General features: G+C 44.1%; 32 protein-coding genes (1 of these 32 cut by a window edge). 28 read left to right on the top strand and 4 right to left on the bottom strand.

Translation table 11 applies throughout. The annotated features are described in order from the left end of the window. Positions 1–110: 110 nt before the first annotated feature. Positions 111–1,517 (top strand): Gfo/Idh/MocA family protein, encoded by a 1,407-nt coding sequence (locus RDN93_RS03225; RefSeq protein ID WP_374047360.1) that lies wholly within the window; start codon positions 111–113, stop codon positions 1,515–1,517. A gap of 564 nt (positions 1,518–2,081) precedes the next feature. On the opposite strand, the gene RDN93_RS03220 is transcribed toward RDN93_RS03225, so the two are convergent. After that, positions 2,082–2,951 (bottom strand): endonuclease/exonuclease/phosphatase family protein, encoded by an 870-nt coding sequence (locus RDN93_RS03220; RefSeq protein WP_308744214.1) that lies wholly within the window; start codon positions 2,949–2,951, stop codon positions 2,082–2,084. 24 nt (positions 2,952–2,975) lie between these two features. Next, a complete protein-coding gene (locus tag RDN93_RS03215; protein WP_308744213.1) occupies positions 2,976–6,956 on the bottom strand; it encodes a two-component regulator propeller domain-containing protein in 3,981 nt (1,326 codons plus the stop codon). 156 nt (positions 6,957–7,112) lie between these two features. On the opposite strand from RDN93_RS03215, the gene RDN93_RS03210 reads away from it, so the two are divergent. From RDN93_RS03210 to RDN93_RS03170, 9 genes are all read left to right on the top strand, one after another. Next, positions 7,113–8,159, top strand: a complete 1,047-nt coding sequence (locus RDN93_RS03210) for a glycoside hydrolase family 130 protein (RefSeq protein WP_308744212.1) — start codon at positions 7,113–7,115, stop codon at positions 8,157–8,159. A gap of 18 nt (positions 8,160–8,177) precedes the next feature. After that, positions 8,178–9,425 (top strand): MFS transporter, encoded by a 1,248-nt coding sequence (locus tag RDN93_RS03205; RefSeq protein WP_308744211.1) that lies wholly within the window; start codon positions 8,178–8,180, stop codon positions 9,423–9,425. 167 nt (positions 9,426–9,592) lie between these two features. Then, positions 9,593–10,753, top strand: coding sequence for a glycoside hydrolase family 130 protein (locus tag RDN93_RS03200; RefSeq protein WP_308744210.1), 1,161 nt, complete (start codon positions 9,593–9,595; stop codon positions 10,751–10,753). Positions 10,754–10,761: 8 nt separating this feature from the next. Then, entirely contained in the window at positions 10,762–13,929 is a 3,168-nt protein-coding gene (locus RDN93_RS03195; RefSeq protein WP_308744209.1) for a TonB-dependent receptor, read from the top strand. A 14-nt stretch (positions 13,930–13,943) separates the two neighbouring features. Further along, entirely contained in the window at positions 13,944–15,884 is a 1,941-nt protein-coding gene (locus RDN93_RS03190; RefSeq protein WP_212134031.1) for a RagB/SusD family nutrient uptake outer membrane protein, read from the top strand. Positions 15,885–15,917: 33 nt separating this feature from the next. Further along, positions 15,918–16,646, top strand: coding sequence for a DUF3823 domain-containing protein (locus tag RDN93_RS03185; protein ID WP_308744208.1), 729 nt, complete (start codon positions 15,918–15,920; stop codon positions 16,644–16,646). A gap of 21 nt (positions 16,647–16,667) precedes the next feature. Beyond that, positions 16,668–17,501, top strand: a complete 834-nt coding sequence (locus RDN93_RS03180; RefSeq protein WP_308744207.1) for an endonuclease/exonuclease/phosphatase family protein — start codon at positions 16,668–16,670, stop codon at positions 17,499–17,501. Between the two features lie 18 nt (positions 17,502–17,519). After that, positions 17,520–18,899 carry an SMP-30/gluconolactonase/LRE family protein gene (locus tag RDN93_RS03175; RefSeq protein WP_308744206.1) on the top strand — a complete coding sequence of 460 codons (1,380 nt, stop codon included), beginning with the start codon at positions 17,520–17,522 and terminating at the stop codon, positions 18,897–18,899. Positions 18,900–19,032: 133 nt separating this feature from the next. Next, entirely contained in the window at positions 19,033–19,755 is a 723-nt protein-coding gene (locus RDN93_RS03170) for an endonuclease/exonuclease/phosphatase family protein (RefSeq protein ID WP_308744205.1), read from the top strand. 60 nt (positions 19,756–19,815) lie between these two features. On the opposite strand, the gene RDN93_RS03165 is transcribed toward RDN93_RS03170, so the two are convergent. Next, positions 19,816–23,856: a two-component regulator propeller domain-containing protein gene (locus RDN93_RS03165; protein WP_308744204.1), complete on the bottom strand. Its 4,041-nt coding sequence runs from the start codon at positions 23,854–23,856 to the stop codon at positions 19,816–19,818. Between the two features lie 333 nt (positions 23,857–24,189). Here RDN93_RS03165 and RDN93_RS03160 point away from each other — a divergent pair, with 333 nt between their 5' ends. The 8 genes from RDN93_RS03160 to RDN93_RS03125 are packed head-to-tail and all read left to right on the top strand — an operon-like array spanning position 24,190 to position 36,112. Continuing rightward, a complete protein-coding gene (locus RDN93_RS03160; RefSeq protein WP_242398620.1) occupies positions 24,190–25,389 on the top strand; it encodes a glycoside hydrolase family 88 protein in 1,200 nt (399 codons plus the stop codon). Positions 25,390–25,414: 25 nt separating this feature from the next. Then, complete coding sequence (locus RDN93_RS03155; RefSeq protein ID WP_308744203.1) at positions 25,415–26,665, top strand: alginate lyase family protein; 1,251 nt, start codon at positions 25,415–25,417, stop codon at positions 26,663–26,665. Positions 26,666–26,689: 24 nt separating this feature from the next. Then, positions 26,690–29,782 (top strand): TonB-dependent receptor, encoded by a 3,093-nt coding sequence (locus RDN93_RS03150; protein ID WP_308744202.1) that lies wholly within the window; start codon positions 26,690–26,692, stop codon positions 29,780–29,782. Between the two features lie 11 nt (positions 29,783–29,793). Continuing rightward, positions 29,794–31,515 (top strand): RagB/SusD family nutrient uptake outer membrane protein, encoded by a 1,722-nt coding sequence (locus RDN93_RS03145; RefSeq protein ID WP_308744201.1) that lies wholly within the window; start codon positions 29,794–29,796, stop codon positions 31,513–31,515. A gap of 49 nt (positions 31,516–31,564) precedes the next feature. Further along, positions 31,565–31,876 (top strand): L-rhamnose mutarotase, encoded by a 312-nt coding sequence (gene rhaM, locus RDN93_RS03140; RefSeq protein WP_308744200.1) that lies wholly within the window; start codon positions 31,565–31,567, stop codon positions 31,874–31,876. A gap of 27 nt (positions 31,877–31,903) precedes the next feature. Then, on the top strand, positions 31,904–33,388 hold the full coding sequence (locus tag RDN93_RS03135) for an alginate lyase family protein (protein WP_308744199.1): 1,485 nt from the start codon (positions 31,904–31,906) through the stop codon (positions 33,386–33,388). A 17-nt stretch (positions 33,389–33,405) separates the two neighbouring features. Further along, positions 33,406–34,650 carry a BACON domain-containing protein gene (locus RDN93_RS03130; RefSeq protein WP_308744198.1) on the top strand — a complete coding sequence of 415 codons (1,245 nt, stop codon included), beginning with the start codon at positions 33,406–33,408 and terminating at the stop codon, positions 34,648–34,650. A gap of 28 nt (positions 34,651–34,678) precedes the next feature. Next, positions 34,679–36,112: a sialate O-acetylesterase gene (locus tag RDN93_RS03125; protein WP_308744197.1), complete on the top strand. Its 1,434-nt coding sequence runs from the start codon at positions 34,679–34,681 to the stop codon at positions 36,110–36,112. 261 nt (positions 36,113–36,373) lie between these two features. On the opposite strand, the gene RDN93_RS03120 is transcribed toward RDN93_RS03125, so the two are convergent. Continuing rightward, complete coding sequence (locus RDN93_RS03120) at positions 36,374–37,093, bottom strand: FadR/GntR family transcriptional regulator (protein WP_008641360.1); 720 nt, start codon at positions 37,091–37,093, stop codon at positions 36,374–36,376. 241 nt (positions 37,094–37,334) lie between these two features. Between RDN93_RS03120 and RDN93_RS03115 the strand changes: the two genes are divergently transcribed. The 10 genes from RDN93_RS03115 to RDN93_RS03070 form a co-directional block, all read left to right on the top strand. After that, entirely contained in the window at positions 37,335–40,517 is a 3,183-nt protein-coding gene (locus RDN93_RS03115; protein WP_308744196.1) for a TonB-dependent receptor, read from the top strand. A gap of 12 nt (positions 40,518–40,529) precedes the next feature. Further along, positions 40,530–42,050, top strand: a complete 1,521-nt coding sequence (locus tag RDN93_RS03110; protein WP_278715274.1) for a RagB/SusD family nutrient uptake outer membrane protein — start codon at positions 40,530–40,532, stop codon at positions 42,048–42,050. Between the two features lie 20 nt (positions 42,051–42,070). Beyond that, entirely contained in the window at positions 42,071–43,750 is a 1,680-nt protein-coding gene (locus RDN93_RS03105) for an IPT/TIG domain-containing protein (RefSeq protein ID WP_308744195.1), read from the top strand. A gap of 3 nt (positions 43,751–43,753) precedes the next feature. Continuing rightward, a complete protein-coding gene (locus RDN93_RS03100) occupies positions 43,754–46,018 on the top strand; it encodes a chondroitinase-B domain-containing protein (protein WP_308744194.1) in 2,265 nt (754 codons plus the stop codon). Positions 46,019–46,064: 46 nt separating this feature from the next. Beyond that, on the top strand, positions 46,065–48,272 hold the full coding sequence (locus tag RDN93_RS03095; RefSeq protein ID WP_308744193.1) for a heparinase II/III family protein: 2,208 nt from the start codon (positions 46,065–46,067) through the stop codon (positions 48,270–48,272). A gap of 23 nt (positions 48,273–48,295) precedes the next feature. Continuing rightward, on the top strand, positions 48,296–48,640 hold the full coding sequence (locus RDN93_RS03090; RefSeq protein WP_022137456.1) for a cupin domain-containing protein: 345 nt from the start codon (positions 48,296–48,298) through the stop codon (positions 48,638–48,640). 4 nt (positions 48,641–48,644) lie between these two features. Then, complete coding sequence (locus tag RDN93_RS03085; protein WP_308744192.1) at positions 48,645–50,111, top strand: MFS transporter; 1,467 nt, start codon at positions 48,645–48,647, stop codon at positions 50,109–50,111. 24 nt (positions 50,112–50,135) lie between these two features. After that, positions 50,136–50,888 (top strand): glucose 1-dehydrogenase, encoded by a 753-nt coding sequence (locus RDN93_RS03080; RefSeq protein WP_308744191.1) that lies wholly within the window; start codon positions 50,136–50,138, stop codon positions 50,886–50,888. Between the two features lie 120 nt (positions 50,889–51,008). After that, a complete protein-coding gene (locus RDN93_RS03075) occupies positions 51,009–52,211 on the top strand; it encodes an alginate lyase family protein (RefSeq protein WP_308744190.1) in 1,203 nt (400 codons plus the stop codon). Between the two features lie 48 nt (positions 52,212–52,259). Next, on the top strand, positions 52,260–53,013 hold the 5' portion of the coding sequence (locus tag RDN93_RS03070; protein WP_308744189.1) for an alpha/beta hydrolase. It continues 236 nt past the right edge of the window; the window shows 754 of its 990 coding nt (coding positions 1–754); its start codon is at positions 52,260–52,262; its stop codon lies beyond the right edge, outside the window.

The raw sequence follows: 53,013 nt of genomic DNA, 5'->3' as shown, positions 1-53,013 counted from the left end.
CTTAATGATGTGGTGTCTTTAAAGTTACTAAAAAGCAAACATATCTACAACTTTTTATAGGATTAAGAAAGAAGAAGACCGTTGAAATAAAAAAGAGATTACCACCAAATTTGACGAAGAACCTATTATTGATTATCATTGTCGGCTTATTTTTGTTGACAAGTATAGACGGTTATGCACAAAAAAGCAAAGTTGTCCGGTTGCCTATTCAAACAGAAATACCTGTTCGTCCGGCAGGGCAACTGGATGTGATTCAACTTACCGCCCCCAAAATTGATACGGTACGTGTGGGTTTCATCGGATTGGGTATGCGTGGTTCCAGTGCAATAGCGCGCTGGACACACATTCCGGGGATACAAATTATTGCCTTGTGCGATCTTCTTCCCGAACGTGTAGAGAAATCACAAAAAGTTCTGAGAAAAGCCGGTCTGCCGGCAGCGGTATCTTATGCCGGTTCGGAAGATGCATGGAAAAAATTATGCAAACGCAAAGATATCGACCTTATTTATATAGCAACAGATTGGGAACATCATGCCGAAATGGGTGTATATGCAATGGAGCATGGAAAACATGTGGCTATCGAGGTTCCTGCTGCAATGACTTTGGATGAAATATGGAAACTCGTTAATACTTCAGAAAGAACTCGTAAACACTGTATGCAATTAGAAAATTGCATATACGACTTTTTTGAATTAACTACTCTCAATATGGCACAGCAAGGTGTATTTGGTGAAGTTTTACATGTAGAAGGGGCTTATATTCATAATTTGGAAAATATATGGCGACGCTATTGGAATAATTGGCGTATGGATTACAACCGAAAACATCGGGGAGATATATATGCTACTCATGGCATAGGCCCTGTATGCCAGATACTTAATATCCATCGGGGAGATCGCATGAAAACCTTGGTTTCGATGGATACAAAAGCTGTAAGTGGTCCGGCATATATCAAAAAGCAAACGGGCAAGGAGATTGAAGACTTTCAGAACGGAGACCAGACATCTACCTTTATCCGTACGGAGAACGGTAAAACGATTTTGATTCAGCATAACGTGATGACTCCCCGTCCTTATAGTCGGATGTATCAGGTGGTAGGGACGGATGGATATGCCAGCAAGTATCCGATTGAGGAGTATTGTTTAAGACCTTCTCAAGTTAATTCTGAGGATATTCCTAATCATGAAAATCTAAATACACATCAGGCAGTCGCAAAAGAAGTAAAGAAAGTTTTGATGGATAAATATAAACATCCTATTCATAAAGAACTGGAAGAGAGAGCTAAAAAGGTAGGCGGACATGGTGGAATGGATTATATCATGGATTATCGGCTCGTATACTGTCTGCGGAATGGCCTGCCGCTGGACATGGATGTTTATGACTTAGCAGAATGGTGTTGCATGGCGGAACTCACACGCATTTCCATAGAAAACGGTTCGGCTCCGGTAGCTGTTCCCGATTTTACCCGTGGAGGATGGGATAAGGTAAAAGGTTACCGGCACTTTTTTGTTAAATAGTTCGGTTACTGAAAAAACGATGATTCTTAAAAACGGAATATTTAATCATCGGAGAAGGACGTAAATTGCAGTTTGGTAAGGAAAAGCAGGAAGATACCAAGCATTTGTAATTACGTGATTCTCTATTTCTGCTGTTTTGAGAATATTTTATTCGAAGTATGACAGATTATCGATTATTTTAGTTATTCGGATAGTAAATATCCGAATAACTAATCATTTTATTGTTTTTTCCTTTCCGATATGTTATGATAAACTAGAGAATAAATACTTCTTAATAGCCCATTTTTATCTTCCTCACCGGGAAACGATAGCTTCCCCGGTGAGGAACAAGTCGATGCACACCGAGGAACACTTCGTTGGTTTTAAAGCAATGAACAGTTTCCGAATAGAGAAAGATGCATATCCTGTTTGGTTTTATGCAATATTAGGCTGTTTTTTGTATGCTCATGCATTTATTTATGCAGTTTATTTTCCGGTTCGTTACTTTTTAACCGGCTATTTCCTTGTAGAATATTAAAAATAGAACATTAACAGGCTTATATTATCATTTCGAATTCAGTTTGCTCACTTGGTATATTTCAATACTGCCTTCACGGGAAAATGGTCTGAAGGGATGTGGGCCTCATACTTTCCGGTAACTTCATTCTTAATCCGGTAAGTATCTGTCAGCACTCCGTACTTTTCAACAATAAAGTTTTTAGTAACGAAGATATGGTCGATACGGTTGGGAGTATATGTGTTCGGATTCCATCCTGCACATGTTCCATTAGTTGCATAGCTCAGTTGCGCGACCTCATAAGAGTCTGATAATATTCCGGATTCGTGAAGTACTTGATAGCTTTCGCTGGTCTGGTCTACATTGAAATCTCCGGTGAGTATGACGGGGTCTTTACTGCACATCTCTTTGATTTTGCTGATAACCAGCTTGGCACTTTCGCGACGTGCCACTACTCCGATATGGTCCATGTGCAGGTTAAAGAACCAGAATCTGAACTTACCTGTAATATCCTTGAATTCTCCCCATGTACAGATGCGGGTATAGGCTGCATCCCATCCTTTATTCGGCTTCGTAGTATCTTCCGATAACCAAAAGTTTCCAGATTTGAGTAGCTTGAATTTATCTTTCCGGTAGAAGATAGGCGCATATTCCCCTTTCGTTTTACCGTCATCCCGTCCTACGCCTATATAGCTGTATTGCGGCAAGGCATTCAACATATCTTCCAGTTGGTTATGTTTCACTTCCTGCGCTCCGAATATATCGAAGTCATGGAAAGTGATTAACCGGGTGAGTACCGGGCAACGCTGTTCCCAGCCGTTTCCGGCTTTGGCATCGTTCGGATTACTGTTTCGTACATTGTAAGAAGCAACATTCAGTTGTTGCGCGTTCAGTATTGACACACCGCAGAGCGCCAATACAATAAAAAGTTTTCTCATTGTTTCTTTATTGTTAGATGGTTATTAAGTATCCTTTTCTTCTGTCTGTCCGCTCCTGTATTCTTTGGGAGAAGTGTTGTATAACTTGGCAAACTCCCGGTAGAAATAAGACTTGTTTGAGAAACCCGATTTATACATAATCTCGGTAACGGTAAGCTTGGTAGTCTTTAATAGGCCTGCTGCATATTCCAGGCGGATGGTACGGACAAATTCGCTTGGTGTCTTTTCCGTCAATTCTTTGAGTTTACGGTACAATCCCGCTTTGCTTACTCCTATAAAGTCTGCGAGAGAATCCGGATTCATGGATTCGTCGTCAATATTATCTTCGATGAATTTGATAATCTTGTCCAGTAACAGCTCATCCTCTTTATGCATGGTGATTCCATCCCTTACGATGAGAGAGGAACGGCTGGATTTGAAATACTCTTTCATCAGAGAGTATTTATTAATCATATTCTCTACCGCGCTCAATACATGCCTCGGATGGAAAGGTTTGGGGATATATAAGTCTGTTCCATGTTTGTAAGCGTTAATCTGGTCTTCGATGGAGTTCTTGGCGGAGATATGGATAATCGGAATGTGGGCAGTCCGCTCGTTGGCTTTCAATATATCCGTCAGAGTGATGCCGTCCAGCCTGGGCATCAATACATCGCTGATAATAATATCCGGCTGTTTCTGCTCGACCTCTTTCAGCGCCTCTTCTCCATCGGCGGCTTCCCGAACCTGGTAGTAAGGAAGCAGGATATCTTTCAGAAGTTCGCGGATATTCTTTTCATCTTCTACAATCAATATACTAATTTCCTTTTGTTTTGGGACAAAAAGCATTTCACCGGCTTCTGCCTCTTCTTCTGCCGGTTGACTTTCTTTTCCGGAATTCACGTGCATGGACGGTAGAGACACATTGAATTCTACATACTCTCCCAATACACTTCCTACGGTGATTTCTCCGCCCAATAACTCCGTCAAGCTCTTGGTCAGATTCAGGCCGACTCCGGTGCTTCCCGCATGTTTCAGGTTACTGCTCTCAAAAATCTTGAACCGGCTGAATATCTCACTCATTTGTTTCTCAGTCAGTCCCTTGCCCGAGTTACGTATGTGGAAATGCAATGTCCCGTCAGTAACATTCTCCCGTATTTCAGCACGGATATATCCACCGGACGGCGTATATTTGAAAGCGTTGGAAAGCAAATTGAATATTATTTTTTCCAGTGCATTCCGGTCTGTTGTAAAGGATGATACCTCTTTGCTTTTGAAACTGAAGTCTATCTTGTTTTCTTCAGCTATTTCGGTATAGTTGTCCGATACATAATCGACGAGCAACTGAATATCCACTTTTTCCGCATAGATAGCTGTATGTCCCGCTTCTGCTTTTCGGAACTCCATCAGTTCGTTGATAAGCTTCTGCATCCGGTCGGCATTGTTCTTGATGATGTAGATATATCTTTTTGTATAACTGTCGAGGTCCGCCTTTTCCAACAAGTGCTGTGCCGGGCCGTAAATCAGTGTCAACGGAGTGAAAAATTCATGTGCCACATTCGTGAAGAAGTTCAACTTCGATTCATGGATACGTTGCTGATTCTGTTTCTCGATATGTTCCAGTAGAATCTGACGGTTCAGCCGGATTCTATTCTTGATGACGGATTGCGTGATATAGATAGCAACGGCAATCAGGATAAAATAAATAATAAAAGCAGTGGTACTGAGCCACCAGGGGTAAGCAACGTCCAAATTGAGGGAATAGGTTTGACTACTCCATACTCGGTCGCCATTGGTGCATTTTACTTCCAGTTTATATTTTCCCGGTGGTAGTTTGGTGATAACAATATTTGGGTTATTCTCGTTGTAAATCCATTCGTCGGCAAAGTCGATAATGCGGTAGCTGAACTCACAATTCTCATTGTTGATAAAATCATGTGCGGCAAATCCCAAGGTGACATAAGGCTCGTCGTAGTCCAGCCGGAGCGTATGATTACGGATACGTTCGTAGATATTCTGGCTTGTATTGTTTATCTTCAGGCTGTTCAGGCTTAATGATGCGATATGTTCCCGTAAGCGTATCTTATTTTCGTCGAAATAGTTCAACCCGCTGACTCCGCCGAAATACAACCACCCGGCTTTGTCCTTAAAAATAGCTCCGTCGGAGAATTCGTCGTTTTGCAGCCCGTTTCTTGAAGAATAATTGGTGATTTTTCCCGAGGGCAAGTCGATAAAGGAAATGCCTTGATTGGTGCTTGCCCAAATATTCCCGTTCTCATCTTTCAGGATGCCGTGAATCGTATTATTGGGCAATCCGTTATTATCCGTATATTCGATGATAGAAGGCGGTGTGGCTGTCGGGAACAATCGGTTAAGACCATAACTGGTACCTATCCAGATACTGGCAGAATCTCCTTTAGTCAGATAAATCACGTCATTGTTAGTCAGAGACAAACCGGGGTCTATTTCATTCATCTGCCGGAAACGTTCGGACTCGATGTCGAACTTATTAATTCCCCCCCCTCGCGTGCCTAGCCAAAGTTCATTCTCATCGTATCCGGCGATAACCGAATAAATAATATTATTACTTGGCGAAGAAGGGCCGGGAGATTTATATTGTTTCATGTCCGTTACTCTATAACTTTTTCCTTCCCTTTGCAGGCTCAGCTTGATAAGTCCGTAGCCGGAAGTCCCCAACCATAAAAGTGAATCGTTATGGGTAAACAGGATACTGTACACTGCCCTGAAAGCTGGAAATTCAGCAGGAATACCCAGTTTCTTCACCTGGTTGCTATTGAGTGGAATATAATTGATACCCGCCCCTTCGGTTCCGATGAATATATCCCCGGACATATTTTTGCGGATAGTATAAACGGAGTTGGAGATTAGCCCGTTGCCCGTTGAAAGATAGGGGATGACTTTCCGTTCCTGCTTGTTGAGTAGCAGGATACCTTCTCCTTTTGTTCCAACGAGTATATTACCATTGTCTTCCTCACAGAAACAACGCACAGGATAATCTGTTTTTACGGTATGGAAAGGCGAACTATGTTCATAGACTTCCAATATCCCTTGTCCGTCCGTGCCTACCCAAAGGATATTCTGTGAGCCGATATAAATAGTGAAAATGGAAGCTTTCTCCGGTAATTGGAGTAATTCCGTTGAAGTTCCATTTTCAAGATTATACCTGATGCATCCTCCCTCGATAAAGCTGATAAGGAGATATTCACCGTGGCAGACAGCTTGTGAAACGGTTTTGTTCTCAGGAATATTTATACTGTCCAATATACGGTTATCTTGTGAAACAGTCAGTGTCCGGTCATCGTTAATGATGAGGCAGTCCTGGGAAAGATAAATATTGGAAACGGGAGCAGAGTGCCTGATTTCTTCTTTGAACGAGAGTTCGGGACAGGAGTTACGGACAGTCAGTTGATAATGCAATAATTGTCCATGTTCTGTGAGAAAGAATATCCGGTCTTTGGAATCAATGACGAAGTTCCTGATGTCATCGGGAAGGTCATTCTTCAAGGATACAAACTCCTGTTTCCGGTCATCGAAACAGAATAGACCCTGCTCTTTCACGTAACAGATAATATGCTTGCCGGAAGTGATACCCAGCAGAAATGACTTCTCCTGTTTCGGCGGATTATTCTGTGTACCTAGATAATAAGGAGTAAACTGTTGTGTAGAGCGTTTCCACCGGTTTACCCCATAGTCCGTAGATACCCACAGGATAGAGTCGCTTTGCTCGATAATCTGCCAGATGACATTATTGCTGATAGACCCTGCATCCTTTTTATTATAAGAATAGGTTTTGAAGCTACGTCCGTTATAAGCATTCAATCCGTCCCATGTCCCTACCCAGAGCGTATGCTCCGAATCTTCGAGGAAGCAATTCACCGAATTATTGGATAATCCGTCCGCATTGGAAATCTGTTTTACTACATTTTGCGAATGTAATAAAGCAGGCATCAGGCATGAACAAATAAGGATGCAGATGCAGCGGAAATAGGAGTGTTTTCGTAGAATCATGTCGCAAAGATAGAGAGGAAAAATAAGAAAACAAAGATAAAAATATGCTGTACAACACCTGTATACCCTTTTGAGAATATAGTACACTCTTCCCGTCGCCGTGTGGGGTAGCTTTGCCACGAGAAATAAAAACAACACCTATTTAATGATTAGAAAATGGATATTGCAAAACGATTTCATCAGAACCCATTATTGAAACCATCCGATTTACAACCGGGAATAGAAGGTATGGAAATCACCTGTTTCCTGAATCCCGGCGTATTCCGCTTCGACGGAAAAACCTGGTTATTACTGCGGGTAGCCGAACGCCCCGTACAGAAACAGGGAGTGATTAGTTTCCCCGTATATAATAAGGAAGGGAAGATAGAAGTGCTTTCTTTCGACGAGAATGACCCGGAACTGGACGCTTCCGACCCTCGTGTGATAGGATATGCGGGACAGGATTATCTGACTACCATGTCTTATCTCCGGTTGGTATCGAGCGAGGACGGCATCCATTTTAAGGAAGAACCGGATTATCCGCCTATTTTCGGTAAAGGGACATTAGAGGCTTTCGGCATCGAGGACTGCCGGGTGGCGACTACCGCCGACGGTTATTACCTGACGTTTACCGAAGTCTCTTCCGTTGCCGTCGGTGTAGGGCTGATTCATACCCATGATTGGAAGAATTACACTCGTCACGGCATGATTTTCCCTCCTCATAATAAAGACTGTGCCTTGTTTGAAGAGAAGATAAACGGTAAATATTTCGCCTTGCATCGCCCGAGCAGTCCCGAACTGGGTGGCAACTATATCTGGCTTGCCGAATCACCCGACCGGTTACACTGGGGCAACCACCGTTGCGTTGCGACCACTCGCTCCGATAGCTGGGATTGTGCCCGTGTGGGTGCAGGAGCCGCGCCTATCCGTACAGAGGAAGGCTGGCTGGAGATTTATCATGGTGCAGACTATCAGAACCGCTATTGCCTGGGAGCCCTTCTGCTTGACTTGAACGACCCCTCAAAGGTAATCGCCCGAAGCAAAGCTCCTATAATGGAACCGACTGCTCCCTACGAGCAAACCGGATTCTTCGGGAATGTGGTCTTCACGAACGGGCATCTGGTAGAAGGGGATACGGTGACTGTTTACTATGGTGCGAGTGATGAAGTAATCTGCGGAGCGGAGTTCTCCATAGGGGAAATCCTTCGTTCATTAAAGTCATGACATATATAAAGGTATAGAATGAATAAATTGAAAAGAGAATATCAATTCTTCAAACAGCAGACTCCCAATGTACGTGTACTGTTGATGACTAACCTGCTCTATGCGTTTGTGCTTCCTGTGGTGGAGATATTTGTAGGCGCTTATGTGATGCGCCACACGAGCGAGCCTGTTTCCGTAGCTTTCTATCAGCTTTTTATGTATATCGGCATCATTGCGACCTCGTTTGTCAACGGCTTCCTGTTGCGGCATGTCAGCGTGAAAGTACTGTATGCAGGCGGGATATTAGTTAGCGGGCTGTCGATGTTTGCCATGATGCTGGTGAAGTCATTGGGCTTTGTAGAACTAGGCATAGCAGGTTTTGTCCTCGGAGCCGCATCGGGTTTCTTTTGGACCAACCGCTATCTATTGACTCTCAATAATACGACCGACAGTAGCCGGAACTACTTTTTCGGACTGGAATCTTTCTTTTTCTCCATCACTTCGATAACTGTCCCTTTATTGATTGGCGCATTCATCAGCCAGATAGACGGCAAAGAAATCATGGGATGCCTGATTGATATAAATGGAGCCTACCGTTTGGTCACAGTCGGAGTCATAGTAGTGACCCTGTTTGCCGTAGCTGTCTTGTGGCGTGGTAAGTTTGCCAATCCGGTACAGAAGAATTTTTTGTATTTCCGGTTCTGTATACTGTGGAAGAAAATGCTGTTACTGGCTTCCCTGAAAGGAATGGTACAGGGATTTCTGGTGACTGCTCCCGCCATCCTGGTTCTGAAACTGGTTGGTGATGAAGGGACATTAGGCTTGATACAGGGAATCAGCGGTACGCTGACGGCTATACTGGTCTATGTACTGGGGCGTATTGCCAAACCCGAAGACCGCCCGAAGATATTTATTGCCGGGTTACTCGTCTTTTTTATCGGTACTCTGTTCAACGGGGTCTTGTTTTCAGCCACCGGAGTGATTATCTTTGTCCTCTGTAAGGTAATCTTTCAGCCCTTGTTTGACTTGCCTTACTATCCCATTATGATGCAAACCATCGACGCAGTAGTTAAAATCGAGAAAAGAAATGAATACACTTATATTTTAAGCCACGAATTCGGACTATTCTTGGGGCGTGCTTTCGGGCTCATCCTTTTTATGGTGCTTGCCTTTGCCATATCACAGGATTTTGCATTGAAGTACGCATTGATACTGGTAGGAGCTTTACAGTTGATAGCCTATCCGTTGGCTCAGAACATCATCAAACAGAACCAAACGGTTCACTAGTATTTCAAAACCATTAAGCTGTCATTGCAAACGGATGAATTATTATGTTGTACAGCACCTATATACTCTTTTGAGAATATAGTACACTCTATTTTTTGCGGGGTACGATAGTTTTGCCGGCAGAAAAACGATGAACGACCGATTCGGGAAAACTAAAAAAACGACGTATGATAAAACTAAAATCTGTAATCTATTTAATCAGTATGATGACACTAGCCGGATGCTCCGGACAAAAACAGGCATCCGTAGCTGTCGAAGAACAGAGTGGACAATGGATACTCGGCCCTTTTGTCCGCCCGGAAGGGGTGAATCCGGTGATTTCTCCGCAACCGACTACTTTCCAATGCCCGATGCGCAAGCAGCCGGTAAGATGGGAAGAGAGTGACACTTTCAATCCGGCGGCAACCGTCAAAGACGGGAAGATTGTGGTACTCTACCGCGCGGAAGACAACTCGGCGCAAGGTATCGGAAAGAGAACATCTCGCATCGGCTATGCGGAAAGTACGGACGGAGTGACGATGAGCCAAGCGGACGCACCGGTACTCTTTCCTTCCGAAGACGATTTTAAAGAAATAGAATGGGAAGGCGGTTGCGAAGACCCGCGTGTGGCAATGACGGAAGACGGATTGTACGTTATGCTTTATACAGCCTGGAACCGCAATCTTCCCCGCTTGGCAGTAGCTACTTCCAGAGACTTGAAAAACTGGACGAAGCACGGACTCGCTTTTGCGAAAGCATACAACGGGCGTTTTGCTAATATAGCAAGCAAATCAGCTTCTATTGTCACCGGAGTGAAAGATGGCAGGCTGGTCATTGAGAAAGTAGACGGCAAATACTTTATGTACTGGGGAGAGAATGCGGTATGTGCCGCAACTTCCGATAATCTGACCGACTGGACTCCGGTACTCAACGAAAACAACGAACTAAGGGAGATAGCCAAACCCCGCAACGGGTATTTCGACAGCCGCCTGACTGAGTGCGGGCCGCCGGCTATCAAAACCGTGAACGGTATTGTGTTATTATACAATGGCAAGAACGGATACAAGGAAGAAAGGGACTCGGCATACCCCGCAGGCGCTTATTGTGCAGGGCAGTTCCTGTTTGACGCCAACGACCCTTATAAGGTACTCGACCGCCTGGATAAACCTTTCTTTGTGCCCGAAGCCGCTTTCGAGAAGAGCGGTCAGTACAAGGACGGAACGGTGTTTATCGAAGGATTGGCTTACTTTAAAAACAAATTATATCTCTATTATGGCTGTGCCGATTCGCAGGTTGCAGTAGCGATATGTGATGATAATATAGATTCGAAACTTAAAACACATAACTAATTTAATCTATGAAACATGCTTGTAAAATGAACACGGTTGTCTTAAAGTCGTTCAACGACCGGCTGAAGATAGCTACTGTTTCAGCTTTAATGGCAGGGACTTTCCTGTGCGTGCCGTTTACGGCATATGCGGAAAGCCCTTCGGTATCGGGTATCGAACAGGTCGTTCGGAATATCACGGTGAAAGGTGTGGTTGTTGACGCCGGCGGAGAACCGGTTATCGGAGCTTCGGTGCAACTGAAAGGTGCTGCCGGTGTGGGGACGATTACCGATGTGGACGGTAAGTTTACCTTGCCGGTTCCCGCTAATGGAGTGTTACAGATTTCCTATATAGGATATAAAACAGCAGAAGTGCGGGTGAATGGACAAGCCGGACTGAAAGTAACTTTGCAGGAAGATACCGAGACACTGGACGAAGTAGTGGTGGTAGGTTACGGTATTCAGAAAAAGGCTTCCGTGACCGGTTCGGTAGCTGCCATCTCTTCGGACAAGTTGATGGAAGTAAAAGCTCCCAGTGTGACGAATATGCTCGCCGGACGTTTGCCGGGTTTGCGTGCCGTACAGCGTAGCGGTAGCCCCGGTGATGATGGAGCTTCCGTCGATATTCGCGGATATGGAAGCATGCTGGTGATTGTAGACGGCATCGAACGTGATTATACGCAGCTCGACCCGAATGATATCGAGTCCATCTCTATCCTGAAAGATGCCGCCGCAGCGGTTTACGGTTTTAAAGGTTCAAACGGTGTTCTGTTGGTTACTACTAAGAAAGGGACGGAACAGAAGGTAAAGATAGAATATAACGGCTATGTAGGCTTTCAGAAAGTGACCCGCTATCCGGAGATGATGAATGCTTATGAGTACGCTTCTCTTTACAATGAAGCGATTCACAATGCCAACCCGTGGCGCGGAGCTTCCGCTTACTCACAAGAACAACTGGAAGCCTACCGGAACGGTACGGCAGGTACGGACTGGTGGAATGAAACGATGCGTAGCACCGCTCCCCAGACTTCACACAACTTGAGCCTGACAGGCGGTACGGAGAAAGTGAAATATTATATGTCTATCGGATATATGGACCAGGGCGGTATCATCCGTTCGGGCGACTGGAATTACCAACGTTACAACGTCCGTTCCAACCTGAGCGTGGAAGTGGCTAAAGGACTGAACGTGGAACTGCGTTTGAGCGGACGCTTCGACAACCGCAAAAAGCCTTACAATGGCGATAACCTGTTCCGTTCGGCACAAATGGCTATCCCGACTTACTCCATGTATGCCAATGACAACCCGGATTATTGGGGAGCCGTAGGAGATATGGCGAACCCCGTGCATGTTTCCGATTCGGACGACAGTGGTTATGAAGACCGCCTGCGTCGCGAATTTAACAGCTCGTTGGCTATCACCTGGCAACTTCCCTGGGTGAAAGGACTGATGGCGAAAGCATTGGTCGCCTACGACTATACGAACAAGGAATGGAAAACGTGGCGGAAAGACCTCTCGGAATATACGTATGATTATGCGAATGAAGAGTATATAGAGAAAGTGGTTAATACCGCGCATTTGGAATCGAAACTGGAAAACTATGACAAACCGACCTATCAGTTCTCTATGAACTACAACAATACGTTCGCCAGGAAGCATAACATCGGTGCCATGCTCGTATGGGAAATGTATAATGACAAGAAGAACTGGGTGACCGGGACACGTGACTTTGCTATCGGGCTGATTCCTGACCTGGACTATGGGGATAAGACGAACCAGGAAGCTTCCGGTAAGACACAGGAAACAGCTCATGCCGGCTTGGTGGGACGTCTGAACTATGATTTCTCTAACCGTTATCTGGTGGAATTCAATTTCCGCTATGACGGAACCTATAAATTCCGTGCAGGTAATCGTTGGGGATTCTTTCCGGGTGTTTCATTGGGATGGCGTGTTTCCGAAGAAGCTTTTTTCAAGAAACTGTTGCCCGATATGGATAATCTGAAAATCCGTGCTTCGTACGCCAAAGTGGGAGATGAAGGAGATTTCGATGCGTTCCAGTATCTGGATGGATATACGTCTCACGGAAGCTATATCATGGGCAGCAACGGAGTGACTTCGGGCATGACTACGGTAGGTATGGCAAATCCGTGGCTGACCTGGTATGAATCGAAGATAATGAACATCGGCTTTGAGGCGTCTTATCACAGGGGACTGATTTCTGTGGAGTTCGACTGGTTCCGCAGAAACCGTTCCGGTCTGCCTGCCACCCGTGTAGGCTCATTGCCTACTATCTTCGGAGAATCAATGCCGCAGGAGAACTTGAATTCTGATATTAACACCGGATTCGAGATTGTAGTCGGGCATAAGAACCGGATTGGCAATTTCAATTATAATGTGTCGGCCAACTTTTCTACTACCCGGATTAAGTATGACTATGTAGAGCGGGCGGCTTCCACCAATATGTATGACGATTGGCGTAATAACACCAACGGGCGTTACAAGGATATCCGCTGGGGAAAGAAAGTAATCGGGCAGTTTACTTCTTTCGAGGAGATTTTGAACTCACCGGTTCAGGATAAGGACGGTAACCGTTCGCTGATGCCGGGTGATTTGAAATTCGAAGACTACAATGGCGACGGTATTATCGATGATAACGATACGCAACCACTCGGACACGGTGCCACTCCTCGTATGTACTACGGGCTGAATATGTCCGGAGAATACAAAGGGTTCGACCTGACTGTCTTCTTCCAGGGAGCTGCCGGACACGATATTTATGTCAGCGGGGATATTCTCGACCCGTTTATCCAGCAAGGTTTGGGTAATGGGTTGGCCATCATGACCGACCGCTGGCATCGGGAAGACCCGACCGACCCTTATAGTAAATGGATTCCGGGATATATGCCTGCCGCACGCGTGGCAGGTGTCGCTGATAACCGTTCCAGTAACTCATGGTCATTGCACAACGCAAGTTACCTGCGCCTGAAAACCCTGGAACTGGGATACACGCTTCCTAAAGCCTTGACCAAAAAGGCGGCTATCGACCGGGTGCGTTTCTATATCAACTGCAACAATCTGCTGACTTTCACCAAGCGTGACGGACTGATGAAGAACGTCGACCCCGAAAGCAATTCCAGCGGAATACGCTACTACCCGCAGATGAAGACGTATAACTTTGGCGTAAATGTAACCTTCTAAAACCAGTAAAGACAATGAATAGGAATTATCTGAAATATATATTGATAGGCGGGGTATCCATCTTCGTATGGACGGGGTGCGATGATTACCTGAACCGTGAGAGTACCAGTGGTGTCAATACACCGGATTTGATTTGGCAAAATCCGAAAGCAATCACAGCCGTTTTGGCGGATATGTATGACTCGGGGCTGAAACTGGATGAGTTCGACGACTGGTATGGAAGCAAGAAAGCGAACCTGGCGAATCAGACCAGCCTTTCGGATGAGGCTACCGCCAGTTATCAGAAAGAGAGCGCATTCGACAAGTCGAACTCTACTTATTCTTATGGCGACTATGTATTCAATGACGACATGGTGACCCGCTATAAGCAAATCCGTATTGTAAATAACTTCCTGCTGAATATTGAGAAAACTTCCGTATTGAGTGAGGATGAGAAAGAAGAACTCGGCGCAGAAGCCCGTTTTATCCGTGCTATGCAGTACTTCGGACTGGTGAAGCGTTATGGGGGTGTTCCTTTGCAGACTGTCCCGCAGGAATATACCGCCGGAAATACGGAAGCTCTTTATCAGGCTCGTGATACGGAAGCTGCGACCTATGATTTCATTATCAATGAATGTAAGGCTATTTATGAATCATTGCCGGAAGTACGCAGCAGTGATGCCAAATACCGCGCAAATCGCGGAACGGTGCTTGCTTTGTGGTCGCGTGCCGCCCTGTATGCCGGTACTATCGCCAAGTATTCCAAGACACTGACTCTGACAGGCGAAGCTGTTTCCAAAGGATATGTTTATATTCCGGAGACAGAAGCGGAACGTTACTTTGACGAATGTTACACTGCTTCATCGAAGATTCTGGATGAAATGGTTCCCCGTGTGTATAGCTTGTATAAATCGACCGGTACAGAACCGGAAGAGCTGGCGCAAAACTTTTACAATCTCTTTTCCAAAGCAGTGAATGGGGATAACGGCGAATATATTTTCCAGAAACAGTATAATGTAGCTGCCGGTAAAGGGCATATGTGGGATAAGCTGAATGTTCCTTTCTCTTATCGTGGCGACGGTTGGGGATGCGGCATGTCACCGGTACTGGAAATGGTAGAGGAATTTGAATATATTGACGGTACGGAAGGGAAGCTGAAGATGAAAGACAGCGGTGGAAAAGCTATCAGCTATGATAGCCCGTATGATATCTTTAAGAATAAAGACCCTCGCTTATTAGGTTCGGTTTACCTGCCCGGTGCTGATTATAAAGGATATGGCGGCGGTAAAATCGAATGGATACGCGGCGTCATCAACGGACAGGATGGGATAGGAACCAAGTATGAAGCTTCCGCCCAACCGGATAAGGAGAACAAGGTCGTAATAGACGGACAGACTTATAATACTTCGGGAAAAGACGGTGGCTCGTTAAGTGTAGGCGACGCCAGCAAGACGGGTTTCTATCAGCGTAAATTCCTGGATGAAAGCTTGACGGACTATACGGACATCGATGCAAAACGTTCTTCTACTCCCTGGGTGGTTTTCCGTCTGGCAGAAATCTATCTGAATCGTGCAGAGGCTTGCATGGAATTGAATCAACACCTGGACGTGGCATTGAAAGATATCAATGAGATTCGCGGCAGGGCAGGCATCAAACTATTGACTGCGGGTAACCTGACGCTGGATAAAGTGCGCCATGAACGGAAAGTGGAACTTGCTTTTGAAAAGCACCGTTACTGGGATTTGAAACGTTGGCGCCTGGCTCATCTCGATGTCAGCAAAGGTGGTCTGACCAATTTCCGCGGTACGGCTCTCTGTCCGTATTACAATGTCAAGAGTGGCAAGTACACCTTTGAAACCGGTGTGCCCGAAAAGAGAAAGCGTCTTTTCCTTGAAAAGAACTACTATACGGTGTTCCGTGCCGAGGACTTGAGTACGAATCCGTTGATGGTACAGAATCCGGGTTACGGTAATTGATACGTCCAATTGTAAGTTTAAAGAAGAAACGATATGAATAAAATAATAAACATAGGATTGACTGCATTATTCGCCTGTTTCATGGCGGCATGCGAAAATGACATCGATAATTATGATGCGCCGAATGGTGGCGTGTATGGCACTATCTATGATAAGGAAACGAATGAACCGGTTCCTATGCCTGTGCCGGGAAGTAGCGGTGTGATGATGAGTTTGTACGAGCAGAATACGGGGGCTACCGCTTCTGTCGATTTCCGTGCCCGCCAGGATGGAACGTTTGAGCATACGAAGGTATTCAATGGCAGCTATCGTATTCAGGCAAAGGATGGCCCTTTTGTCGGGGTCTGTGAGGGATATGTCACCGTAAACGGACAAACGCAGGTTGATTTGTACACAATCCCGTTCTCGCGTATCAGCCTTGATGTGTCTGTATCGGCAGATAATAAGTTGACACTGACCTATGATGCGAAAACATCGAACGAGACATTGCAACTGACGGATGTTTCCGTTATATGGAATTATGCTCCGGGAGTGGACGTGAACAATGCAAATCATGCCACCCTCTCTTCACTGGGGACAAAGGCCAGTGGCACGCACGTCATCGACCTGATGAGTGATACTGAATTTATAGAGAATCATTATAAGATTGTTTCCAACAAGAACAGGGTGTATGTGCGTGTTGCGGCTACGGTGACAGCAGAGAGCAAACCGTATGTGAATTACAGCCGGGTAGTGGAAGTAATTGTGAATGATATAAGATAAACGATAAAAAAGAAGGTAACAATGAAACATAAATTCTATTTATTACTGATACTGTTGGTGGGCGGTTTGTTTGCCGGTTGCAGTTCGGACGATGACGGTGTGACCCCGCCGGACGAAAAGGACGGGGTATTGGTAAAAGTCATGTCTTACAATATATATAGCGGGCAGAAAGTTTATTCCGGGAAAAAGGGAATGGAAGCGATTGCCCAAGTGATTAAAAAGATAAATCCGGACTTGGCAGGTTTGCAGGAGTTTGAGACGAAGACTAACAAGGTGGAGAAAGCGGATATTATCGCCCTGATGAAAGAAGTGACCGGAATGCCTTATGCTTTCTTTGTCAAAACCCGTGATGTGGACGGCGGCGAGTATGGAAACCTGATTCTTTCGAAATATCCGATAAGTGATGAAGTGAATTATGATTTGCCGAGAATAGAAACAGTGGAAGATGTCTACCCGCGTTCGATGGGAGTAGTGAAAACAGAAAAAGATGGAAAGGGTTTCTATTTCGGAGTGACGCACCTGTCTCATGTGGGCAACGAAACTAATCGTATCAACCAGACTACAACGATTATCGAAAAGACAAAGGGCTTGGATAAGCCGATGATATTGACTGGCGATTTCAATGCTTTAGCCGACTCCGGCCCGATGAAGATATTGTATGAGCGTTTTGAAATCGGTTGCCTGAACGGGAACTATGGACTGACAACGGGAACGCCCGTTCCGGTGAAAGCGATTGATTTCGTATTGTACACTCCGGATGAAGGAATGTCTCCGAAAGCCTATGATGTGTATTATGATGCTTATGTAGAATCAGACCACTTTCCGGTGGTAGCTACGTTCAGTATAAACGATTAATCTAAAAAAGACAGAAACATGAAAACATTGATACATCATTTGAAACGGTTTTCTATCTATTCTCTGATGTTTGCGTCAGTCGGTTTTGCCGCTTGCGAGGATGAGAACCGGCAGGATATGACACCTGAAATCGGAGAAGGAGAGGCTACTCCCAAAATCACTATGTACACGCCGACAGCCGGCGGGAAGTCTACAAGTCTGACTTTGTATGGTACGCATTTTGGTACGGATTTGGATAATATCCGCGTGACAGTCAACGGGGTGGATGCCGAAGTGACGGGTGCGCTGGGGAATATTATTACTGCCAATGTGCAGAGGGGTTCCGGCTCCGGTCCGGTGAAAGTGTATCTCGGTCAGGGAGAAGCTGCGCAGGAACTGACATATAAAACGGAGTTTGAGTATTCTCAGTCTCCTATTGTAAGTACTTATATCGGCAGTTATGTTCCTGCTGCAAAAACGGAGAAGAAAGAGGGGGCTCTCATGGAAGCGGTTCTTTGGAAACCGGGTTCTATTGCTTTCGACAAGGAAGGTGCTTTGTATATCGTGGAAGATGACGACCGTGATATCCGTATCGCGAAAAACAATCAGGTCGCTACTTTCTTACGCGGAGATGGAACCGGTGGAACTGTATTCAGAATGATGAATATCGCTTTCTCATTGGATGGCAATACTTTATTCTTATCCAATGATGCCAACGCTTCGGGCAATGCACATATTGCAACAATGCCATGGAGCAATGATACGCATCAGTATGACGCTGCTAATCTGTTTGCAATATGGTCAATCACTCCCTCTTTGGGGAATGGCGTCACTAATGTAGGTGTGCATCCTGTCACGGGAGAGGTTTTCTCCGTGGCTCATGGAAATGCCATGATTTACAAATATGACCCGGAGCAGAATACGATGGTGGCAACCGGCATGCAACTTCCCGATGCAGCAGGTAAAAATGCGTCGAAAGTGAAAATCCGCTGTATCCTTTTTGACAAGGCAGGAACTACTGTGTATATGAGTTCACAGGAAAAAGATGTGATTTATAAAGGAGATTATGATATGTCGACAGGCGAATTTTCTAATCTCCATGTCTGGGTAGGGCAGTATGAGAATGCAGGTTTTGCAGAAGGTCAGGGAAATGAAGCCAAACTGGAAGAGCCTTGCCAGATGGATTTGGATGAAGAAGGAAATATTTATGTAGCAGTCCGTAAAAAGCATCGTATAGCGAAAATTACCCCTGACGGTATGTTGACAAACTACACCGGTACAGGCACTTCCGGTACGACAGACGGCCCGTTGGATAAAGCGCAATTCAACCATCCGGAAGGTGTACAGTTCGGTCCGGACGGAGCATTGTATATTTCAGATTATTGGAATCATAAGATTCGTAAGATAGAAAAGGATTAATTTTGTATCAGGTAGGAAAGATTGTTTTTCAAGATAACATTCACTTATTAATTGGTCGTATATGAATTTTAGAATATGCATTTTATTGTTTCTATTGTGTTGTTTGTTACAACCCTCAACAGCACAGAAATCTGTGACAAAACCGAAAGAGGTCACAGTAAAAGCCATGACTTACAACACGTATAGCGGTCGTAAACAAGGAATTGATAAGATTGCCGAAGTCATTAAGAAAGAGAACCCGGATATCGTTTCACTCCAGGAAATAGAAAGAAACACGGAGATTAACCCTTGGGATACTCCGAAGAAACTGTCGGAACTGACGGGAATGAAATATTATTATTTTGCCCATGCGCTCGATATTCCGACTGGCGGAGATTACGGAAATGTGATTCTTTCCAAATATCCGGTTTCCGAGGAAAAGAGTTTTAAGTTGAGTGTACTGAAAGAAGGTGATTATGTCCGTTCTTTCGGTTATGTGAAAGTTGTGAAGGAAGGCAAGGAGTTCTATTTCGCTACGACACATCTGGACCATAAATACGAAGATGCTGCCCGTCTGAAACAGGTTGATGAAATTCTTGCGTGCGTGGAGCACTTGGATAAACCTGTTATCTTGGGGGGAGATTTGAATTCCCGCCGTGGTTCTGCTACCATGGCTGCTTGTAAAAAGTATTTCACCGTAAATTGTTTGAGTGATGGTGCCCCATGGACAGTACCCGTACCAAGTCCGGCTTACGCATGTGACTGGTTGATTTATGCGCCAAACGAGGCTTTTACTGTGAAGGCGTACAATGTTTGTTATTGGGCGGATAAGGAATCAGATCATTATCCGGTAGTGGCTACTTATCTTATCAAATAAGAGGGTGTTCTGACATGCTTATGGTTCTTTTTATATAAACCGAATTCTTGTAAAGCAGCATTATTCTTTTTGTTCTTGATGAACCTTTCGATAAGCAGTAGGAGACATACCGAAATACTCCTTGAAGCTTTTTCCGAAATAGTTCAATGAACTGAAACCTAGCTGAAAACTAATATCGCTGATGTTGTATTCTTCATTTTCCCGAAGCATTTTAGCGGCAGTTTTCAGCTTTATATTTTGGATAAAGGAATGGGGGGATTCTCCAGTTATCTTCTTCATTTTCAAGAATAACTTTGTCCGGCTCAGCCCTAACTCAGCACATAGTAGTGTGACGTTAATATCTCCGTTTCCTTCTTCCAGTCTGGTTTGTACAATTCTTATTATCTGGTCAATAAAATCCTGGTCGAGTTTGTTATCAGTCAGTTGTTCCGCACTGCTGTTTTCTAATGCTCTGTATCGTTCTTGTAATTTTCGTCTGTTATTTAGTAGGTTAATACATTTGGCGATTAGGATTCTGATATTAAAAGGTTTAGTGATATAATCATCAGCCCCGCAATTCAGACCTTTAATATTATGTTCCACACTGCTTAGTGCAGTGAGCAGGATGACCGGTATGTGACTGGTATCAAAGTGTGATTTTATTCTTGCGCAGAGATTTATGCCGGAAATGCCGGGCATCATGACATCTGATAAAATAAGGTCCGGTGAGTTTAACTGTGCAATCTTAAATGCCTCTTCACCATTCTTGGTCTCAAAGATTTCAAAAATAGGTTCAAATATCTCTATAAGCAGTTTCCGCAATTCATCATCATCTTCAACGATAAGCAAGGTAGATGAATGGTCGAAGTCCTTTTTTTGCTGTGCGATGAAATCTTCCAGGTTTTCTTTTTTGCTTTCTATGCTTATAGCGTTGTTGATAATTTCCTTGTTCCCTTCATCTTCTATAATAGTGACATTTTTGTCTTCCTTGAAGTGCTCCTTGCCGACAGGTAATTCAACAATGAACGAACTTCCTTTGTGTTCTTCACTTTCCACTGTTATTTGTCCGTGATGGGCTTTTACGATGTTGAGTGACAGCGATAATCCTATGCCGGTTCCGGTATTGGATAATTCTCTGTTTACGGAGTTATTCACCTGGAAGAAACGTTCAAAGATTCGCCCAGTCATATCTTTGGGAATTCCGATGCCGGAATCGGTGAAAGTTATAATTACAGAAGAATCCGATGAGGTTATTTTTATCTCGACCGTTCCGTTTTCCGGAGTGAACTTAAAAGCATTTGACAGGATATTATTGAATACCTTTTGTAGCTGAACTTCGTCAAACCACGCGTACCGGCTCTTTTGGTCGAACACAAAATTGAAATGTATATTCTTTAATTCGGCATAACTGACGAAAGAATCATATATCTCTTGTGTGAATAGCACTATATCCTGCTGCTTGATTCTTAATGAGAAATTCTCCTTGTTGTATTTTAGGAAATCGAGAAGTTCGTTTATCAAAGCTCCCATTTTGGCAGCCCTGTTGTGTACTTCACGCAAACTATTCTGAATGGTTGGCAATGAATAATTGGACATAAGGATAAGCTCCAGTTGCCCGGATATCAGCGCAATAGGTGTTTTTAATTCATGTGATATGTTCCCGAGAAAACGCATCTTGGATTCGTTTATCGCATCTTTTTGCAGTTTGTCCCGTCTTTCAAGTTCCAGTGAGTTTCTTAGCAATAACTTGGAACGGTAGAAATAGGCGATGCTGACGATGACGGATAATATCAGTAATGTATATAAGAGATAAGCGTACCAGGTGGCATAAACCGGGGGGATAATCGTAATCCCGAGACTGATTTCATTAAGTTCGGCTTCATCCTTAAAAGAGATGTTTCTTACTTTTAACTTATAATCTCCATAAGGTAAGTTCATGTAGTTGATTGATTTCTGGGGATGAAGTTCAATCCAGGTATGGTTATATCCGTCCAGTTTATATTGATATTTGGACTGTCCGAGATTAACGAAGTCATTGGTTCCGATTTCGACGGATATGTTATTTTCGTGATGTTTCAGTTTGATGTGGTCTGTTGCGAAAAGAGATTGGGGTAATATCCGTGAAGAATCGTTTGCCGCTACTTCCTTGTTGTTAACGAATAGTTTGGAGAAAAACATCTTAGTGGGCAGACTTTCCGGGAATAAGTTGCTTTCGGAAATAATGGCAAGGCCGTTTATTCCACCCATGACGATGCGGTTATCACTGGTCTTCATGATGTCGCCCGGAATCATTGACGGAAGGACGAACTTGTTCTGCGATTTATAATTGTAGCTTCTCTTTGTGTTGAGGTCGATATAGGACAAGCCGTTTGCACTGGTGACCAGAAGCTGATGGCGGGATAAAGAATAAACGGCACTCAGATAATCGCTGTCGAGATTACTATTCTTGCCGTTTATCTGTTCGAGCCTGTCCTGAGCCGGATAATAAATAAGAATACCTGCGCCTAATGTTGTGGCTATGATACGATTGTCGTTGTCTTGGATAAGAGATGTTATGGTATTCTTTGAAGAAGCGGTGATTTGCGCTAGATATTTGTCGAGGCTACGTACATAGTTTTGTTTGATGCTGTAGTAACACAGGTTATTTCCCCCAATCCACAGGTTGTCCTGTTTGTCTATCATCAATGAATTTACGGCATAGATGTATTTGTCAAGAAGAGATATTTTCTTGATGCTGTAATCTTCCAGATTCATATAATATACACCTGAGAGCGTACCCAGATATAAGATATTCTTGTGGCGGATGATAGCTTGAACGATTTCTGAGCGTTTTGTGTGGTCGGACGAATCAATAGTGAAATGCTTGAATTCTTTTTTGTCAATTGAGTAGCTGCAAAGTCCGCCGAGATGAGTTCCTACCCATACTGTATTGGACGCATTATCATAATACAGGGTCTTGACATTATTGTGGGATATTGTATGGTTTTCTTTCGTGTAATATGTATAGTCATTGGTTGCGGGCAGGTATGACACCAGGCCGTCCCCTTCTGTGCTTATCCATAGACGCCCCGTCCTGTCTTCTATAATTTTGCTGATTACAGGCCCGATTCCGGCGTGTCCCAGTTTCAGATTATTGTATTCGAAAATGTCGGTGTGCGGATTGTAGTAGTCCAGCCCACCGTAGTAAGTGCCGAACCACATCGTGCCTTGGTCGTCCTTCATTATAATCCAGACAGAGAGGTTGCTCAATCCCACACTGCCTTCTTTCTCCAGACCATAAAAACTGATATCACCTGTTTTCGGGTTTATGACGTTCAATCCCAACATGGTTCCTACCCAGATATTTCCATTGTTATCTTCGCATACCGTCCTTACATAGTTGCTGGCTAAGGTAGGTTCCGTATATTGGACGATATCTCCCGACGGAGTTAATTTGAATAACCCTTCATTCAGAGTGCCCACCCAGACGTTATTCCGGCTGTCTTCGTTTATGGATATAATTTCGCTGCGGGTGGTCAGTATTTTCCGTTGTCTGCCCGATGGGTCGATGGAAAATACACCGTCATGTTTGGTTCCGATATATAGCATTTTGTCAGATGCTTCTTTCAATGACGAAATGCTCAGGTTATTACTGTCAATTTTGTATTTGGCCTGGCATATTCCTTCCTTATAATTATAGACACTGTCCAGTAAACCAATCCATAGAGAGTTGATGCCGTAGTTGAAAGCGATGGACGGCAATATCTGTGTGTTCGGCTGGCTGAATATGATACGGCTTTCCTCTTTTATCAGGTTATATTCAATGATGCTGTAATCCGTATTGACGTATAAATGCCCTTTCTTGTCCCCACAAATTGTCGGAACAAGGTTGGACTGTATCCAGTTGTTTATTCCCATGAAGTTGACAGACTCGATATAATTCCCGTTATACTTCTTCACGCCGTCTTTAGTTCCAATCCACAAGACGCCGGACTCATCCTGATAAAGTCCGTTGATGGTTATCTGGGGAAACATCGAATTGAGTGACAAATGCTGAAAGTTTACCGTTTCGGACGCAACGGCGGATGAAATGCACGCAACCAGCATAAATATAATAGCAACCAGTCTGTTATGTTCAGCCATATATTAAAAGCGTTAATTAAGTTTCTATTGTTTTCGGAACTTCCTATATTTAATTTTGAAATTCATCTTAGGGATTTATATAGTGGGGGACTATTTATTATACATCTTATATCTGATGGCAGGTTCGATAATTACAAATGTATCGTTATTTTTTGAGATAATGAAACGAAAAGCGGTTTGTAACAGGGATATGAACAAAATTGTAGAACCTTTGGTACTTTTTTATCCAATACTGCTTCCCGTAATCTCCTACTTTTGCTCTTGTTGCCAAACGAAAGCCTTTGGATGAATCTTTTAATTTTTAATATACCCCAAATTATAAGCAAAGAAAATATGAAAAATTATGTGGTGATATGCCTGCTCTCATTTATGGTATCAGGATGTGTAACAACTCCGGAACCTTCTATGGAACACGTTGTCGATTATGCCTTGAATCGGGCGGTAGAACAATATAAGCATATGTACGCTGTCATGGATTCTATTCCGGAGATGTTACCCCGTTCGGTGGATAAAAACGGCGGGCTTGAAACCTCGGACTCTTATTTCTGGACGAGCGGCTTTTATCCCGGAACTCTTTGGTACTTATATGAATATACCGGAGACGAGCAACTAAAGGAGATGGCTTCCAGAATGAGTGACAGAGTGGAGATTCAGAAGTATAATAAGGACAATCATGATGTCGGCTTTATGATTAACTGTTCTTTCGGGAATAAATACCGGTTATTGGGTGATACTTCCTGTATTGATATAATTACTACGACCGCCCGGTCGTTATCTACGCGCTATCGTTCAGCCGTAGGATGCACGCGTTCATGGAGCCATCCGGGAACCTTGCATTGGCAGTTTCCCGTAATCATTGATAATATGATGAATCTTGAATTGCTCTGCCGTGCGACGGAGTTCTCAGGTGACAAGAGTTTCTACAATATGGCAATCTCCCATGCTGACAAAACAATGGCGAATCATTTCAGACCGGATTATAGTTGTTATCATGTGGTGAACTATGACACGATAAGCGGGAACGCGCTTCAAAAATGTACATGGCAAGGATATGCTGATGAGTCGGTATGGAGCAGGGGACAATCCTGGGCGTTATACGGATATACGATGATGTATAGGGAGACGAAACAACCACGCTATCTGGAACAAGCCAAGCATATCGCCCGGTTCTTGATTAACCACCCGAAGATGCCACAGGATAAGATTCCCTACTGGGATTTTGACGACCCTGGTGTTCCGAATGTCTTGAGAGATGCTTCGGCTGCTGCTATCATGGCGTCTGCCTTGTTGGAACTGTCGGACTATGTGGATAAAGCAACCGGGCAAGACTATATCACTGTTGCTGAAACACAACTTAAAACGTTGGCTTCGGACGAATATCTGGCAAAGCCGGGAGAGAATGCTAATTTTATACTTAAACATAGTGTTGGTTTCTTACCTCAGAACAGCGAGGTAGATGTACCCTTGACTTATGCTGATTATTATTTTGTGGAAGCACTAATGAGATACAGGGCTATGTGTTTGAAAGAATAGAGTTCTTAATTAAAATCATTACTATATGAAAAACAAGTTGATGAAAGCATCGTTGCTTCTGTTTCTGATGAGCCTCATTGCAAGCAAATCACTTTCTCAGAACCAGTCGGTTAGAATCAAAGCGGAACATCCCCGCCTGGTTTTATCGAATACAGATATAGAGTTGATGAGAGGAAATGCCCTTTCGGGCATTGAGCCTTGGAAAACGGCTTGGGAAAGACTTAAGAATGAAATTGACGGTTATGCAGACGGAAAATGGAAAGTGAATGTATATCGGGGAGATGCCAGTATGTCATTTTATAAGGCCGCCATACGTGACGGTTCGGCTGCAAGGGATTTGGCAATAGGTTATCAGATAACTAAAGACAAGCGTTATGCACGCAAAGCCATTGAAATTATCAATGAGTGGTCTTCACCCAAAGACGCGCCGGGTACTTATTTCGACCCGGATAAGTTCTATCCTAATACGGGAATGTTGGTATCACGTGGTGTATTTGCGTTTCTTTATGCTTATGATTTGCTTTGTGCGGATAACTTGATAGAAAAAAGCAAACGGAAGCAGTTTGAGGGATGGCTCAGAATACTACTTCCCCATATAGAAGAGGGAATGAAACGCTGGGTGGAGAATGACTATTTTGGTAAACAGTATTTCCAGAATCATATCGTCGCGGAGGTTGTGGGACTAATGTCCATTGGTATTATTTTGCGTGATCATAAGTTGGTAAACTATGTATATGACGGAGAAACGAATCCGCACAGTGTAAAGAAAGTGATTGAAGGCATCATTCTGATGAAAGGACAACCGCCTTATTCCGGCGAACCCGGCTCGTGGCCTGCGCAGGATGGGGAGATAATGGACAGGTACAGGCATTTTGCATTAACACATTACGGGCAGACTACGAAACCGAACAGAGCCTTGCAATATGCCGGACTATCTACCAACCTACTGATGATTACAGCAGAGATGGGACGTTTGAATGGCTTGGACATTCATCAATATGTAGCTCCTACCGGTGAAAGTATCAAATTGCCGTTACTCTTTTATGCTGATTTTTATATCACTAAGGATGCTTCCATCAAAGGTGGATTCTATGCAGGCGAGGACTCCTGGATAAATTACAATGACCAGTCTGTATTCACGCTGTGGGAAGTAGCGCATGCCCGTTACCCAGAGGAGAAGACCTTTAATGACGTTTTACGTGCCAATGACCGCACTGCCCATAACCTGCATCTATTGGGCCCGGTGGTTTTGACTCACGGACGTTGTATTGAATAAAATAATCTTTAATAATTAATATCTATGAAACAGAGAAACATCAGTAAAGGAATATATTCATTCTATATGATTATGTTCATGCTCATGATTCCGCTAGTCGGCATATGGGCTCAGGAGCCGTTGAATATAAACGGGAAAGTCGTAGATACGGACAATGAGCCTATGATTGGAGCTACTGTTCAGGTGAAAGACAAGCAGACGGGGACTATCACTAATATAGACGGTCGCTTTTCTGTCAAGGCTCAGGCAGGAGATATACTAGTCATTTCCTATATGGGATATGCTTCCCGGGAAATGGTGGCATCAAAGGCAAATGGGGCGACTATCACCTTGATTGAAGATGGAAAAACATTGGAAGAAGTGGTAGTCGTAGGATACGCCACCCAAAAGAAAGTCAACCTGACGGGTTCGGTGTCTACGGTGAACCTGACAGAACAGGCCGAAAGTCGTCCGATGACAAGCCTTTCAACCGGACTGGCGGGATTAAGTTCGGGACTGTATGTCAACCAAGGTTCAGCCCGGCCTAATAATGATGGAGCCACATTGCTTATCAGAGGGCAGGGAACACTGAACAATTCCTCTCCGTTGGTCATTATTGATGGTGCGGAAGGGAATATCAATGAAGTCAACCCGCAGGACGTGGAATCCGTTTCTGTATTGAAGGACGCATCATCTTCCGCCATTTATGGTTCGAGAGCAGCCAATGGAGTTATTCTGATAACGACCAAGAAGGGTTCGGAAGGCAAAGCTTCCATTTCTTATAATGGGTATGTTTCTTTCCAGAAACCGTCGAATACCATTGAGACGGTGTACAATTACGCTGATTATATGGAATATTATAATGAAGCGGCTTACAATGTCGACCCGACGGCAGTGCCGGTATATTCGGAACGGAAAATTGCGGAATGGAGAGTGCACCCCAACGAACCTTATCTGTATCCGAATACGAAATGGGAGGATGAAGTCTTTTCGACAGGTGTGTCTACCAATCATAATTTATCCTTCTCTGTCGGGAATCAGAAATTGAAAGCATTTGGTTCTGTGGCTTATCTGAACAATCCGGGTATTGTGGAGAACTCTGCCTATGAACGGTTTACTGCCCGGCTGAATGTGAATGCGGAGTTGAAGCCGTGGATTACATTGGGCATGAATATCAGCGGGCTGACATCAAATGCAGAAATGGGCTCCAAATATATGAGTTCGCTTTTCAGTAATATTTCCAGTCCCGGCATCGTCTACCGGCATCCGGACGGCAGATATGGGGCGGCAGAGAACCCGGAGGAGAATCAGCAGGTACAAAGTCCTCTCTATCATTTGAACATGTATCAGGGAGATATTGAAGTCAATAACATCACATCCCGTTTTTGGGGGAATATAAAGGTTTTCAAAGGTTTAAATATAGAAGCGTCTTACACGTATCGCCGTAATAATCTGCAAGAGGAGGAAACCCCGGTTTATGCTGATCGCTGGAGTTTTCAATCCAATACAATAACTCAGTTGGCAGCCGGCAGAACGTTTGTGAGAAACAAGAACTGGACGAATACGCATCATGTGGCTGATGTAGTGGCACGTTATCAAAAGACATTCTTCGATAAGCTGGATGTAGGTGTACTGGCGGGAGCCAGCCAGGAGAAAGACAATGTAAAATGGTTTGAAGCGAAGCGGTATGATCTGCTTGCGGATAACTTGTCTGTCATCAATGGTGCTACCGGAGATTCTGAGACAAGCGGAGCTGCGACGGACTGGGTGATGCGTTCTTATTTCGGACGAATCAATCTGGCGTGGGCGGATAAATATCTGTTTGAGGGGAATATCCGTCGTGACGGCTCTTCACGCTTCCATAAGAATCATCGGTGGGGGACATTCCCTTCCTTCTCCTTGGGTTGGCGAATGTCGGAGGAGAACGTCATGAAACCAGTCAAATGGCTTGATATGCTGAAGTTGAGGCTTTCATGGGGGGCACTGGGTAATAATGCGGTAGATAATTACGAATATCAGTCCGTGTACAATAAAGATAATTATGTGCTGGGGAACTCTGTTGTGCCGGGACTGGCGCAGACCCAACTGGCCAATGCGATGGTATCATGGGAAACGACCTATGTCACCAATATCGGACTTGATTTCAGTCTTTTCGGTTCAAAGCTGGATGGTACAATCGAACTTTTTAATAAGGATACTCATGATATTCTTATCGACTTGCCGGCACCATTGCTTGTAGGCAATGCGTCTATCCCTACCCAAAATGCGGCAAGAGTACGGAACAGGGGACTGGAAATGAATCTGAAATGGAATCACCGGATAGGTAAGGTAAATTATTTTGTGGGTGGTAACTTTACTTTCATCGACAATGAAGTAACCCGGTTTAAAGGAGAGGAAAGGTCGATTTCGGGGACGAATATGATTCAGGAAGGTTATCCTATCAATATCCAGTATGTATTGGCGGTAGACCGGATTCTGCAAACGGACGAAGATATGTTGTTTGTTGAGAAGATGATTAAAGATGCGCCGATTGATGCTGCTACGAGTCAACGTGTCAACCCGTTCGCTTCCTACGGGACTCCGAAGAAAGGTGATTTCTTGTATAAAGACTTGAATGGCGACGGTATCATTGACGATAATGATAAGTACGCAGTAGGGCATGGACTTGCTCCCCGCCTGACGTATGGGTTCTCGTTGGGGGCGGAATGGAATGGGTTTGACTTCTCTTGTCTATTCCAGGGCAACGCCGGTCTGCAGGTATATTGGCAGGATAAGTTCTATATGGGATATATCAATTATGGTGATGTAATCAATAAAGAGATAGCTGAAGGTGCCTGGCGTGAAGGGCGTACGAATGCTACTTATCCCCGATTGCTGACCGGTCTGAATACGATAAATGCCCAGCCTAATGATTTCTGGGTTCAGAATAAGTCGTATTTGCGATTGAAGAATGTTCAGATAGGATACAAGCTTCCGAAGAAACTTCTTCAGAAACTGGATATATCCCAGTTACGCTTATACACTAGCCTGGAGAATATGTTAACCTTTACTTCCTACAAAGGAATTGACCCGGAGATAAGCGGCACAACTTATCCTACGATGAAGCAGATAACAGTAGGTATAAATCTAGTCTTTTAAAAATTACGATTATGAAAACAGTCAATTATATTATTATAGCAGTTGCAGTGATGCTGGGATTCAGCAGTTGTTATGATTTGGATGTGGCTCCGTATGATAAGGTCGCTCAGGGTAATTATTGGAAAACGGAAGCCGATGCCAAATCGGGAGTTATGGGCGTATATGCCCAACTGAAAGATTATGGTGCTTATGGTTATATGCCTCTTTTTGATACTTATTCGGATGTAGCTCACGGTCCGGGCGGGCCGGTGGAGCAGGGTACATATAACGGCGCGTATGATTTCCTGGTACAAAACTGGCAGGACACTTATGATGGTGTGCAGCGTGCCAATACCGTTATCAAGAATGTGTCGGGTATGTCAATAGACAATCAGGTGAAAAATAATGTCCTGGGGGAAGCCCATTTTTTGCGTGCCTTGTATTATTTCCATTTAGCCGATTTTTTTGGCGGAGTGCCTATCTATGATGAAAGTTGGGAAGTTTCCGAATCTTTCAATGAAATGCTGTTACCCCGTAATTCACGGGAGGAAGTCTGGGACTTTATTATTAAGGATTTGACTTTTGCCATTGCAAACCTTCCTCTCAAATGGGACGCATCCGACTACGGAAGAGTAACGAAAGGGGCGGCTTATGCCCTGCGTGGAAAGGCGCATCTATATACAAAGAACTGGGATGAGGCAATTGCCGATTTTGAGGAAATCGTATATAACAAAACGAATCAGTACGGTTATCAGTTATATCCGGATTATCTGACACTATTCACTTCGGCAGGGCCGGTTCCTAATGACAACGAAACGGTCTTTGCTATTCAAAATAAGGGTACTACTGATAATTTATATGGTATGCCACTTTGTACTTTGTATGGGACGCGAGGCTCTTATGGCGGTGGCCGTGCCACGTGTATGCCGTCGGTAACTTTGGCAGATATGTATGAAGAAAAGGATGGGCGGAAATTTGACTGGAACAATTATATTTCCGGATATAATGAAAGCGATGCAGTGAAGAAGAAAGCGTTTCAAGCAACGTTGAATTCGACAAAACAAAAGTTGGAAACCATTCCGGATACTACCTTATTGGGTGAAATCTACCGGGGAAGGGACCCGAGAATGATGCAGTCGCTGATTGTTCCTTATTCTTATTATAATGGATATATAGTGGGAACAGGAGCCAAAAAACAGTTGTACGCAGTTGCGGCAGGTACTACGGTAGCCAATGGGTTTATTCAGAATGACAGGGGGTGGAATGTGTATTTCTACCGGAAATTTGTTCCTGTTGAGGATATGGGTGGCGCAATCACCAATCGTAATTATACGCCTATCAACTTCCCTATTATCCGTTTTGCTGATGTATTGTTAATGTTGGCTGAGGCTTATAATGAAGATAATCAATTGGACAAGGCTGTCGCTGAACTGAATAAGGTAAGAAGAAGGCAATCGACGAATATGCCGGCATTGAATAGTGGCCCGGCTTGGTTACAGGTTTCCGATAAAGAAGAGATGTTTGAACGTATTATGCATGAGCGGGCAGTAGAACTTGTCGGTGAGGGGCATCGTTTTAGTGATTTGAGACGCTGGGGATTGGCTGTGCAATATTTGAATAATCGTCAGGAGAAAGACTTTACCGGTGAAATCCGCTTTACACGAAAATTCTCGGAAAGAGATTACTTGTGGCCTGTCCCAAGTGAAGAGATTCAACGAAATCCAGCTTTAAAACCTAATAATCCGGGATGGTAACCTGTCTGTTTTTTCGTATTTACTTAATGTAGACAAATGGAGGTAAACAATGAAAAGAGAAGCTTTTAAAATGTATCTGAAGCCCGGTTTTGAACAGGAATATCAAAAACGGCATAATGAAATATGGCCTGAACTGGTAAAGCTTTTGAAGGCAAACGGAGTATCAGACTATTCTATCTTTTGGGATAAGGAAACGAATGTGCTGTATGCTGTGCAAAAGAATGACGGTGCAGGTTCTCAGGATATGGGTGCCAATGAGATTGTACAGAAATGGTGGGACTATATGGCGGACATCATGGTGGTCAACCCGGATAATTCACCTGTCAGCATTCCATTGGAAGAAGTTTTTTATATGGAATAAGAATGTTAACTATTAATTGAAAATAATATGAAACTGGAATATAGATATTCAATCATCCTGACTTTGCTCTTGTTGGCACAGATGCTCATGGCATGTACTGATAATGCAAAGAATACGGAAATAGCTTTGGTGTCGGACAATACTGTCAATATTGGCTACGGTGGTGGAGAAGAATTGGTTAAGTTTATTTGTTATGACAAATGGACGATTTCGTCAGATGTATCGTGGATAACATTTGATAGTCCGACGGAGGGTAGCGGCAATGCGATTATAAAGATTCGTGTAGAGAAGAATACATCCGGTGAAGACCGCATGGGAAAGCTTTCCATTGCTTGTGGAGGTAACATCGAGATAATAGAAATCAAGCAATCTGTGAAAACGATTGATATAGGACATAAACATCCTTCTATTCTTTATACGAAAGAGGAATTGCTGAATATAAAACGGATGGTCGAAGCCAATAGTTCGGCAAGTGTAACAACGACCTACAATAATTTGATGGCACGTTGCAATAATGCGCTGAATTATACGGCAGCTCCTTATACAGGACAAGACCCGACCAAATTTATTGAAGAGAGTTATATTCCCGGTTCGAATTCCCGTGACTTGGCTTTGGCATACTGGTTTACGCAGGATAAGAAATATGCCCGGAAATCAGTCGAGATTATAGAGGCATGGGCAAAAGCATGCAGGGATATAAGTTATGTAGCTGATGCCGGCAGTGCCATGTATCTTACCAGAGGTATGTATCCGATGGTTTGTGCTTATGATATGTTGGTTTCAGAGGATATAATGACTGATGAAACGAAGAAGAATATAACAGACTGGTTCCAGGTGTTATACAGGGAGGGGATGATTAGTATTAATTTATGGGAAAGTAATGACTACTTTAACAAGCAATATTATCAGAACCATCTTGTAGCTCATTCAATGGGAATATTGATGCTTGGGCTGGCTACGGATAATGATGAATTGATTCAGTTTGCCATAGACTCTCCGGCAAATCCGAGGGATGTATATGAGTTGCTAAGCGGTTGTATATTTATGGACGGTGATACGCCGTGTTCGAGAGAAAAGGCGGGTTCCGCTTCTCCCGTAAAAGGGGAAATTTACGACCGTTACCGTCACGACACAGGGCCATTGAAGGGATTGCAATATACGCATCTTACACTCACGTTGTTATCCACAACTGCCCGTATGTGTTATAATAATGGCTTGGACTTATTTGCTTATACAGCTCCTACCGGAGAGAATTTACGCTATTGTTTCGAGTATTACAGTGATTTTTATCGGACTATGGATTCATGTATAAAGTCCGGATACTATTGCGGTGAGACGGAACGTATGACAAAGGCCGGTGATAACCCGGGTATGTATGAAATGGGGTTACGGTATTATCCGGACAGCGAGCCTGTCAGACAACTGATAAGTTCGGGTACATTCAACAGAGAGTCGTCATATATGGACTTATTGGGTTATACCCGATTTCTTTCAGCAGAAATAAATGACTAATTCAAAAGTGATAGATTATGAGAAAATATATTTCATACCATTGGGTAAGATTATTGATGATGGTGATAGGTGCCGGGTTGTTCGGAGTGTCTGCCGGAGTTTTGCAGTCGTGTAGTGATGACGATGAAATACAGAACAAACCGACCTTGTATATCATAACAGAAGATATTGAAGCACTTAGTACCTATGGAGGAACTATACCGGTGGAATTCCTTTGTAATTTGGACTGGCAGGTGTCGACAAATGCTTCGTGGATTACTTTGGATGCTACAACTGGTAGTTGGAGTGCTATTGTTAATGCCAAGATTACCAAAAATGAAGAGGGGATGGATAGAACCGGCGTGATTAAGCTAGTGGCTGGAGAGTTGGAAAAGACGTTGAATATTCATCAGAAATATCGGGATACCTCTACGCCTCAGTTGGATATCACTACTAAAAGTCCGATAAAGTTGGATTTTGAAGGCGGGAAAAACTCAATATCTTTTGTCTGTAATGTCGATTGGGAGGCTTCAGCTGACGTAGAATGGATTAGCTTTACCAATGAAACTTCGGGCTTGGAAGATGGAATATTGAATTTTGTAGTAGAAAGGAATGAGGATGATGCTATCCGCGAAGGAAAGATTACCATTACTGCTCAGGGAATTACAAAAAGCGTAGATATTATTCAGCAGACCGAAGCGATGGGTGGGGTGAATTTGCTGGATACTCCGGAAGAAGATTATAGCTTCGAACGCATCACTACAAATAAATATTGGCCTGCACTTGGCGAATGGGGTGGTTCGGACAGTCAGGGTATCGGTAAATTCGGAGCAAGTGCCACTGCTGTCCGGGTTGCTGCAAATTCTCCTATACCTCACACCGGAGCATCTTATTTATTCATACGTATGCGTGAGAATGAGACGGCAAGCTCTTTGGACTGGTTATGGAGAAAGATAAAGGGGCTGACTCCGGGTAAGTCTTATACATTCTCTTTCTGGTTCAAGACTCCGTCGGCTGCAGAAATGCCTCAGACGGGAAATATCAGACTTGGTGCGGTGATTAACGAATCGGACATACCGGCTTTGTCCAATCCGTTGGCTCCGGAAGTGACCTTTGGGTTTGTCGCAGCTTCCGAGGGTGTTTTGAGCAGTTCCGAGGAGCATAAGGAGGTGTCTTATACTTTCACTATGCCTGCTGATAAGACAGATGTATATATTGTGTGGAGAAGAAATGGAAATCAACAACCGTTCCTTGATGATATGAGTTTGGTGATAAATCCGTAAATTTAGCCCGAATTTAATGTAAGACAAGATGAAAAGGTATATTAGTATTTGGGTTCTGTGTTTTTTGTCCTTAACGTTTGCACAAGGTAAGATTAAGCTCCCCGCCATGATGGGGGAGCATATGGTGCTCCAACAAAATAGTAGTGTTAAACTATGGGGATGGGCGGATAATAAAAAAGTGACTGTCACCACTTCCTGGAATAACCGGACTTATCAGACGTCGGCAGGTAAGGATGGAAGTTGGACAGTTAAGGTAGATACCCCTGCCGGAAGTTATACACCTTATTCCATCACTATCAGTGATGGAGAAGGTGTTACCCTTTCGGATATTTTAATAGGAGAAGTTTGGGTATGTTCCGGTCAGTCTAATATGGATATGCGTATGATGGGAAATACGGGACAGCCTATCGACCATTCGCTGGAAACGATTCTGAATGCGGGTAATTATCGTGACCGTATCCGCTTTATTGCCGTCCCAAGGACAAAAGAAGTGGAGAGACGGGTGGATTTTGAGGGCCGGAAATGGGAAGTGTCCGCACCGGAGGCTGTTGTTACTTGTAGCGCGGCTGCTTATTTCTTTGCCAGACAAATAACGGAAACCCTCAATATTCCGGTAGGGCTTGTAATCAGTAGTTGGGGAGGTTCCCGGATAGAGTCCTGGATGAATGAGGAAACTCTGTCTTCTGTTCATGGTGTGGATATCGCGGCTGCCAAAAGTACGGAATTAAGAATGCATCACCGGTTGGGATGTATGTATGATACTATGCTGTGGCCTGTGAAGAACTTTACTGCACGCGGTTTCCTTTGGTATCAGGGCGAATCGAATATTTTTAATTATCAGTATTATGCTTCGATGATGACCGCGATGGTTCAACAATGGCGGGAAGTATGGGAAGCCCCGGATATGCCTTTTTATTATGTTCAGATAGCTCCTCATAAATATAAGGATAGTCGGGATACTGATGCGGCCTTATTAAGAGAGGCGCAGGCAAAGGCACTTGAAACAATTCCTAACTCGGGCATGATTGCTACTACCGACATTGGTGATGAGTTTTGTATCCATCCACCTCAGAAGAATGTTGTGGGACTTCGTTTGGCTACTCTTGCCTTGACCAAAACATATGGCATCCGTAAACTTCCAACTACCGGGCCTATGATGACAAAAGTCGATTATTCAGAAGGTAAGGCGACAGTCACGTTTGATAATGCTTCTGCCGGACTTGCGCCGGCCTTCTGTAACCTGGAAGGATTTGAAATTGCAGGAGACGATAAAAAGTTTTATTCGGCTAAGGCACAAATTGTCGATCGTACACCGACAGTGCAAGTATGGAGTGAGCAAGTGAGCCAGCCGGTAGCGGTGCGATATGCTTTTCGTAACTATGCAGGTAATATTACGTTGCGCAATACTTTCGGACTGGCTGCATTTCCTTTCCGGACGGATACATGGGATGATGTGAAGTGAATATTTGATGTTGATTAATTGCCCGACCGCTATCAATTAATCTTCCGTATGCATAAAACTAACCCTTCAATCGAATAAATTTATTCGTCTGACTATAGTTGAACTTTCGTCTGACTACTGTTGACTTTTCGTCTAACTATAGTCAGACGAAAGAACAACAGTAGTCAGACGATTAATTTTATATATAAACGAAATTAGTTGTATGCAAGAGACTGGATAGTTTCTCGCATACAACTAATTAAATCTATTCTTTTACGTATCTTAGATATGTCCGTATTCGAATTCCGGGATATCTCCTTTCGCGGACATTTTAGCAAAATCAATCAGATTGGCCAAGTGGCGGAGCACGAGTTCTTTCATCCCTTCTTTGTCCCTATCTTTTATCTTCTGTAACATTTCCCTATGTTCCGCATGAACCGTTTTTTGAGGAACGGCACAAACTTTATATTTTTGATAATATTTTAAAATATCAGGAGTAATAATAAGCAGGAGTGAACTGATAACCGGATTATGTCCGCCTTGCGCAATGGCCTGGTGAAAGGCAAAATCTTTTTCGACACGAAGGTCTGTATCAAACTTTTCTTCCAGTTCGACAAGCGTGTTTTCGATATTCTTCAAATCCTCTTCTGTGCGGTTTACTGCACATAATTTGCAGACCTCTATTTCCAGAAGTACACGTACATAAACCAAGCTTGAAAAATCATATCTGCTGATTTTCAATGCATCGGTAATCATAGTATCCAACTGGTCTTTGGAGAATTCGGATACCACGGTTCCACTCTGAGGATATGTTTTTACAATACCGTATAATTCCAGTTTCTGCAATGCCTCGCGAACATGTGACCGACTGACTTTTAGAAGTTCGGATAATTTACGCTCAGAAGGGAGACGCTCTCCCGGTAAAATCTGACGTTCTGATATTTGTTTTTTTATGTGTTCTATTACATGCTTAACTGGTTGCGAATTGATTTCGTCTTTCATAAGATATAAATATTTTAAAAAGATGACCTTTTCCGTTTCGGCTGTAAAAGTACAAATATTATCTTTCAAAGTAAAGCTTTCTAGTAAAAATATTCTCCTGTCCTTTTATATAGAGGTACGCGTAACGTGTTATTTATAAGCTGTTTATATCTAATTATTAATAAATATTAATTGGTAGACCAAAATTTTGGTTTACCAATTTTAATCGTTACGTTTGTCACAGAAATTAAAACACTAATCTATGAACAACTCCTGTATTTTAAAAAAAGTCGTGATGATGTTCCTGTTGTTGGTAGGGACATTGAACGTTTACTCCCAGCATGTAGTTACTGGTAAGGTGATAGATGAACAGGGTCCGTTGATTGGAGCTTCGGTGACAGTGAAAGACGCTGCCGTTCCTACCGGTACTGTGACGGACGCTGAAGGTAAATACTCCATTAAGGTTCCTAATTCCAAGACAATTTTGGTTTATTCGTATATCGGTTACGTTGATAAGGCGGAAGCGGTTGGCAAACGTACAGTTGTGAATGTGACGTTGGAAGAAGATTCGAAGATGTTGGATGATGTTGTGGTAATCGGTTACGGTACACAGGCGAAATCTCATTTGACAGGTTCGATTTCAAAGTTGGAAGGCGAGAAACTGATTAATGCTCCGGTGAGTGATGTCACTACTGCCTTGCAAGGTGCTATGACTGGATTGACGGTTTCTAATGAGACATCGGAAGTGGGTGTGACTCCTTCTATCCGGGTACGCGGTACGGGTTCCATTTCCGCAGATAGTGAACCGTTGGTTATCATAGATGGATTTCCCGTATCCGGTGGTTTGTCGTCTATCAATGCTGCGGATGTGAAGTCTATTGAAATTTTGAAAGATGCGGCTTCGGCTGCTATTTATGGTTCACGTGCTGCCAATGGAGTGATTATGGTGACGACAAAGAGCGGTACGCCGGACAAACCGAAATATTCTTTTAAGTTCTATCAGGGATTTAAATACGCTTATCAGTTGCATGATATGATGACTTCTTCCGAATGGCTGGGCTTATTGGAAGAAGAAGCTGCCTTAGGTGGTCCGAAAGTACCGAGTGCTGCTCGCGGGGCTGCTTATTTGGAAAGCCAGATGGGGACTACCGACTGGCAGAAAGAGGGCTTGCGTGATATGGCAGGTATCACGAATGTGCAGATGAGTGTTTCGGGCGGACGCAAAGAGACGAAATATTTTATTTCAGCGGCCTATACTAAAGACCAGGGGGTGATGCTCAACAATTCACTGGACAAACTGAATTTCCGTACTAAAGTGGATACCAAACTCTCAAAGATAGCTACGGTGGGTGTTAATATATCCGGTACATATAGCAAGACGGAACGTCCGAAAAATAACTTTATTGATTTCTATCGTACTCCCTCTTTTTTACCGGTCTATCACAATGCGTATAGCACAGACCTGACCGGATATACCGGATTTGCAAGAGGTAGCCATTTTAACAATATTATGACACCGACTGCCGTGGATGCCGATGGAAATCCGTTGTTGGATGCCGACGGTAACCGGGTATTGGAAAAATCGTCTCCATTTAGCTCTGCCAATAATAATCCGGCGAGCGTAATGACTAATACTTTCCGTTGGAGCGAGACTATGCAAGGATTGGCCAGCATGTATCTCACGCTTGATCTTTGTAAAGGATTACAGTTTAAGACATCCAATGGCTTGAATGTTCGTTTTGCCCCTTCTTATTATTATGCAAATAAGGACGCTACGAAAGACAAGGAAGCAAGCCGTGCTACTTATTCCAGTGCACTTTATATTGATTTGTTGAGTGAGAATACCTTGAGTTACCATTTGGACTTTGGAAAGAATAAAGACCATAGTCTTGACGCTTTATTGGGATATACGGTAGAAAAGACACGGAATCAGCGGGTGGCTATGGCTGCGACGGGATTTGCTACGGATGACATCCATACTTTGAATGCTGCCACTGTTTACGAGTTGGCTAGTGAGGGTAATGGAAATACAGCGGGTACGGGAACTTTCAGATATCCGGATGTTGTATTGGAATCTTATCTGGGACGTGTCAATTATAGTTATCTGGGGCGCTATTTGTTGTCTACCTCTCTACGTCTGGACCGTTCATCGCTCTTTTCCAAAGGAAACCGTAATGCCTGGTTCCCTTCCGTATCACTGGGTTGGCGCGTGAGTGAAGAGAAATTCATGAAGGGTATCAAGGCTATTTCTAACTTGAAACTTCGTGCATCGTATGGTGTGACAGGAAATAACCGTATCAGTTATAATGCAGCCCTCGAGGTATTGAACAGTGCGAATTACGTGACCGGCAAAGGTACGGGTTCATTGGTTAATGGTTCTGCGAATATCTCTTCTTCGCTGGCTAATTCTAATATTACATGGGAGCAGACTGATGAGTTTAACTATGGTCTGGATTTGGGACTTTTCAACAACCGTATCAATCTGGCGATAGATGCTTACTATTCAGTGACACGTGCGTTATTGTTCGAACAACCGACGCAATCGTTTACCGGTTACACACACTATTGGAATAATATAGGAAAAGTCCGTAACTCAGGTTTGGAAATCCAGCTTGATACGCATAATATGAAAAGCCGTAAGTTTTCATGGGATACTAATATAAATTTCTCACTTTCGCGTAATAAATTATTGGAGTTAGGCGGTGAACAACAAATGATTTCTTTAGGTGAAAGAAATGAGGGTTATCTTGCTAAAGTGGGTGAGCCGTTGATTCAATTCTATGGATACAAGACGTGTGGTGTATGGAATAGTGCGGAAGAGATTGCAGCTAATCCTCATTTTTCAGACGATGCACCGGGGGGAATACGCATTGTCGATACCAATAATGACGGCTCTTTGACTCCTGAAGACCGGGTTGCGTTGGGCACTCCTTACCCGGATTTCACATGGGGCATCACCAATACTTTCCAAATTAAAGATTTCGACATCTCATTCCTTATTCAGGGTGTACAGGGCATCACAGTGCTTAATGGTGATGTATATTATAATGAAACAAAGAAGTGGAACAAGAAGTACACAAAGAACCGTTGGGTAAGCGCAGAACATCCGGGTGACGGAAAAACGCCTTATCAGAATGTGAAAACGGGACATGACCTCATGCTTACTGATTATCCTTTGCAAAATGCTTCTTATGCTTGTCTGCGTAACTTTACAGTGGGATATACCTTGCCGGCAACTGCTGCCCGTAAGATTAAGTTATCAGGTGTACGTTTTTATGTGTCGGGCAGTAACTTGCTCTATATTTGGGGAAGTGGCTACAAAGGCATTAATCCGGAGTCGCGTATGACATCCGGTAATTATTCCAGTGCAATGATTTCGGGGTATCAGCGTGGTGGGTTCCCGTTGACTTCTACCATTTCTGCCGGTTTTGATATTAATTTTTAATGGAGGAAAACGATGAAAAAAATAAATTATATAGGATTATTGTTAATCGTCATGGTATTTTCCGCTTGTGATTTGGATCAATATCCTTATTCGGAAGTGGCGGCGGATAAGTATGTGAAGGATGCTTCGTCGGTAAATAATCTGGTGCTGGGTTGTTATAATTCCCTGCATGATGTGATGTATTACGAATGGGCCATGACAGAATTGCGCTCGGATAACGGACGTATGTATGCTGCAGGTTCTTCTTCGAATACTACACGACTGGTGGAACAGCTCGACCAGGGTACTATCGTACCGGAAAACGAATGGGTGGAAACGTATTGGAATGCCTGTTATGCTACAATTGCACGGGTAAACAATGTTATATCTTACCTTGATGTAGTGACGGACGAGACATTGCGGAATCAATATGAGGGAGAAGTACTTTTTCTTCGTTCATTGGAGTATTTCAATCTGGTCCGTTTATGGGGACCGGTATTTATCGTTACTTCCAAGGTTCCTTCTGAAGTGGCCCGTGATATGCAACGCTCTACGGTGGATGAAGTATATGCGCTTATTGAAGGAGACTTGGAGAATATTGTCAATAATGAACTGTTGCCCGGCAAGATGGTGGACGGTGACTTGGGACGTGCTGACCTGAACGCGGCAAAAGCGCTGCTTGCCAAAGTATATGCTACGCACTACCGGGCGGGTGACGAGAAATATGCCCGTGCCGCCCGACTGTGTAAGGAAGTACTCGAAAGTGAATCTGTAGGAAATCCGCAATCGGGTAGTGATCTTGTGGCTTATGATAAGGTTTTTGATATTGGCAATGAGATGAATAAGGAGATAATCTTTGCGGTTCGTTACCTTTCGGGAAATGCCGGTATCGGTTCGCCGTTCGGCAATATGTTTGCTCCGGTCAATAATGGTGCAAATGTGATTATCGGTACTTCTTCCGGTTATAATACTCCCACTGACAACATTATTGCAGCTTACGAGCAAAGAGGTGCGGGAGCTGATAAACGTCTGGATGTGAATATCGCCCAGAAATATTTCAATACAACTACTCAGACGTGGGTGACGGAAGGTAATTGCCGTTACTGTAAGAAGTATGTAAATCCTGTAACTACACAGTATGATGGCGAAAGTGACTGGCCTGTGATTCGTGTGGCTGATATTGCTTTACTTTATGCTGAATTGACAAATGAAATCTCGGGGCCTTCGGCAGACAATCTGAAGTATTTGAATATGGTTTGTGAACGTGCCGGTGTTTCTACGTATACACTGACCGACCTGCCTGGTCTTTATGATTTTAGAAAGGCTGTACGTAATGAGCGCAGGCTTGAACTGGCTTTTGAGAACCAGCGTTGGTTTGATCTTCTTCGTTGGGGTATCGCTACTCAGACAGTAAACAACTACTTGAACAGCGAGCTTCTTTATACGGAATATTCTTATACGGTGAATGATATAGAAGATTGGCAAACATTTCTGCCTATTCCGGTGAGTGTGATTGACATTAATCCAGAGATAGCACAGAATACGGGTTATTAATCTTTTAAATGCTTACGAATATGAAACAATATAGAAAATGGAGTCTGGCATCATTGTTTGTCTGTTTATTCTTTTTGTGTGGTTGTGATTCTACATCGATGAAGGATGTGGCGGTTAGTTCACCGGAAATCCTTTCTTTCTCGCCTGAGAGTGGAAGCATAGGTAGTGAGATTGTTGTTTCCGGAGAATATTTGGATGATGTGGTAAGTGCTACTATCGGTGGTGGAAAAGCCGTTATCCTACAGAAAGTGTCCAACCGGCGTTTGTCTTTGAAAGTGACAAATCAGGCACGCAGTGGTAAAATTGTATTGGTAAATTCGATAGGTGAGGGTGTGTCCGAAGGAGATTTTACCCTTGAATATCCGGCTCCTGTCGTTTCACAGACCGGGATGCCCTCGGAAGTTGAAATGGGCAATAATTTGTTGCTTTCCGGTAGTTCCATGAATGTGGTGAGTGCTGTTCTTTTCACTGCCGAAGGGGGGACAGAAGGAAATGAGGCAGAGATCATCTCACAAAGTGAGAATGAGATAGTAGTAAAGGTTCCTTATGTGGAAAGTGACAAGGCTATTGTAACATTTAAATATTTTGATGGAACAAAAGAAGTGGAGACGTCAAGTTCGTCCGCACCCAAGTTAACGGTGAAACGTTATCAGCCTGAGGTTACAACTACTGTGTTTGAACCAGCCAACGTGGGAGATATGGTAGTGCTGGAGGGAGCATATCTAAATAAGATTGATAAAGTGCTGTTAGGTGATATTGAGTGTACTATTACGTTGCAGACTGAAACTGAATTGAAGTTTGTTGTACCTTCATCTGAGAACTATGTAGATGGAGATAATACGGTGGTACTGAAGATTTCCTATTTCGACGGACGCGAAGTGCACACCTTGACGGATGTGTTTGTGGTGAAAGTGCCTTTCATTTATTTCTGGGAGAATAGAAAAGTATATGGTCAGGGACGTATTGAGGGACAGCTATCTTCTTTCTTCTCTCCAGAAACGGGATTGGTCTATGCAAATAGTGATTGGAGTACTGTAGTAGATCCGGTTTCTATGAAATATAAAGCTGCTACTTGTTCTGCTAATAATAAACCGGCGGTTTCAGAGAGCGAATATAATTCAGTAAATCCCTATTTTTTCTTCTCAGGAGCTTCTGCAGGGCAATTACAGATTAATAGTCCGGCAAACTCAAAAACACAATTGAGAAACTTCTATTCTACAACAAATTCTAGTTCGCAAGTGACAGGAGGAAAAATAGATTGTTATGGTACACCGGCATTAACTTTCTTATGGCTTGACCCATCTAAATCAGGCTATAAAACTCTGATTGATGAAGTGAAGAACGGTACATTATCAAAGATTGATGAGACTACTTTCCCAATAGATGTGGAAGCTAAAACTTGTCGTGGTTTTAGTATTGCAAGTGCAAAGGCTTCGCCTAATACAGATGTTTGGGCACCAGATATATTTAAGGTAGGTGAAGAAAAGGTTGCCAATGTAGATGCTGTTTTGCTTGTATTCTATTATAATGTAAAAGGATCAGTCGATAATGTTGCTGATAATATAAAACGTATCGGAGTTTTACACATAAAAACAGTTGACTTTAAGTTGTATAATAACACGAATGCACCTTCGTCCAGTTCTATTGAATTTGATATGTACTGGCAGAAACAAGATTACGATTACTCAAAAGTTCAATAATTAATGATGACACGAAATATACATAAGGCAATTATAGCGCTCCTGCTTGTCGGGCTACCGTCAGTCTCTTTTGCAAAAAGATACGATGTAGCGCTCCCCGAAGTAGCTTCTTGCTTAAAAACTGCCCAACCCGGCGACCGGATTTACATCAAGGATGGCCAATATAAAGATATGCAGTTGAAATGGATAGGCAAAGGAACGGAGAAATCTCCTATTACGATAGAAGCCTTGAATCCCGGAAAAGTAAAGATAGAAGGTGGCTCCACTTTGCGGATAGCGGGCGAGTGGCTATCTGTCAGCGGATTGCATTTCACTGACGGATATGCTCCCAAAGGTTCCGTAATAGAATTCCGTAACGGACAAGAACTGGCTAATCACTGTCGTCTGACGAATTGTGTGATAGACAAATTCAATCCGTCCCGCCGGGACCAGGCTTACAGCTATATATTGCTTTATGGTCGTCACAACAGAGTAGACCATTGTTCGTTGACAGGAAAACTAAACTTGGGGGTGACATTGATTGTCATCCTCAACGACAAACGCTGCCTGGAGAATCATCACCGGATTGACCATAACTACTTTGGAGAAAGGCCCGTGTATGGCTCGAACGGCGCCGAGACAATGCGTGTAGGAACTTCCCAGCAAGCTTACAGTTCTTCAAATACGGTGATTGAGAACAACTTGTTCGAACGTTGCTCCGGTGAAGTGGAAGTAATTTCTATTAAATCCAGTGATAACATCATCCGCAACAATACGCTGTTGGAATGTGAAGGAGTGGTAGCACTGCGTCACGGTGACCGCAATACGGTGAATGATAACTTGTTTATCGGTAACGGACGTCGTAATACCGGCGGTATCCGTGTCGTCAATGCCGGACATCAGATTTACGATAATGTATTGGTCGGCTTGGCAGGTACCCGTTTCTTCTCAGCTTTGGGAGTTATGGATGCCGTACCCAATTCGTTACCTAATAGATATTGTCAAGTTGTTGATGTCAAGATGTACCGTAACACATTCGTAGATTGCACGAATATAGAATTTGGTACAGGCAAGGATATGGAACGTACTCTTGCACCGGAAAAAGTCTCATTCACGGATAATATCATCATCAATAAAGAACTCGACCAGCCTTATATAGCCGTTGACGACGTAGCGGGTATCCAGTTTAAAGATAACAAAGTGCAATTGGCAAAGAACTACTCGGCTCCGGGATTTACTACGGAAAAAGTAAAAGCTCCCCAGTTGCCCGACGATACTACGATACGTAAGGATAAAGGCGCTTCCTGGTTTAAAAACCAAGTGGCACACCCGGTAGCGAATGTTCATAAAGAATACAATGTGTCTCCGGGAACGAACTTGTCCGAAGTTATTCATTCGGCAGAACCGGGTGGCGTCATTATTTTGGCGAAAGGCACATATCCTATCCAACGTGCTATGTTCATTGACAAACCGTTGACTATCCGTGCAGCCGACGCAGCCAACAAGCCGCTTGTCCGTTTCAACGGAGATAAGCCTGATAATATGGTGACTATTGCCGATGGTGGCGAACTGGTCATTGAGAATATTACATTCGATGGCGTATTGGAACCCGGAAAGGCACTGGCTAAAGCAGGAATTTCTACTGCCTTTGATATGATACAACCTTATACACTGACAGTAGACGGCTGCGAATTCCAGAACTTCGGAGAAGGCGGCTTCTTTGCCATTAAAGGAACAAAAGCTACTTTTGCCGAAAGCATTACTATCCGCAACTGCCTTTTCCGTGATTTGTCGGGAGATGCTATCAACTATGCAGCAGAGAAAGATGATATAGGCCGCTATAATGCCGACGACATGTTGATTGAAAACTGTTCCTTCTACCGTCTGTTGGGTTTACCTATTAATATTTATCGTGGTGGAAGCGATGAAAGTACGGCAGGCCCTTATATTACTATCAGACATTGTACCTTTGTAGACTGTTGCAACAAAGAACGTGGAAGTGTCATGCGCCTGATTGGCCCGCAAGTACTGACAGTAGAGAACTGTAATTTTGATAATAGCGGACGCGGCGGGGCAACTATCCGTCTGGATGAGGCGACCTGGGAAAAGGTACGCATTGCAAATTGTAATCTGTGGAACTCCGGTAGAATGATGACTACCACTTCCCAGGCAATACAGGGCAAGATGTACAATATCCGTCCCGCATATATCAATGCCGAAGCATACGATTATACTCCGGTTGAGGGTAGCGAACTGGAAAAACTCTCTATCGGCTTGAAAAAGAAGTAGAACAGTTGTCATACGATACTATTATTGAAATAGAAAATGATGTAAGATGAGAAAACTTATTATTTGCATATTCATGGTTTTAGGTGGATACCTCTTTTCATTTGCCCAACATCCGTCCCTTCTTTTCACACAGGAAGAAGTGAACGAGATGAGGGCAGGAAAGGGGACAGTACCCGCATTCGACAAATCTCTTTCGGAAGTGTTGGCCGCAGCCGATGCAGCAGTAAACTCTCCTGTCTCCGTTCCGGTTCCCGTAGATGGCGGTGGCGGTGTGGTACACGAACAGCATAAATCCAATTACTATGCCATGTTCCATTGTGGAGTTGCCTATCAGTTGACAGGGGATAAGAAATATGCCGCCTACGTGGGCGATATGTTGGAAGCCTATGCTAAACTATACCCTACTTTAGGGTGCCACCCCCTGCAACTTTCCCCCGTCCCGGGACGTCTGTTTTGGCAGACACTGAATGAAAGTGTATGGCTGGTGCATACAGCGGTTGCTTATGACTGTATCTATAGCACACTCTCACCCAAGCAGCGTGCCACTATCGAGAAGAATCTCTTCGTTCCGATGGCGGACTTCATCATGGACGGTATGGGAGACAACCATGCAAATAACAAGACATTCAATAAAATGCACAACCATGCTACATGGGCTACGGCCGCCGTCGGTATGATTGGCTTTGCGATGAATCGTGAAGATTACGTAAAGAAGGCACTTTACGGTTCTGACGGAACAGGCAAACGGGGCGGCTTTATCCGCCAGATGGATTACCTGTTCTCTCCCGACGGTTACTTCACGGAAGGAGCCTACTATCAACGTTATGCCATCTGGCCTTTCGTCATCTTCGCCCAGTGCATCGAGAACAAACTGCCGGACTTGAAAATCTTCAACTACCGGGATAGCATTCTTTCAAAAGCCCTCTCCACATTGATACAACTTTCTTATGAAGGCGAATTCTTCCATATTAATGATGCCTTGCTGAAAGGGCTTTCCGCACAGGAACTGGTGTATGCGGTAAACATATTATATAATGTTAATCCTTCGGACAAATCATTATTGTCTGTTGCAAATAAGTACCAGCATACCTATCTCCCTACTATCGGCGGCTTTAAGGTAGCCCGTGATATTGCCCGCGGAGAAGTTGCCCCGATTACCTATCGCAGCAGTGTATTCCGTGACGGACGCAAGGGGGATGAAGGCGGCATAGCCGTAATCCGCTCCACAGATTCTAATCTGAATAGCGCCTTGACACTGAAAGCTACCTCACACGGCTTGAGCCACGGACATTTTGATAAACTGACAATGGCGTATTACGACAATGGGAACGAGATTCTGCCCGACTACGGCGCTTCCCGCTTCCTGAATATCGAAGCCAAGTATAAAGGTCATTATACCCGCGAAAACCAATCGTTTGCCAAACAGACAATTGCGCACAATACATTGGTCGTGGACGAAACATCCCACTTTGCCGGAGATATAAAAGTCTCTTCCCGTTATCATTCAGACATCATCTACCATGATTTCAACGGCGGACATTTTCAGGTAATGGTGGCGAAAGACACCAATGCCTATCCCGGAATAGAGATGAAACGTACACTGGCTTACGTGGCTACCCCTTTCCTGCAATTCCCGTTAATCTTGGATGTGCTGCAAGCAAATGCGGATAAAGAGCATCAGTACGATTACCCTATCTGGTATAACGGGCACTTCGTTTCCTTGAACTTCCCTTACGCCAAAGCAACTAACGAACTGAAAACTCTTGGTACGAAAGACGGCTATCAGCATCTTTGGCTGGAAGCCTGGGGACAGAACAAGAACCGTAATACATCGAGCTTCACCTTTGTTAATAAGAACCGTTTCTATACTGTCAGTATAGCCACTACTCCGCAGACAGAGATGAAGATGCTTCGTTTGGGCGCCAATGACCCTGATTTCAACTTGAGAAACGAAACCGCTTTCCTGATAAGGGAAAAAGCACGGAAGAACCATACATTCGCCACTTCCATCGAAACGCATGGAGAATATGATGTGGTAATGGAAACTTCCAGTAACCTGACCTCATCTTGCGAAGAGGTGAAAGTCGTGATGGATACGGCTTCCTATACAGTGGTGAAAGCAACCTATAAAGGCGGGCATTACGTAATGCTTTGCTTAAGCAACACCGATACCGACAGAGAGAAAGAGCACCGCCTGACGGTCGAAGGCACTATGTATGCCTGGAACGGTCGTTGCGGAGTATTTATGAAATAAACAAACCATTAATAGACAAAAGTATGAAAACATGTAGTGAAACTTATCAGTTTGAGAAAGATTTGAAGTGGGAAAATCCTGCTCCGGGTGTAAATCGCCAGATTATGGCGTATGACGGTCAGTTGATGATGGTCAAAGTGAAATTTGACAAAGGTGCGATAGGTAGTATGCATGAGCACTACCACAGCCAGGCGACTTACGTAGTAAGCGGCAAGTTTGAACTGACCATCGGCGACAAGAAAGAAATCCTTTCTGCCGGAGATGGCTACTATGTAGCGCCCGACGAGCTGCACGGTTGTGTTTGCCTTGAAGCCGGTATATTGATTGATACGTTCAGCCCTGTGCGTGCAGATTTCTTAAACCTGTAAACGTATGAAGGTAAAAGGACTCCGATGGATGGTTATCGGGTTAATCATGCTGATAACCATTATCAACTACCTGGATAGAGGTACGCTCAACTATATGTGGGTGGCTAATATCGACTATCGCCTGGTTCCCGAAGCGGATGCGTCGGCAGATAAAGGTAATCATGCTGTCCTGACAGGAGAGCAGTATATCCTGACAGCCGCCAACGGCAACCGGGATTCTGTCAGCGTAGCCAACGTACAGATGAAGGAGAAAAACGGCGTTACGTTCGTAACCAATCGCGAAGGTATCGCCATCGACCTCGGCTTGATAGACCGCAACGACCCGGATGCTTCGCAGAAAGCGAAAGATATTCTCGGTCTGATAACTATCTTCTTTATGATAGCATACGGTATCAGCCAGCTTGTCTCCGGGAAACTGTATGACAAGATTGGATGCCGGAAAGGTTTCTTCTGGAGCGTGCTCGTCTGGGGGGCGGCGGATGCATTGGCATCTCTTTCGCGGGGAATCTTCTCGCTGACCTTCTTTCGGATGATGCTCGGATTGGGGGAAGCCGGTCCGTGGCCCGGTACGACGAAAAGCAACGCCGAATGGTTCCCGCAGAAAGAACGCGCTTTCGCACAGGGTTTGTTCGGGGCGGCAGCATCCATCGGTTCAATCCTTGCACCGATTATCATCCTGATGCTGTTCATTGCTTTCGGCTGGAAACTGACTTTTATTGTAGTCGGCGGATTGGGACTGATTTGGTTGATTCCCTGGTTGATTATCAATAAGGAAGGGCCGAAGAAGCATCCTTGGATTACAGAAGAAGAGCGTACTTATATCCTGAGCGGTCAACCCGAACAGGAACTGAAAACCGAGGATAAAGGAAAAAGCTGGGGCGAACTGCTCCGGGTGAAGAAAAACTGGTCTGTCATTTTAGGACGGTTCTTCCTCGACCCTATCTGGTGGATGTTCGTGACATTTCTGCCGTTATATCTGGCAGATGTGTTCCACTTGAATATCAAAGAAGTGGCATTCTCCGCTTGGGTTCCGTATGTAGGTGCGGCATTGGGAAGTATTGCCGGTGGCTGGTATTCCGGTTGGCTGATAAACCGGGGACATACGGTGAATTATGCCCGTAAGGCAGCGATGCTGCTTGGTGGGATTATCATCATCCCGTCTATCCTGGCGGCTATCATGTCTACTACGGCTCCTGTTGCTATCATCTTTATGGCGTTGGTGTTGGGAGGCTTCCAGTTCTTCATGACGAACTTGCAGACCATTCCGAGCGATTTGCACAGTGGCAAGTCTGTCGGCTCGCTGGCAGGATTGGGCGGTGCTTCGGCCGTATTGGGTACTATTCTGGCAATCCTTTTTGCCAGCTATATTACGAATTGGATATTATTATTCAGTCTGTTGGGAGCTTTGGTGCCGCTATCGTTGTGCTCCATTTTCCTGACAGTAGGAGAGATTAAGCAAATAGAAAAATAACCGTATTTTAAAAACAAGACAATTATGAAATTAGAAGGAAAAGTAGCCATCGTGACAGGTGGCGCACGCGACCTTGGCCGCGCAATATCAGTGAAACTGGCAGCAGAAGGTGCAAAAGTCTGCCTGAACTATTTCGACAATGAAGCCGATGCACAGGAAACATTGGCATTGATTAAAAACGTCGGTGGCGAAGCAATCGCTGTTCAGGGCGATATGACAAAGGCTGCTGCGGTAAAGAATCTTTTTGCAGAGTGCAACAAGGCATTCGGCGACAAGGTAGATGTATTGGTGAATGTAGTGGGCGGCATCGTAGGCCGTAAGAAAATCACCGAACAGGACGAAGATTGGTATGACTTCCTGATGGATGTCAATATGCGTTCCGTATTCCTCTGCACACGTGAAGTGGTTCCGATGATGCCGGAAGGTGGTTCTATCGTCAACTTCTCTTCATTGGCTGCCCGTGACGGCGGTGGCAACGGAGCTTCCATGTATGCAACCGCGAAAGGTGCGGTAATGACATTTACCCGTTCTATGGCGAAAGAGCTCGGCCCTCAGGGAATCCGTTGCAACGCTGTCTGCCCGGGTACGATTGCCACTTCTTTCCACGACCGTTTCAATACGCCGGAGAACCGCGAACGTATGAAAGCTTCTTACGCATTGCGCCGTGAAGGAACTGCCGATGAAGTTGCCGACCTGGTTTGCTTCCTCGCCTGCTCCGAATCTTCTTACCTGACAGGTACGAACATTGATATCAACGGTGGCTGTTTCTTCTCTTAAAGAAGAAATCTGATACCGTCATTCCGAACGTAGTGAAGAATCTGCCCTTTTGCAGATACAAAGAGCAGATTCTTCGCTTCGCTCCGAATGACATACTTACCTACTTTAAAGAAAATAGTTATGAGACGAATCTTTGCTATATGGGCTGTATGCCTCTGTTGGGGGATACTGAATGCCGCCCCCTTAGGCCCGTTTAATGCGACTTTGCTTGAACAGCTAAAAAACGACTATCAGAAAGGTGAGAAGGAAGTCACCCGATACATTGAACTTCAGGAAAAGGTGGCAGAGAAATATATAAAGATGACTCCTCTATCGGTGACTGCCAAGAAAAAACTTCCCCCCAGTAAAGATCCCAGGGATTATATGACCTTATCTCCCTATTGGTGGCCTGATTCTACAAAAATAGACGGACTTCCCTATATCCGGAAAGACGGTGAACGAAATCCCGAAGTCTACGAATACCCCGAACGTGAGAATGCCAACCGTTTCGGTGATGCCGCTTACTGCCTGGGAGTACTCTATTATATCACAGGAAAAGAAGTCTACGCCAAAGCATGCGCCAACCACTTGCGGACATGGTTCACAGACCCGAAACTGGGTATGAACCCGAATATGACTTATGCCCAAGCCGTGCCGGGTATGAAGAAAATGAGAGGTTCGGGCTTCATAGACTCGCGCCGTTTCAGCCGTGCGTTGGGTGTTGCCAAACTGATAGAAGGCTCGAAAAGCTGGACTCCCTCGGATAAGAAAAAACTCGATGATTGGGCTACCGCTTTCTGCTATTGGATGGAGAACAGCACGCAAGGGCAAAAGGAATCTCATGCTGCCAACAATCATGGCTTGTGGTACGAAGCCATCCACTTGATGGTACTGGCTTACTTGGACCGTACCGACCGTATCCGCGAAGTGGCGGAACAAAGTATTCTCCCCAAGATGGGTGCACAGATTGCCGACGACGGCTCGTTACCCCAGGAACTGAAACGGACTCTCTCCCTGCATTATTCCACTTTCGCTTTGGAAGCCTTAATGGAAGCCAACCAAATTACCAGCCAGATAGGCATCAATCTATGGAGCACCCCTGCTTCCAACGGAAAAATGGCTTCGCAGGCAGTAGATTATCTGTATCCGTTTTATCTGAATCCCGAAGACTGGAAATTTAAACAGATTAAACCTTTCGACCAGTCCCGTGCCGCCATTCTTCTTTATGAAGCGGGAACGGCATTGGGTAATCAGAAGTATGTCGATACGGCAAAGCGCATCGGTTTGAAATACAGTACGTCCGATGTGGAAACAATACCGTATCTGGTTTTAAAGAAGAAATAAAATTTGAAGAAGAAATAAGATTATCTGTACCTAATATAAAGTGATAACATGAAACTGAAACTGATTTTTTGTTTGTGTATGCTGCCGCTTCTCTGCCTTGCACAAGAAGCGCAACCACAGCAGTTCTCCAACCGCTATGGCATGAAGATGATGCGGAACGACGACGGTTCTTATGCCTTGCTGTATGCAAAGAAATACGCAAAGTTTATTGATGTGAACACCATTCCCGATGTGATGGTTCCCTATACCTATCAGGCAGACCGCTTGAAAAGCAAGGATTATAAAGGCGTAACCACCAAGGACATCGTCTACAAGAAACATAAGGATTACGAACTGATACTCACGGTAGACTTTGCTGAGACAGAGAAGCCTGCCCCGTTTGTTGTTTATATTCACGGTGGCGGATGGGCGCGCGGTAATAACGGTTCGTCCCGGTCTTTGTCCCAATACTTGGCGAAACAGAAAGGCATAACAGGCGTACGTGTCTCTTATACATTGGCACCTCAATCCGATGCAACGGTGAAAGTCTCTATCCAGGATATTCTGGACGCAGTGAAGTATGTACAGGAGCATGCCGCAGAACTGAACATTAACCCTGACTGTTTCGGCTTTCTGGGAACTTCTGCCGGCGCGCACCTGGCGGCAGTGGCTGCGATGACTGTCCCCGGAACAAAGGCTTTCGTAGGCTATTCTGGAATATATGACTTGGAAAAGGCTGCCATCACTATGAAAACAAAAGACCCTCAGCGTATTGCATACTTCTGTGACAGGGAGCCGAAAGTGCTTCGTGAAGCCTCTCCCA

The sequence above is a fragment of the uncultured Bacteroides sp. genome (assembly GCF_902491285.1).
Lineage (GTDB): Bacteria > Bacteroidota > Bacteroidia > Bacteroidales > Bacteroidaceae > Bacteroides.
This window is presented reverse-complemented; position numbering and strand designations above follow the sequence as displayed.

Bases quoted from the DNA above. Each gene is read 5' to 3' on its own strand.
- RDN93_RS03085 (WP_308744192.1), top strand. From the start codon at position 48,645: ATGAAGGTAAAAGGACTCCGATGGATGGTTATCGGGTTAATCATGCTG.
- RDN93_RS03215 (WP_308744213.1), bottom strand. From the start codon at position 6,956: ATGATTCTACGAAAACACTCCTATTTCCGCTGCATCTGCATCCTTATT.
- RDN93_RS03210 (WP_308744212.1), top strand. From the start codon at position 7,113: ATGGATATTGCAAAACGATTTCATCAGAACCCATTATTGAAACCATCC.
- RDN93_RS03160 (WP_242398620.1), top strand. From the start codon at position 24,190: ATGAAAAATTATGTGGTGATATGCCTGCTCTCATTTATGGTATCAGGA.
- RDN93_RS03175 (WP_308744206.1), top strand. From the start codon at position 17,520: ATGAAAACATTGATACATCATTTGAAACGGTTTTCTATCTATTCTCTG.
- RDN93_RS03125 (WP_308744197.1), top strand. From the start codon at position 34,679: ATGAAAAGGTATATTAGTATTTGGGTTCTGTGTTTTTTGTCCTTAACG.
- RDN93_RS03130 (WP_308744198.1), top strand. From the start codon at position 33,406: ATGAGAAAATATATTTCATACCATTGGGTAAGATTATTGATGATGGTG.
- RDN93_RS03120 (WP_008641360.1), bottom strand. From the start codon at position 37,093: ATGAAAGACGAAATCAATTCGCAACCAGTTAAGCATGTAATAGAACAC.
- RDN93_RS03105 (WP_308744195.1), top strand. From the start codon at position 42,071: ATGAAACAATATAGAAAATGGAGTCTGGCATCATTGTTTGTCTGTTTA.
- RDN93_RS03115 (WP_308744196.1), top strand. From the start codon at position 37,335: ATGAACAACTCCTGTATTTTAAAAAAAGTCGTGATGATGTTCCTGTTG.
- RDN93_RS03180 (WP_308744207.1), top strand. From the start codon at position 16,668: ATGAAACATAAATTCTATTTATTACTGATACTGTTGGTGGGCGGTTTG.
- RDN93_RS03195 (WP_308744209.1), top strand. From the start codon at position 10,762: ATGAAACATGCTTGTAAAATGAACACGGTTGTCTTAAAGTCGTTCAAC.
- RDN93_RS03220 (WP_308744214.1), bottom strand. From the start codon at position 2,951: ATGAGAAAACTTTTTATTGTATTGGCGCTCTGCGGTGTGTCAATACTG.
- RDN93_RS03075 (WP_308744190.1), top strand. From the start codon at position 51,009: ATGAGACGAATCTTTGCTATATGGGCTGTATGCCTCTGTTGGGGGATA.
- RDN93_RS03145 (WP_308744201.1), top strand. From the start codon at position 29,794: ATGAAAACAGTCAATTATATTATTATAGCAGTTGCAGTGATGCTGGGA.
- RDN93_RS03080 (WP_308744191.1), top strand. From the start codon at position 50,136: ATGAAATTAGAAGGAAAAGTAGCCATCGTGACAGGTGGCGCACGCGAC.
- RDN93_RS03190 (WP_212134031.1), top strand. From the start codon at position 13,944: ATGAATAGGAATTATCTGAAATATATATTGATAGGCGGGGTATCCATC.
- RDN93_RS03110 (WP_278715274.1), top strand. From the start codon at position 40,530: ATGAAAAAAATAAATTATATAGGATTATTGTTAATCGTCATGGTATTT.
- RDN93_RS03200 (WP_308744210.1), top strand. From the start codon at position 9,593: ATGATAAAACTAAAATCTGTAATCTATTTAATCAGTATGATGACACTA.
- RDN93_RS03185 (WP_308744208.1), top strand. From the start codon at position 15,918: ATGAATAAAATAATAAACATAGGATTGACTGCATTATTCGCCTGTTTC.
- RDN93_RS03100 (WP_308744194.1), top strand. From the start codon at position 43,754: ATGATGACACGAAATATACATAAGGCAATTATAGCGCTCCTGCTTGTC.
- RDN93_RS03205 (WP_308744211.1), top strand. From the start codon at position 8,178: ATGAATAAATTGAAAAGAGAATATCAATTCTTCAAACAGCAGACTCCC.
- RDN93_RS03095 (WP_308744193.1), top strand. From the start codon at position 46,065: ATGAGAAAACTTATTATTTGCATATTCATGGTTTTAGGTGGATACCTC.
- RDN93_RS03165 (WP_308744204.1), bottom strand. From the start codon at position 23,856: ATGGCTGAACATAACAGACTGGTTGCTATTATATTTATGCTGGTTGCG.
- RDN93_RS03090 (WP_022137456.1), top strand. From the start codon at position 48,296: ATGAAAACATGTAGTGAAACTTATCAGTTTGAGAAAGATTTGAAGTGG.
- RDN93_RS03150 (WP_308744202.1), top strand. From the start codon at position 26,690: ATGAAACAGAGAAACATCAGTAAAGGAATATATTCATTCTATATGATT.
- RDN93_RS03135 (WP_308744199.1), top strand. From the start codon at position 31,904: ATGAAACTGGAATATAGATATTCAATCATCCTGACTTTGCTCTTGTTG.
- RDN93_RS03155 (WP_308744203.1), top strand. From the start codon at position 25,415: ATGAAAAACAAGTTGATGAAAGCATCGTTGCTTCTGTTTCTGATGAGC.
- rhaM (WP_308744200.1), top strand. From the start codon at position 31,565: ATGAAAAGAGAAGCTTTTAAAATGTATCTGAAGCCCGGTTTTGAACAG.